Here is a 52617-nt window from a genome sequence, read left to right on the forward strand (position 1 = left end):
GAGCAGGATGTCAGGAGTTCGAATCCCCTTACCCCGACCATTTTCTGCCCAGCAGTAATGGGTGTGAAAATCAGGCGCTGATGCCAATCGCATCAGAGGCCATTAAAAAAAGCGTCCTTCGGGACGCTTTTTTTATGCCTGTAGAAAAACCAACCCTTCGTAGCAGTTGCCGAGCTTGGCGAGGCTACGTCCGATTGCGCAGCGATCGTAAATCCAGAGCGCTCGATCTGTCAGGCAGATCGCGACAACCATTTACGACTGCTTGGCAGCCGGACGTAGCCTCGCCAGGCAGTCGGCAACTGCTACAGGCCCATCAAGCCTTTGCTGCCTTGGCGTCGGCGTCCTGTAGATCCTGCAATGCCGCCGAATATTGATCAGCTTCGGCTTTTGGCACCATCTGCCATGACGGCTTGCGTACCGCATAGAAGATGAACGGCGGCACGCCAGCAATCACCAACCCGATCAACAAGACCCCCGCATATTCAAAAAACGGCATGCTGCTGAAGTTGTTCGGCGGGATAAAGCCAAAGATCAGTGCCACGCAGGTCGAGAACAGCCCCAAGAAGCACCATCCATGCAGTCCTTTGAGTACATAGCCGCGTTTAACATTGGGCTGGGTTTTACGCAGCTTCATGGCGGACAGGAACATAAAGACGTAAATGATCAGGTACATCAACGCAGCCATCGCGCTGATCATCCAGAACGCATCGGACACGTTGTCGATAAAGATGTAGATCGTGGAGAGCAAGGTGACGATTACGGCCTGCAAATACAAAATATTTTTCTGCACGCCTTTTTTGTTCACCTCTTGCAGCACAGGAGGAAGCATCCCGGCTTTGCCAACAAACAGCAGACCTGTCGAAGGCCCCGCCGTCCAAGCCAATACGCCGCCCAACGCACCAATAATCAGCAAAATCGCCATGATCGGCGTAGCCCACGGCATATTGAAACCTTCAAAGAAGGCCGCATACGCCTGAATAACCCCCGCGGTGAGGCTGGTTGAGTCCGCCGGCACCACTAGAGAAATCGCCACGGTGGGCGGAATGAACACCAGCAGAATCATGAAGAAGGCCAACAGAATCGCGCGCGGCATTTCTTTTTGCGGATTGCGCAATTCGCGGGCGTGGATGGCGTTCATTTCGATACCGGCAAATGCCAGAAAGTTACTCACAATCAACACCAGGCCGGTAATGACTCCGGTAAATTCGCGCCACAGGTCCGAGTGCAGGTTATGGGGTCCGGCTTTAACCGTGGTATGGGTGTCGAAAATAGCCGGAATTAGGGCGTCCAGAGTCAATGGCGCGGCGGATTTGTGCCCCAACACCAGCCAGGCCACACCCAGCAACACCAGCAAGGCAGCCGGTAATGCAGTGCCCAGTAACATGAACCATGACGTCAGTTTTGACAGTGCACCGAGTCCGTTAAGCGCGACAAATGTGGATAGCCAATACAGGACGATGATCACCGCAGCCGTAAAGACACCACTTTTGGCCAGTTCAGGGTTAATCAAATACGCCATGGTGCTGGCCGCAAACCCGAGAACAATGGGGTACCACACCACCACTTGTACCCACATGAACCACATGATGAAAAAGCCGGGGCGGTCCCCGTAGGCTTGCCTCACCCAGCCATAGATCCCGCCGTTCCAGCCGGTGCCTAGTTCAGAGGCAACCAGAGAGACCGGAATGAAAAATAGCAGTGCCGGGATCACATACAGAAAGATCGAACCCAGGCCATAAACGGCCATAGTCGGCAGTGAACGAATACTGGCCACAGCGGCAACCATCATGAAACAGATGGTGAGCCATGACATGTAAGTTTTAGCTTTGCTGGTAGTAGCCATAAGCGCCTCCCTCAATCTTCCTGATTAGTGCAACAGGCTCAAATTGAGCGTGCGGCTGAGCTGTTCGACGGCTAATTGGCCGCGAACACTGTTACCCGCCACGTCCAGTGGTGGGGCAAAGGCGGCGATGGCGCACACGCCCGGAACTACCGCGAGAATGCCGCCACCCACCCCGCTTTTGCCGGGCAAACCGACTTTGTAATACCAGTCACCCGTGGTGTCATAAAGGCCGTTTAGTGTCATTTCGGCCAGTATGGGCGCCACGTTTTTGGCCTGTACCACGCGTTTTCCAGTGACGGGGTTTACGCCGCCATTGGCCAGCGTCACGCCCATGGTGACTAAGTCATGGCAGGTAATCGACACAGAGCATTGGCGTGTGTAAACAGCGCATACCTCCATGGGATCGGCGTACATGTAGCCATAGCTTTGCAATAACCAAGCAATGCCGCGGTTGTGTTGATTACTGGACGCTTCGGACTTGTACACTTCTTCGTTAACGCTCAAATCGCGCCCGGCAAAAGCGTTATAAGTCGACTGGATCTGCTCCCAGCGTTTTTGTGCGTTCTCGGCCGCCAGCAGGCTCACGGTGGCCATTGCGCCAGCGTTTACAAACGGGTTGAGCGGTCGGCCCTTATGCAATTCCAGGGCAACCACTGAATTGAAAGGCTCGCCTGTGGGGTCGCAGCCAATCTTACTGCGCAGCACCTGCGGACCGATTTCATCGAGCACATGGGCGAGGGTAAATACCTTGGAAATCGACTCGATGGCAAAGGCGTAGTCGGTGTCACCGACCTCAGCATGTGTGCCATCGCAAAACATGATGCTAATGCCGAATAGATGGGAAGGCACAGACGCCAAATAGGGGATGTAGCTGGCGTTTTTACCGTGTTGATTGTTGGCGAAACGTTGCAGGGCTTCGTCCAGTGCCTGTTTCACACTGTCATCGACAGTCGTGGGTTTTCGCTTCATTACGCTCGCTCCTTGAGTGCTCTCTAAGAACGAAGACTATAGATCGTAAAAATAACCTTGATCGAAAATCACGCAGCAAACTTCAACGGGTTGTCTATGCTCGCTGGGTTGAAGCTGAGCCAGCAGGAGGGCTCGGCTCGGCTGTGTTGTTCATTACTCAAGGAGAGTTTTCATGGCACTGCATCGCATCAAGCGTCACGGCGTAAGCGACCCGGTCTTTGGTTCATCCGCTCTGGATCATGCCGCAGCGACCAAATTATTTCCCCAGGCTGAGCAGTCGGCACGTGATGTTTACCAACTGGTTCACGACGAACTGTATCTGGACGGTAACTCCCGCCAAAACCTCGCCACCTTCTGCCAGACCTGGGCTGAAGATGAGGTTCACAAGCTGATGGACCTGTCGATCGACAAAAACATGATCGACAAGGATGAGTACCCGCAATCAGCGGAGTTGGAGAACCGTTGCGTCCACATGCTGGCGGATTTATGGCACTCCCCGGATGCTGCGAGCACATTGGGCACGTCCACTGTTGGGTCTAGCGAAGCGTGCATGCTTGGCGGCCTGGCAGCACTTTGGCGCTGGCGTGCCGTGCGTAAAGCTGCCGGCAAATCGACATCAACCCCGAACATGGTGTGTGGCCCAGTGCAGGTGTGCTGGCATAAATTCGCCCGTTATTGGGATGTAGAAATTCGTGAAGTGCCGATGTCAGAAGGGCATTGGTTCATGACCCCAGAAGACCTCGACGGTCGGGTCGACGAAAACACCATCGTGGTAGTGCCGACCTTCGGCCAAACCTTTACCGGTTTGTATGAAACGGTAAAACCTCTGTCAGACGCACTCGATGAGCTAGAGAAGCGCACGGGCCTGAGCGTTGACATTCATGTCGACGGTGCCAGCGGTGCATTTCTGGCACCCTTTTGCGCACCCGATGTGCTGTGGGACTTCCGTGTTGAGCGGGTTAAATCCATCAGCACTTCAGGCCACAAATTCGGTTTGGCCCCTTTGGGTGCTGGCTGGGTGATATGGCGTGATGCGAAAGAACTGCCAGAAGGCTTGATCTTCCACGTGAACTATCTGGGCGGCGATATGCCGACCTTCGCCCTGAACTTTTCGCGTCCAGCGGGGCAGATTATTTCCCAGTACTACAACTTCTTGCGCTTGGGACGTGAGGGGTACGAGCGTATTCACTCGGAGTGCTACGAAACGGCGCAGTTTTTGGCGCGTGAACTGGTCAAGATCGGCCCGTTTGAGATGCTCTTCAATGGTGATCCGCAACTGGGCATCCCGGCGCTGACCTGGCGTTTAAAACCAGATGCGAAAACCAACTACTCGCTTTATGACCTGGCTGATCGCCTGCGCATACGCGGCTGGCTGGTACCGGCCTATAGCCTGCCAGCGAACGTTGAAAACGTAGTTGTTCAGCGGATTTTGGTGAAACAGGGCATGTCGATCGACATGGCGAAGCTGCTGCTTGAAGACTTTACGCGCAACATTAAATTCTTCGAAGAGCATCAGCCTCACGGCTTTAAAGGCCGTGAGGCTGAGGCGGGGAACCACGCGGGGCGTTAAGCCCTCCTCGGGATTTTTCGTAGCAGTTGCCGAGCCTGCGAGGCTACGTCCGATTGCCTAGCAATCGTAAATACTGACACTGCGAAGTGCTTGATTTTACGACTTACGCAGCCGGACGCAGCCTCGCAGGCTCGGCAGCTGCTACAAGCGCCACGGTGTTAGTGCAGTTTCAGACGCGGCTCGGTGCCGCGTCCGATTCTGCTGCCGAGCATCAGCATCAGCGTGCGGAATGTTCCGTACAGCGCCATCTGGTGCATGCGGTACAACGAGATGTAGAACATCCGCGCTAACCAACCTTCAAGCATGACGGTGCCCATCAGGCTGCCCATCAAGTTACCCACAGCCGAAAAGCTCGACAGCGAAATCAACGAGCCGTAATCGCGGTAGTGGTAGTCAGGCAGTTGCGATTGACCTTCAAGCCGCAATTTTAGCGATTTGGCCAGCAGCGAAGCCTGTTGATGAGCCGCTTGTGCGCGAGGCGGTACCATTTTGTCCGTGCCCGGTTGCGGGCATGCTGCGCAATCGCCAAAGGCAAAAATGTTCTCGTCGCGGGTCGTTTGCAGGCTAGGGCGTACCACCAATTGGTTGATGCGGTTGGTCTCCAGCCCCGCCAGATCCTTCAGGAAACCCGGCGCACGAATACCTGCGGCCCACACTTTCAAGCTGGCCGGAATCACTTTGCCGTCGACGGTGAGCAAGCCGTCGGCCGTGACTTCGCTGACGGCGGAGTTGGTTAAGACCGTCACCCCAAGATTCTCTAGGGTTTTATGCACAGGCCCGCCAATACGCTCAGGCAATGCAGGCAGCACCCGAGGCCCGGCCTCAATCAGGGTGATGTGCATGTTTTCGGGCTTGATGCGGTCTAGGCCATAAGCGGCCAGTTCGTGAGCAGCGTTATGCAGTTCTGCGGCCAGCTCGACACCGGTTGCCCCGGCGCCCACGATGGCCACGCTAATGGTCTCGACAGTATCGGTTTGCCCGGCATGTGCACGCAGGTAGTGGTTGAGCAATTGCTGATGAAAGCGTTCGGCCTGTTTACGAGTATCCAAAAACAGACAATGCTCAGCCGCGCCCTTGGTACCGAAATCATTGGTCGTGCTGCCCACAGCAATCACCAGCGTGTCGTAACTCAACTCCCGCGCAGGCACCAGTTCTTGCCCGTTTTCGTCGAGGGTTGCAGACAATGAAATCTTTTTCAGCTCACGGTCTAACCCGCTCATGCGCCCCAGCTGGAATTCGAAGTGATTCCATTTTGCCTGAGCGACATAGTTGAGTTCGTCTTCGGACGAATTCAGCGAGCCAGCAGCGACTTCATGCAGCAGCGGTTTCCAGATGTGGGTCAAGTTGGCGTCTACCAGCGTGACGCTGGCTTTACCGCGCTTGCCCAGGGTTTTGCCCAGGCGGGTCGCCAACTCCAAACCGCCAGCGCCGCCGCCGACGATAACAATACGATGGGTCATAGGTATCACTCACAAGGCTTAAAAGAATCGGTGCGCGAGTTACCCGAGCGAGCGCAAGGCAGCTCAAAGCGTCGGATAACTTAGAAATTGGCATGCTGCTCATCATCTTGATTCAGGTGGCAGGGCATAGAAGTGTTGCCTCGTCAGATAGACGTTGCAGGATGTGTGAAAGCTACAGCATTAGATCCATCGGAATCAAAGCCAGAGTAGCGCTTGAGGCCCAACGTTTCGACGCGCAGTTTGTCGTGTAGACGAACGGGGTGGTTTTCAATTAACCACCTTGGGTTCACAAACTGATGCCTACATCGAAAATAATGCTGCGGCCCAGGTTATTGCGCAGAAAATCCGGCGCATCTGGCTGTGCAAACAACACGCGGGCAAACGTCGGCCCCACCAGTGACAACGAGCGCCAGCCTTGACGTAAATATTCGGTTGGCGGCGGGAAATGGCTGTTCAGGTCCAGCACTTCACGTTTGAGGCTGGAAAAAGCAATGATGTCCAGTTGACCCAAATCGATGTCGCGCTCCTGGTAGTTCTTGGCCTTCTTGTGCAGCGTAGGGGCCAAGCGTTGCAGCAGTTTGCTGGCTGGAATCCGTTTGGGCCGTGCTTCGCGGCGCACCAATTGGCTCAGCGAATACGCGCTGCGACGGCGTTGCAGTTCTTCTCGCCACTCATCGTTCAGGCGCCGACCCTCATCGAGCACAAAAAAAACTTCAAAGCGCGCGTCGCCAAACAATACGTCGGGCGGTTCCTGACTGGCCTGCATGAAGTCTTCGGTGTGATAAGGGATGTTCAAGCCTTGGAGCAAGCGCTGGCATACCCAACGCTCCCGCTCCCATTTACGGGCATTGGACAGAAAGGCATTGGCTTGTTCGGCCTGGATTGTAAGCAGGCGTAAGTAATCAGAGTCATCCATGTACGCATCTTAGGCGTGCGTCGGCGCTCGCGCGAATGTTTATCGAGCCTCTTTACAACCAGCCTTACAGCCTCTGCTGCGCGCGGCGCAACAAGAGTGTTGTAAGTTACTGGTCCCACCCCCGCCGGGAAGCGAGGTCACCCGCATCAGTTCGCTCAACACGTAAGTTGCCATCAATATGCCGATAGCCCCTTGAGCGAACGATGTGGGGACAAAACATGGCGGTCCGTTTTAAGCACTATTGTTGTTCAAACACACCGTTTTTCATCATCACCAGATGCGAAGCGTGTAACTCACCAGCAGCCGGACTTCATCGGCATCCCGTGCAAAGTCTGAGCGATACGTCGCATTACGCAGTCGCACCGCAACGTCTTTCAACGCTCCGCTCTGAACCACGTACTTGATTTCACTGTCGCGCTCCCACTCTTTACCGGTGCCGCCATTTTTTAGCTTCACATGGTCGCCACTCACATAACGGCTCATGAAGCTCAGGCCAGGAATGCCCAGGGCCGCGAAATCGTAGTCGTAGCGTGCTTGCCACGAACGTTCCTGGGCGCCCGCAAAGTCATTGATCTGGACGAAGTTGACCAGATAAGGATCGCTGCCATCGACATAAGGGAATGCCGTGTCACCGGACATGTGCTGGTAGGCCGCGCTGAGCTTGTGGCCATTGAGGCCATAACCAATCATGCCGTTGAGCGAGGTGTTATCAATTTTGCCGCCGCGTGCCTGGCCTTGATCATCGCTGAAGGCGGCCCGCAGATCACTGGTGAACGTGCCCGGCCCCAGTTTTTGCGCCGAAGTTAACCCCACAAAGTGCTGGCGGTAAACGTCGTCAAGTTGGGCAAAGTAGTAGCTGGCGACGGTTTTTTCGCCGAGTTTGTAGCTCAGGCCCGCCGTATCGAAATGTTTGCCAGTGGCGCTACCCACAAAGCGACTGTTCTTGTTGTTTAGGCCGATGTCTTCCCAATGGGTAGAGTCGCGGTCCTTGACCTTATCAAGACGTGCGCCGGTGAACGTCAGGTCCTTGACCTCCTTCGACGTCAGCAGGCCACCTTCAAACGTTTGCGGCAAGATGCGTCCGTCGTTGGGCTTGAGAGTGGGCAGTTCGGGGATCAATGTGCCGAGCTTTAACTCGGTCGCGGAGATCTTCACCTTGGCGGTCACGCCCAGCTTGGAGTACTCGTTCACTGCGCGACCGTTATGGTCTGTCGGTAAAAGGCCGGTGCCTGTGCGGTCCGGGCTGGAGTCAAGCTTGACCCCGAGCATGCCCAGGGCATCGACGCCAAATCCGACGACACCGTCGGTATAGCCGGACTTAACGTTGAGCATAAAACCTTGCGCCCACTCGTCTCGTCGCGACTGCTGCGCGCTGGTGCCATCGCGAAAGTCGCGGTTGAAGTACATGTTGCGCGTTTCGAGGGTTGCGCTGCTGTCTTCAAAGAAAGCGGCGTAGCCAAAGGGGGTGAATCCAACGAGTGCGCTGGCAAGAGCCGTGGATTTAAGGCGCAGAGTACGGGCAGGCACGATGACCTGAAGGGGCATGAATGGCATCTTAGGGTTCCAATATTGTTCTTATAATTGCCGAAAACACGTTGAGGTGTTTTCTGGTGGTGTTGCTGGGGCGATGGTTGACCACACAGTCCCAGAGACGATGCTAAGACCCAGAGCTTTCGATAACCTTTCAATGTGTTTCATTGTGGTGAGAAGGAGGGGTGGCACATGATCAGTGCTCACGTGTTATCGGCACCGATGTTGCTGATCGGCTCGCTGCTGTATGTGCCTGCGGTGCTGTGCGCTATCTGGCGGGCGCCATGGGTTGAGCTGTTTGCTGACACGCGCCGTCAGCATGTGCTGTTTGGCACCGTCTTCGCCTTGTTTTTACTGTGGCTGGTGCGTCGCGATTTTGAAGCTGGCGTGTCGTACCACGTTATTGGCCTGACGGTTGTCACGTTACTGCTCGATTGGCCGCTGGCCATTGTTGGGGCGTTGCTGGCGCAGATTGGCGTGGTGCTGCTGGGGCGTCAGGACTTGTCAGCGATGGGCGTCAATGGCGTGGTGCTGATTGTGCTACCCGTGGTGGTGACTAGATGCTGTGCACATATGGTCGAAAGGGTGCAGTCGCGTAATCCCTTTGTGTACATCTTTTGCTCAGGCTTCTTTGCCGCTGCCTTGGCAGCGTTGCTGTGCGTGCTCGCGGTGCTGGGCGTTTTGTGGGTGGATGATTTGTTTGTGATGCCCGCGTGGCTGGAAGACTTTATGGGTTACCTGTGGCTGATCATCTTTCCAGAAGCGTTTATCAACGGAATGCTGGTTACAGCGCTGGTCGTGTTTTGCCCTGAGTGGCTTGAGACCTTTAACCACACCCGGTATCTGGCAGCTCCGGGTAAGGATGACAGCTGAAATAGATACCCTCCTGTAGCCGCAGCCATCGGCAGCGGCTACAGGAGGTTGTGGTTAATGCCGAGTTTCTGATAACTCGCCTGAGAACAAATCATCTTCAGCGTCCGGGCTGACCGGGATTTTGTGTTCTTCGCTGGCCCAGGCGCCTAGGTCAATCAACTTGCAACGGTCCGAGCAGAAAGGTCGGAATTCGTTGGCGCTTTTCCATTCCACTGCGTCGCCGCAGGTGGGGCAGTCTACGATCATCGGTTTGGTCATGGTTGGCCTCCGCCTAACGTTAAATAAAAGTGATGCAGACGCTCAACTTCGGTTTTAAGCGTCTTTAAGTCGGTGTCGTTTACCAGCACGTCATCCGCATGGCGCAAACGTTCTTCACGGCTGGCTTGGGCGTTGAGGATAGCCTGCACTTGCGCTTCACTGGTGTTGTCACGCACTAATGTGCGCTGAATTTGCAAGGCTTGAGGTGCGTCGATTACCAGCACGCGTTGTGTTGTCGCGTTTTGGCCGGACTCGATCAGCAGTGGCGATACCAAAATGGCGTAGGGCGATTGAGCTTGAGCCAGGTTGTGAGCGATCTCTTCACGAATCAGCGGGTGCAGCAACGCTTCAAGCCAGAGGCGCTGTTGCGGGTCCCTGAAGATCAGGCTGCGCAACGCGCCACGATCAAGCTGCCCGTCGGCCTGGAGCACGCCATCGCCAAAGTGTTGTGCGATGCTGGCCAGCGCCGGGCGCCCCGGTTCTACCACCCAGCGCGCCGCATGATCCGCGTCGACCACGTGAACACCCAAGGCGGCAAAGTGCTCGGCAGCGGCACTTTTGCCGCTGCCGATACCGCCGGTCAGGCCGAGAATCCAGGGTTTAGAAGATGAGGTATTCATTTCAAACCGAAAGCTGCCAATAGAAGTCGGTTATTTGACCACCCCAGAGCAATGCAATCCAGCCAGCAATTGCCAGATAGGGTGCAAAGGGGATGGGCGTTGAGGTCTGCGCCCGGCGCAAGCCCAAGAGGCTCAGCCCCACAAGTGCGCCGAGCAGTGATGAGAGTACGACGGTCAACGGCAAAATCGCGACGCCACCCCATGCCCCGAGCATGGCCAGCAGTTTGAAGTCGCCGTAGCCCATGCCGTCCTTGCCCGTGAACAGTTTGAACAGCCAGAAAATGCACCACAGGCAGGCATAGCCCAGCGCTGCGCCCCATACGGCTTGCGGCAGGCTGGTGAACGTATCGGCACTGTTAAGCAGCAGCCCCAACCAGAGCAACGGCAGCACCAACACATCGGGCACGATCTGATGTTTGAGGTCGATCAGGCAAATGCCGAGCAACCCCCAAGTCAGTACCAGCATCCAGCCCGACTGCGCGCTAAAGCCAAAATGCCACGCAATAAACGCCGACAGCAACCCGCACGTCAGTTCGGTGGCGGGGTAATTCGCACCGATAGCGGTTTTGCAGTGCGAGCATTTGCCGTGCAGCAGCAGATAGCTCAGTAACGGAATGTTTTCCCAGGGCCGCAATGCGTGCAGACAATGCGGGCAATGGGAGCGCGGCAGCATCAAGTTATACACAGGGCTCTTGGCCAGCGGGGGCAGCTCAAGCAGTTCGCGGGCCTGAGCCTGCCAATCCAGTTCGAGCATCCTGGGCAGGCGCCACGCCAGCACATTGATAAAGCTGCCCACCAACAGGCCAAGCACCAGGGTGCAGGCGATAAAGGTTTCGGGCTGAAGGGTAAAAAAATCAATCATGCTCAAATAACTTGCCCCAGTTTGAATATCGGCAAATACATCGCAACCACCAGTCCACCCACCATGACCCCCAATACCGCCATGATTGCCGGCTCCATTAACGTTGTCAGGTTGTCGACCAGGCTGTCGACCTCGTTCTCATAATAGGTGGCAACGTGATTCAGCATGTCGTCCAATGTGCCGGATTCTTCGCCAATTGCTGTCATCTGAATCGCCATGCCCGGAAACACCTCGGCGGCGCTCATTGCGACATGGATCTGGCTACCCGTTGCCACGTGTTGCCTAAGCCGTTGCACTGCCTCTTTGTACACGTTATTGCCCGTAGCACCGGCCACGGCATTTAAAGCGTCGAGTAACGGAACTCCGGCGGCAATCGTCGTTGATAACGTGCGGGCAAAACGGGCAATGGCAGACAAGTGCAGCAGAAGGCCGATCAACGGCAGTTTTAACAGCCAGCGATCAACGCGGTGACGCAAGGGTTGAGAGTGTTTATAGCGATGTCGAACGCCGATAAACATCAGGCAGACACCGCTGAACAACCACAATCCGTATTGCGTCAGCCACTCGGACAAGGCAATCACACCCAAGGTGAACGCCGGTAGTTGGGCGTCAAATGAGCTGAAAATGCCTTGGAATTGCGGCACCACTTCAATCAGCAAAATGGTGCTTACCAGTAAGGCCACCAGCAATACGGCGAGGGGGTAGGTCATGGCCTTTTTGATTTTCTTTTTCAGCGCTTCGGTTTTTTCTGTGTAGGTCGCCACGCGTTGTAGCAACACATCCAGGGCACCGGCCTGTTCGCCCGCTTCGATGAGGTTGCAAAACAACGCGTCAAAGTGAGCCGGTTTTTTACGCAGTGCCGACGCCAGGTTGGTGCCCGCACTGATGTCTTGTTTAAGCTCGGTCACCAAGTGGCGCATCGCGGGATGCTCGAAGCCATTGGCTATGACCTCAAGGGCCTGTAGCAATGGGATTCCGGCTTTGATCAGGGTGGCCAACTGGCGAGTAAACAATGAGATTTCTAGCGCTTTGACCGGTTTCCCCAGACGTGGCTCGCGGCCACTATGGCGCTGGATTTTACCTGCGGTAATACCTTGGCGACGCAGTTGAACCCGGATCATCGCGTGACTGTCTGCGGTGAGTTCGCCCCTGACATGAGCGCCGTCGAAGTCAGTGCCTTCCCAGCGATAAACACTGGTTTTAACGGTCCGTGTTGCCATGCTGTTGTCCTTGAAGAGCTGAGTGCTCTGTTGCGCGGTTGGCCCCAAAGCGTAGATGCCATCACCCATGGGCAGCTCACTGGAAGGTGTCCAAAGGTGTCCGCTGCGCAGTTGTGGAGCATCCGCCCGCTAACCTTGATAGCCTGTGCGCACTTTTTTGGCCGCTCAGCATGGTTTTGGCGTCTGGCCGCTGGGCCACGTCCCACTTTTTGGAGGCTTCACGTGAAACAACAACACGGCTTCACCCTGATCGAAATGATGATCGTGGTTGCGATCATTGGCTTGATCGCCTCGTTCGCATTCCCGGCGTATCACGAGCACACCATGAAGGTCCGTTTTGCCGAACTGAACACCCTCAGCAGCCCCTACAAAACGGCGGTCGCCCTGTGCTACAGCGAGAACAATGATTTGAGCGTCTGCGATGCAGGTACACATGGCATTCCGGCCCCGGCCGAGCCAACCGACAACCTGGCGGGCATGACGGTGATCGATGGCGTGATTACCATGACGGGTACTGAGGCGGCGGGTGGCTGGACCAGCGTCATGGCCCCGGCGCTAAGCGGCTCGGGCAGCACCTTGGTGTGGACACAAACCGGTACCTGCCTGGAAAGCGGGTCATGTAAGTAACCGTATTGACGGCGACAGGTTTTTGGTCCTGACATTGACGTCCGAAAATGGCGAGAACTGGCAAAAGTGCGGTGCTATTCTCGGCCCATGAGCACACATGACAGCCTTTTCTCGCCCAGCACCGCCGCCTGCGAAATTGCCCGTTTAAGCCGCGATGCGCGGTTTGACGGGGTGTTTTTTACAGCCGTTCTCAGCACCCGAATCTACTGCCGGCCTGTCTGTCCGGCACGCCCGCCCAAAGCCGAGAACGTTGTGTATTACCCCAGCGCTGCTGCCGCTCAAGCCCAAGGCTTTCGCCCATGCTTGCGTTGTCGGCCTGAACTGGCGCCAGGCAATCAGTTGTGGCTACACGGCGAGCATTTGGTGTCGCGTGCGCTCAAGCTTATCAATGAAGGTTATCTGGCTGATCACTCGCTTGAGGCACTGGCCGAGCGCCTACATATCGGTGCCCGGCAGTTGCGTCGCCTGTTCGTCCAGCACCTGGGCGCGCCGCCGATGGCCGTGCATGCGACGCAGCGCTTACTGTTTGCCAAGCAATTGCTGACCGAAACAGACCTGTCGATCACCGAAGTTGCAATGGCTTCAGGCTTTCGCAGCTTGCGGCGTTTCAATTCGGCGTTTGCCGAGGCCAATCATGCTGAGCCTAGGGCTTTCAGGCGCAGCCCCAAAGCGCGTGCGAACCCTGCACTGGTGCTGCGTTTAGGCTATCGGCCGCCGTATGACTTCAAGGCGTTGCTGAGTTTTTTACAGACTCGGGCCTTGCCCGGCATCGAACAGGTTGACGCTCATAGCTACCAACGGGTGTTTGGCGATCCGCTGGCACCCGGCTGGCTGCGGGTGAGCGAGTGGCCGGGCGAGCAGCACGCGCTGCAACTTGAATTGTTAAATGTGCCGCCGAGCCAAATGCTCAGCGTGGTCACACGGATTCGGCGGATGTTTGATCTGGATGCCGACCCGCTGGCTATTGCTCAAACCTTAGGTGTCAGCCCGTTGCTGGCGCCGGTTATCGAACGCTACCCGGGCCTGCGTCTACCGGGTGGCTGGGACGGCTTCGAAGTGGCTGTCCGTGCGGTGCTGGGTCAGCAAGTCAGCGTCGCGGCGGCGCGCACCCTAGCCAGTCGCATCGTGCAGCGCCATGGCATTGCGATTGAGCCGGTTGCAGGACCGGACTTGAATCGATTATTCCCCGGTCCTGAGCAATTAGTAGACGCGGACATGGGGCAAATGGGCATTACTCAAGCCCGGATCGACACCCTTCACGGCATTGCCCGAGCTTTGCTCGACGGGCGTGTGGATTTTGCCCTAGAGCAACCGCTGCAAACGTTTATCAACCGTTGGGTGCTGTTGCCGGGAATCGGTGACTGGACCGCGCATTACATTGCTATGCGCGTACTCAAACACCCCGATGCTTTCCCGGCAGCAGACTTGATTCTGCGCCGCGAAGCCAACCCCTTAGGTACGCCATTGACCACCAAGGCCCTGCAAACACTGGCCGAGAGCTGGCGCCCGTGGCGAGCTTATTCCGTGATGTATTTATGGCGTGCAGCCAATGACTCGGCGGCTGCACGCAAGGAGTCGACATGACGCAAATCTACTATGACCAAATGCCATCACCGATTGGCCCGCTATTTTTAGTCGCTGATGACGAAGGCTTGCGCGAAATACGTTTCGAGCTGGAGCGCCGTGCACATACGCCGCTCGAAGGCTGGGAGCATTCGCCGCAAAAGCTGGCGCCTGTACGCCGTCAGTTAGACGAGTATTTCGCGGGCAAACGCCAGACGTTTGAGCTGCCACTCAAGCCACTGGGCACCGAGTTTCAGCAAGCGGTCTGGCAGGCCTTGACCACCATTCCCTATGCGCTGACCACCAGCTATGGCCAGCTTTCGCAACAAATCGATCGTCCCAAAGCCTCGCGTGCGGTAGGCGCTGCGAATGGCCGCAACCCCATCCCGATTATCATCCCGTGCCATCGGGTCATTGGCAGCAATGGCACCCTGACCGGTTTTGCAGGTGGCTTGGCGGCCAAGCAATGGCTGTTGGAGATGGAAGCAGCGACAAGCTTCACGTTACAAGCCTTACGTTAAAAGCTGTCAATGCAGTCAGCCTTTTGCTTGCAGCTTGCAGCTTGCAGCTTGCAGCTCTAGCGCCAGCTAGATGCTCAAACGCATCGACAAATCCACTGCTTTGACATCTTTGGTCATGGCTCCAATCGAGATGTAGTCCACACCGGTTTCGGCAATCGGACGCAAGGTGGATTCGTTGATCCCGCCGCTGGCTTCCAGCTTGGCTTTCCCTGCGTTGAGGCGAACCGCTTCGCGCATGTCGTCCATGCTCAACTCGTCGAGCATGATGATGTCGGCGCCCGCATCCAGCGCTTCTTTCAGTTCACTCAGGCTTTCGACTTCGATCTCCACCGGCTTGCCGGGGGCGATCTTGTGCGCGGCGCTGATGGCCTGAGCGATGCCGCCGCAGGCCGCGATGTGGTTTTCCTTGATCAAAAACGCGTCGTACAAACCAATGCGGTGGTTATGGCAACCGCCACAGGTCACGGCATATTTTTGCGCCAAACGCAGGCCCGGCAAAGTTTTGCGGGTATCGAGCAACTTGACTTGGGTGTCTGCGACTTTGTCGGCCAGCGATTGTGCGTGCGTCGCAACGCCAGACAACATTTGTAAGAAGTTCAGGGCGCTGCGTTCACCGCTGAGCAGTGAGCGGGCCGGGCCTTCAAGGTGAAACAGAATCTGGTTGGGGGTCACGCGCTCGCCATCGACGACTTGCCAGTGCACGGCAACCCGAGGGTCTAGCTGGCGAAATACCGTATCGACCCATGCTGTGCCGCTGATAACGGCAGCCTCGCGAGTGATGATTGTGGCTTTGGCCAGACGTTCGGCCGGAATCAGTCGTGCAGTGATATCGCCGCTGCCAATGTCTTCGGCTAACGCACGGCGCACGTTGGCTTCGATTTCGGCAGTGAGGTCGGCCAGATGTAAATTCGGCATAACGCGCTCCACAAACAAAGTGCAGCGATTATATGTCTATGCCGCGGCTGAACCCAAGGTGCGCAGTGCTGTGCCGGAAAATGCCCCAACTGTGCGGCTATTGGCACTTTCACTATTAAATTGTTCACTCATTCAATGAAAAGGAGAGTGCGACTGGGACAAGCGGCAACTTTTAAAAGATAATCCGCCTTATATTTGGCGTCATACCTTTGACGCCTTGGTGATGTTCTGATTTCTAACACGCTGGCGAGTCTGCATCACACTGGCCAGTTGCCGTGTGTGCACTCGATATGACTGCCTGATCACGCGATGCTCAGTTGCCAGCGAAGAAAACCATTACTGGAGGCTAGGATGCAAAACGACGGGAAAGTGGGGTCTGGACACAAGGCCCCTACAGAGTCCGCGATACATTCGCCGCTCACCCGCCTGCCTGTCATCCTGTTGCAGGTGCATGACAAAGCCGCGCAACAGCTCAGGGGCGACTTGCAATTATTGTTCGACAACGCTGACGAAACATTGTTTGAAATGGCCGATAAGGCCCAGAACAACGCCGAGCAAAGCCTGTTTTTTGAAGCCATGCGTGATGTGCGGCTCAAGCGCAAACACATCGAGCGTGGGTTTCTTGAACGACTGTTTTACGCCTTTGTTAAGTTGTCCCAGCCTGATTCAAGGGAACGCTCACTGCCACTCCGTATACCGTTACCGAATGCGTTTTCGCTGATGAACAGTGGTTTTGAGCGCGATCAAATGATCAACTCGATGGTCGCCCACGTGCTTTCACGTGACCAATTGGCCCTCTGCCAATTGAGCACTCGCCTTAATACCCTGAGTTGGGTGGCGCTTGATGAGCACAACAACCCACTTGGTCCGGCGATGCTCTGTGAGTATTTTTTGCAAGCTGAGCGTGATCAGGGCGTCGACCTCAAAGTCAAACTGATCATGTTGCAACTGTTCGAGAAGTACCTGCTCAGCCAAACCTCGCAACTTTACGCCGATGCTAACCAACTGTTAGTGGCGACAGGTGTGCTGCCCAACCTGCCGAACACGATCTCTTGTTGCAACTTAAGCACCGCGGCCCGCGTGCAAACCTCGGACGTGGCCGGGGAAGACGCGAGCCGCCTGGTCGGGCAGTTATTTGACTATATCGGCAGTGACCAAACCCTTGCGCCTGCACTGAAACTACTGATCGGACAGTTGCAAGAGCCGATGCTCAAAATTGCCCAGCTCGACCCGAACTTCTTCAGCAGCGACAGCCATCCCGCCCGCTGCTTGTTGAACGTCATTGCCGATGTCGCTATTGGTTGGGACGACAGCGTCGATGTTCATGATGACCCGGTTTATCAACAGATTGAGCGTGTGGTGCGCCAACTTGCGCGTTGTTCATGTACCAACACCCCAGAATTGCTTGAGGACTTGTTGCATGACTTCTTGCGATTTACCCACGCCGAGCGGGGGCGTATCGAGCAGCTTGAACACCGCACTCGAGCCCGCGAGCAACTGCACGGGAACAAGGCTCGCTCTTTGCACGCTGGGCAACAGTCGTGGGTGGGGGAACAAGATCACTTGGGCTTGCTGCTGGTCAGTCAGTTGCGTATCGGCACCTGGATTGAGCTTCAGGAAGACCAGGCCTGCAAGCTGCGATGCAAGCTGATTGCGATATTTGAGCCTGAAGGCCGGTATCTATTTGTTAACCGTGGGGGCATGAAAGTCGTCGAAAAGAGCCGATCTGACTTGATTGGGCAATTGCGCAGCGGGACGATACTACTGCTCGATGACCGTCTTCTGTTCGACCGTGCCCTAGCATCAGTGATCGGCAGCATGGGTCAATACAGTGAACATTGAGTCTGTTGATCGTCCGAGTGGGCAGATAGCTGCCCATGGCTGTGCTCGGCGCGGCATACTGGGCCCTTTCGATTAAGCCGTTGAGGAGGCTGTATGCAACTGGACCTGGCAAGCGGCTGGTGCCAAGGCGTGTGCCATTGCCCTTCACCTAACTTCAATACGCGCCCTGACGGCGAAATATCACTGTTGGTTATCCACAACATCAGCTTGCCTCCTGGGCAGTTTGGTACCGGCAAGGTGCAGGAATTTTTCCAGAACACGCTCGATGCCACCGAACACCCTTACTTCGAAGGCATCCGCGAACTAACGGTCAGTGCGCACTTTCTGATTGAACGTGACGGCAAAATCACTCAGTTTGTCTCCTGTCTTGATCGCGCATGGCATGCAGGGGTTTCACGTTTTGAGGGCCGCGAGACGTGCAATGATTTTTCGCTGGGGATAGAACTTGAAGGCACCGATGAACTGCCGTTCAGCGATGCGCAATATCAAGCGCTGATTGCCTTGACCCGGCAATTGCAGGCGGCTTACCCGGCGCTTACACAGCACAGAATCTGCGGTCATAGCGACATCGCGCCGGGGCGCAAGACGGATCCAGGCCCGGCTTTTGACTGGATGCGTTTTCGTGACGCATTGCATCACACAGGAGATAAACAATGAGTTTTGTGGTGTTACTGCTGGCGATTCTGGTCGAGAAGTTCTCGGCCTTCCGTCAGCGTCTTCAGTGTGATGGCGGCTGGTTGCGCGAACTTCACAAACTGGAAAGCAGCCCCACACTCGGGAACAAGCCGTGGTGGGTGCTGACCATTCTGATTGTTTTTCCGGTGGCCGTTCTCGGGTTGCTGCTGTGGGTTCTTGAACCGGTCGCCTATGGCCTGCTGGTTTTGCCCGTTCACCTAGTGGTGGTGATTTACAGCTTGGGACGTGGCGATCTGCTCGCAGGGCTTGGGCCGATTCGTGACGCTTGGCGCCGTGGAGACCTGCAAGCCGGTGCGCATGTGGCTGAACGTGACATCGGTGTCAGCGCTGACAGTGGCGAGCAATTGCTTGAGAAGGTGCAAAGCCATTTGTTATGGCAGGCCTATCAGAGTTTCTTTGCGGTGATCTTTTGGTACTTCCTGCTGGGCCCGGTAGCAGCCTTGAGCTATCGCTTGCTGGCGCTGGCGGCAGAGCATGGCAAAAACCCTGAGCTGGTCGAGCGAGCGCAGCAACTGCGGCATGCCTTTGACTGGTTACCGGTGCGTTTGCTGGCGGCAAGCTTTGCGTTCGTGGGCAACTTTGCGGCGGTCAGCCGGGTGATGCTGCACGAATTGCTGAGCTGGGACATCAGCGCCGAACAGCTCATCAATAAAGCGGGGTGTGCGGCGGCAGAAATTCCAGCACCGCAAGTAGGGCCGGAAGGCGTTGCCAGCCTAGATACCTTGTGGGCATTGCTGCTGCGCGCGGCGGTGCTGTGGTACGCAGGGTTTGCGGTGTGGACGTTGTTGCTGTAACCCGCAATGGCCCTGTTGGAGCGAGCTTGCTCGCTCCAACAGGATGTGTTTATCGCGATACGGGCCGCAGGTTCATACGTTCTCTTCCCAGCCAAACAACTTACACGCATTTGCCGTGCTGGCTTGGGCCAACACCTCGGGACTTATCCCCATTACTTGCGCCAGTGCCTCGCCTATAGCCGGTAAATGAACCGGGCTGTTGCGCTGGTTGGGGTACATGAACGGTGCCATGTCTGGCGAGTCGGTTTCGAGCACGATGGCGTCCAGCGGCAAGTCGACAATCACCTTGCGCAAGCGCAATGCCTGCGGCCAGGTCGCCGCTCCCCCAAGACCCAGTTTGAATCCCAACTTTATATATTCGCGCGCCTCTTCTCGGCTGCCCGCAAACGCATGAATGATTCCGCCGCGCTTTAGCCGAAAACGCTTCAGTGTGGCGATCACTTGCGCATGGCTGCGTCGAACATGGAGTAAGGCGGGGAGGTTAGCCTCGGCTGCCAGTTTTAGCTGGGCTTCAAACACCTGCTGCTGACCCTCACGGTCCAGTTCCGGCAAAAAGTAGTCGAGGCCGATTTCGCCTACCGCACACAGCTGCGGGTGCCCGGCCAGACGGTCCAGCCATTGCGCCAGTTCAATCACGTGTTCAGCACGATGCTGATCCAGGTACACCGGGTGCAACCCGAAAGCGGCATAGAGCTGGCTGTCTGTCTGGACCAGATCCCAGAGCCGTTGCCAGTTGTGTTGATAAACACCCAGCACCACCATCTCCTTGACCCCCATCTCCCGACTGCGCGCAAGTACTGTGCGGCGGTCGGGGTCAAAGTCCGGGAAGTCGAGGTGGGTATGGGTGTCTATCAGGTGCATTGTCAGGAGGCCTGATGAATGCGCTGTTTAAAGGTGCGGGCAATCGCCTGGATACCGGGTTCGTAGCGCTGTTCTTCAATGGCCGCCAAGGCCAAATCCAGCGCCTTTTCGGCGATTAACTGATGCTGTTGGCCCATGGCATTCACCGGCAACGGCAAAAAATCCAGCAACTGGGTATCACCAAACGTAGCCAAGCGTCGAGGCGGCTTCTGGTCTGGGTGATCCAACAGCGCATCAAACATGCCTTGCAGCAATACGTAGGAGGTTGTGACCAGCGCTTCAGGAAAATGCCCAAGGCGTGCCAGCAACTCGTCAATGATGTGTCGGCCACATTCGCGGCTGAAAGCGACACCGTGCTCGATCAGGATTTCGCCCTCAAAACCGTCGAGTGCCTGCTTGAAGCCCGCCGCCCGTGCCTGACTGACGCTCAGTTCCGGGCGGGCGCCGATCAAGGCGATTTGCTGAGGCATTGGCTGCAACAGGCTGCGAGTCAGTTGCAGGCTGGCTTCGCAGTCATCGCTGATAACCGAGCAAAACCGTGCAGGCTCCAAGGTCCGGTCAATCGCAATGATCGGCATGCCCAAATCTTGCAACTGACGGTAGCTGTCGTCTTCAGGCGGCAAGCAACTGGCCACAAACAGTGCATCGCAACGGCGGGCACGAAACAGCTTGAGCAACTGGCGTTCGCTGTCGGGCGCGTCATCGGAGCTTGCGATCAGCAGTTGATAGCCGCGAGCGCGAGCACCTTGTTCGAGTTGCTTGGCGATGCGCGCATAACTTGGGTTTTCGAGGTCCGGCAAGATAAACCCCAGCGTGCGTGTGTGCCGGCTGCGTAGCCCGGCGGCTTGCGGGTTGGGGGTAAATCCATGTTCCTCGACGACAGCGCGTACGCGCTCGACCGTGCTGCTGCTGATGCGCTGCTGCTCGGCCTTGCCATTGATGACATAGCTGGCGGTCGTCACTGAAACACCTGCCAGTTGTGCAATATCACTGAGCTTCACGCCGAAAATTCCTTATTTTTTGTAGTACGTGTCGACATTCTGGCCAATCCTAACCGATAAAGGCAGTCGATCATCGTCTGCCTTGTAGTCACTGTATTTTTTTGCAACATCACCCGGTTGACGTCGATCAAAGCGACAGGTTGGGCTTCAAGCGCGAGCGATTATGCAGTAACGTGCCGTTCATTCTTGATTAAACGTTTCAGCTCACATGTTTTAAGGCGCTTTCCTACGACAGCATGTGCTTGCCACACATCGGTTGATCCACTTCGTGGGGGAGCGATCTAAGCTGACTTAATTCAAAACAATACCGAACGCCATTGAGCGTCGGAATAGGAGAACGCATGCTCGAGCTCACCATAGAGCAGATTTCCATGGGCCAAACGGCTGTGGATAAGTCTGCGGCGTTGCAACTGCTGGCCGATAAACTAGTTGCCGATGGCTTGGTGGCCGAAGGTTATCTGAATGGCTTGCAAGCGCGTGAGGCTCAGGGTTCAACCTTTTTGGGTCAAGGTATTGCCATTCCTCATGGCACCCCAGAAACCCGGGACTTGGTCCACGCCACGGGTGTGCGCTTGTTGCAGTTTCCGCAGGGCGTGGACTGGGGGGATGGCCAAATCGTGTACCTGGCGATTGGTATTGCGGCCAAATCCGACGAGCACCTGCGTTTATTGCAACTGCTGACCCGTGCACTGGGCGAAACCGATCTGGGCGAAGCCCTGCGACGCGCCAACTCGGCCGAGGCCTTGCTCAAACTGTTGCAAGGCGCACCGCAAGAACTGGCGCTGGACGCTCAGATGATTGGTCTTGGGGTGTCAGCCGATGACTTCGAGGAGCTAGTTTGGCGCGGTGCTCGCCTGTTGCGTCAGGCGGACTGTGTAAGCAACGGCTTTGCCGCCGTGCTGCAACAAGTGGAAGCACTGCCGCTGGGTGATGGCCTGTGGTGGCTGCACAGCGAACAAACGGTCAAGCGCCCGGGGCTGGCGTTTGTCACGCCCGACAAACCGATTCGTTATTTGGGCCAGCCGCTCAGTGGTTTGTTCTGTCTGGCCAGTTTGGGCGAGGCGCATCAAGCCCTGCTCGAACGCCTGTGTGCCCTCTTGATTGAAGGGCGTGGACATGAGCTGGGGCGTGCCACCAGTCGACGTGCCGTGCTTGAGGTTCTGGGTGGCGAATTACCGGCTGACTGGCCGAGTGCGCGCATCACTTTGGCCAATGCCCACGGTTTGCACGCCCGCCCGGCAAAAATTCTCGCGCAATTGGCCAAGAGTTTTGACGGCGACATTCGCGTCAGAATCCTTGACGGCCAAGAGTCGAGCGCTGTGTCTGCCAAGAGTTTGAGCAAACTGCTCAGCCTGGGCGTGCGTCGTGGTCAGGTGCTGGAGTTTGTCGCCGAGCCGACGATTGCCAATGATGCTTTGCCGGCGATTCTTGCCGCAGTCGAACAAGGCCTGGGCGAAGAAGTCGAGCCGTTGCCACTCTTGGTCGATGCGGCACCTGAAGTCGCAGAAATTGCCGCTGTGATGACTGCCCCGATCGCGGGCAGCGTGCTGCAAGCGATCCCGGCGGCGCCCGGCATCGCCATCGGCCCGGCACACATTCAAGTGCTGCAAGTGTTCGATTACCCGCTGCGTGGCGAGTCTTCGACGATCGAGCGTGAACGTCTGCAAAAAGCCTTGGCCGAGGTGCGCCAAGACATTGAGGGTCTGATCCAGCGCAGCCAGTCCAAGGCCATCCGCGAGATTTTTATCACCCACCAAGAAATGCTCGACGACCCAGAGTTGACTGACGAAGTCGATTCGCGTCTCAAACAGGGCGAAAGTGCCGAGGCCGCGTGGATGGCGGTCATCGAAGCCGCTGCCCGTCAGCAGGAATCGCTGCAGGACGCCTTGTTGGCCGAACGTGCGGCGGACCTGCGTGACATCGGTAGACGGGTATTGGCGCAGCTGTGCGGTGTCGAAACCCTGGCCGAACCCGATCAACCTTACGTGCTGGTAATGGACGAAGTGGGCCCCTCTGATGTGGCGCGTCTGGACCCAGCGCGGGTCGCGGGCATCTTGACGGCACGAGGCGGGGCGACTGCGCACAGTGCCATCGTCGCCCGCGCCTTGGGTATTCCAGCCTTGGTGGGTGCCGGCGATTCGGTTCTGTTGCTGGCCCCGGGCACCCAATTGCTGATTGACGGCCAGCGCGGTCGCTTGCACGTGGCGCCTGATGCAGAGGCTTTGCAGCGCGCGACTGACGAACGCGATAGCCGTGAACAGCGCTTGTTGGCCGCCTCGGCGTTGCGCCATCAAACCGCCGTGACCCAGGACGGGCATGCGGTTGAAGTGTTCGCCAATATCGGCGAAAGCAAAGGTGTGGCGGCTGCGGTCGAGCAGGGCGCGGAAGGCATTGGCCTGCTGCGTACCGAGTTGATTTTCATGGCGCACTCTCAAGCACCGGACGAGGCCACTCAGGAAGCCGAGTACCGTCGCGTGCTCGACGGCCTGGATGGACGGCCTTTGGTGGTGCGTACGCTGGACGTGGGCGGCGACAAGCCTTTGCCGTACTGGCCGATCGAGAAAGAAGAAAACCCGTTTCTCGGTGTGCGCGGTATTCGCCTGACATTGCAACGCCCGCACGTGATGGAAAGCCAACTGCGCGCCTTGTTGCGCTCGGCTGACAACCGCCCGCTGCGCATCATGTTCCCGATGGTGGGCAGCGTGGCTGAGTGGCGGGCAGCGCGAGACATGACCGAGCGCCTGCGTCTGGAAATTCCGGTGGCTGACTTACAACTGGGGATCATGATCGAAGTACCGTCCGCAGCATTGCTGGCCCCGGTACTGGCCAAGGAAGTCGACTTTTTCAGCGTTGGCACCAACGATTTGACTCAGTACACATTGGCGATCGACCGTGGCCACCCGACCTTGTCGGCTCAGGCAGACGGCTTACACCCGGCAGTCTTGCAACTGATCGACATCACCGTGCGCGCGGCCCATGCCCACGGCAAATGGGTCGGTGTGTGCGGCGAGTTGGCGGCGGATCCTTTGGCCGTGCCGGTGCTCGTAGGGCTTGGTGTGGATGAACTCAGCGTGTCGGCACGCAGCATTCCTGAAGTAAAAGCGCGGGTGCGTGAGCTGAGCATGGAGCGTCTTAAAACCTTGGCCGAACAGGCCCTGAGCGTCGGCAGCCCAGACGAAGTTCGCGCATTGGTGGAGGCGCTCTAATGGCCAAGATTCTAACGATTACCCTTAACCCAGCCCTGGACTTGACCGTGCGCTTGCCGCAGTTGGAGCCCGGTGAAGTCAATCGCAGCCAAGCGTTGCAGACCCATGCAGCGGGCAAGGGCGTCAACGTTGCCCAAGTGCTGGCTGACCTAGGTCATAAAGTGACGGTGAGTGGCTTTTTGGGGGAAGACAATCAACAAGCGTTTAGCGCCTTGTTTACGCGACGTGGTTTTGCCGATGCCTTTATTCGCGTGCCTGGCGAAACCCGCAGCAACATCAAACTTGCGGAAGATGACGGCCGGGTCACTGACATCAACGGTCCGGGGCCGCATGTCAATGATCTCGCGCAACAGGCGCTACTCGACAAACTCGATCAAATTGCCGCCAGCCATGACGCTGTCGTGGTGGCAGGCAGCTTGCCGCGAGGGATTAGAGCGCAGTGGTTGCGCGAGTTGGTACTGCGCCTTAAGGCTCTCGGCCTGAAAGTGATATTGGATACCAGCGGTGAGGCTTTGAAAGAAGGCCTGAGCGCTGGACCATGGTTGGTCAAGCCCAACGGCGAAGAGCTCAGCGAAGCGCTGGGAAGCCCGGTCGACAGCGTGGAGTCCCAAGTGGCCGCGGCCACTCACTTACAGACCCTGGGGATTTCCCATGTCGTGGTGTCTCACGGTGCGGACGGCGTGAATTGGTTCAGTCGTGGCGCCCAAACCTTGCATGCACAGCCGCCCAAAGTACGCGTGGCAAGCACCGTCGGGGCAGGTGATTCGCTGCTGGCGGGCATGGTGCATGGCTTGATCAGCGGTCATAGCCCGGAACAGACCTTGCGCACCGCGACCGCCATTGCGGCAATGGCGGTCACCCAAATCGGCTTTGGCATCAGCGACGCAATGCAGTTAACGACGCTTGAAAATGGCGTCGACGTGCGCGCCCTGACAAAAGAATAAGAGGGATACACATGAAATTAGCCATTGTGACGGGCTGCCCTAACGGCATGGTAACCAGCGTACTGTGTGCCCGCTTGCTCGATGCTGCCGCGCAGCGTCAGGGTTGGAGCACCAGCGTTGAAGTGCATGACCCCAAACACCCGGAACGTCAGTTGTCTAAGGCAACTATCGATGAAGCCGAATGGGTGTTGCTGGTCAGCAGCACGCCGCTTGATATGCAGCGCTTTATCGGCAAACGGGTTTTTCAGAGCACCCCGGCCCAAGCTCTGCAAGACGTTGAAGCGGTGTTGCTGCGAGGTGTCAAAGAGGCTCAGGTGTATACCGCGCCTAGCGTTTCAGCTGAGGTTGCAACGGCGGCGCATACGCCAAAAATCGTTGCGATTACGGCGTGCCCGACAGGCGTGGCGCATACCTTTATGGCGGCCGAAGCTTTGCAGCAGGCGGCCAAGCGCTTGGGTTATGAGTTGCAGGTCGAAACCCAAGGCTCTGTCGGTGCGCGCAATCCATTGAGCGCACAGGCTATCAGCGAGGCAGATGTCGTGCTGCTGGCGGCCGATATTGAAGTACCGACCGAACGCTTTGCAGGCAAAAAAATCTACCGCTGCGGCACCGGCATTGCGCTCAAACAGGCAGAAGCCACGTTGAACAAGGCCTTAAATGAAGGCCAGCAAGAATCGGCGGCAGCGGGCGGTTCGGCCCCGGCGAAGCAAGAAAAAACCGGCGTGTATAAACACTTGCTGACGGGTGTGTCGTTCATGCTGCCGATGGTGGTGGCGGGCGGCTTGCTGATTGCTTTGTCCTTTGTGTTTGGCATTACGGCTTATAAAGAGCCGGGCACTTTGGCCGCCGCCCTGATGCAAATTGGTGGCGATGCGGCGTTCAAACTGATGGTGCCGTTGCTGGCGGGTTACATCGCGTACTCGATTGCCGACCGTCCTGGTTTGGCGCCGGGGATGATTGGCGGCTTGTTGGCGAGCACCTTGGGTGCCGGTTTTATTGGCGGGATCATTGCTGGCTTTATTGCCGGTTACTGCGCCAAAGCGATCAATCGTTATGCGCGGTTACCGCAGAGCCTTGAAGCGTTGAAACCGATTCTGATCATCCCGCTGTTTGCCAGCCTGTTTACCGGGCTGGTAATGATTTACGTGGTCGGTAAGCCGGTGGCCGGGATGCTCGAAGGCCTGACCCACTTCCTCGACAGCATGGGTACCACCAACGCGATTCTGCTGGGTGTGTTGCTGGGCGGCATGATGTGCGTCGACTTGGGCGGACCGATCAACAAAGCGGCTTATGCGTTTTCGGTGGGTTTGCTGGCTTCGCAAAGTTATGCACCGATGGCCGCGACCATGGCTGCGGGCATGGTGCCGCCGATTGGCTTGGGCATTGCGACCTTGCTTGCACGGCGCAAATTTGCGCAAACCGAGCGTGAGGCGGGCAAAGCTGCAATGGTGCTGGGGCTGTGCTTTATTTCCGAAGGGGCGATTCCGTTTGCCGCCAAAGACCCATTGCGGGTGATCCCGGCGAGCATCGTCGGGGGCGCGCTGACGGGCGCATTGTCGATGTACTTCGGCTGCAAACTGATGGCGCCGCACGGTGGCTTGTTTGTGCTGCTGATTCCGAACGCCATCAACCATGCGCTGTTGTACTTGCTGGCAATTGTGGCGGGCAGTCTGTTGACGGCGGTGGTCTATGCCGTGATCAAACGCCCGGAGCCGGTGGACATGGCGTTGGAAACGGCCAAGGCTTAAAACGCTGCCCTCACCCCAACCCTCTCCCGGAGGTAGAGGGAGCCGATTGGGGAAGCCTTGAGTTTTTCTGCGGTCTGAGTGTCTTGCGCCGAGTGTGAAAACAACTCGGTTAGCTCCCTCTCCCTCCGGGAGAGGGTTGGGGTGAGGGTGCTTCTAGCATTTGCTCCGCTACCCGATACACCTCTTCCAGCACGCCATTCATTTCCTCAAGCACCTGTCGGTTATTAAACCTCAACACCGTGATCCCCAAACCCTGCAAGTGATCCGTTCGACGCCAGTCGTACGCCAATTGCTCAGCCGTGAAGTGCTGACTGCCATCCAGTTCTATGGCCAGTTTCAATTCCACACAATAGAAATCCAGCACAAATGGCGGACACGGATGCTGACGGCGAAACTTTAAGCCCAGCAACTGCCTGGCCCTTAGTTTCTGCCAGACGTGCAATTCACAATCGGTTTGTTTAACGCGCAAATGTCGAGCGAATTGGCGTTGAGTGGGGGTAGGGCGGGGCTTGCGCGGTGGCATGCTTCACTTCCGTGTGAAGGGTTGATGTGCCAGATTCAGGATAGTGACTGCGGCCTTTAAGACCGCAGTCGAAGCGTTAAACGATGTTGCTCGGCTTTTTAATACACGTCCCGGCGATAACGCCCTTGCTCAATTAGCTGTTCCACTGCCTCAGCTCCGAGCATTTCAATCAGCGCCTGATCCACACCCGATGCCATGCCTTTTAAGCTGCCGCAGATATAAATAGCCGCGCCGTCCGCCAGCCAGCGACGCACCTCATCAGCAGACTCTCGCAGGCGATCCTGCACATACACCTTGTGCGCCTGATCCCGTGAAAACGCCACGTCCAGCCGTGCCAAATCGCCGCTGGCCAACCAGCCTTGCAGTTCATCGCGGCAATAGAAGTCGTGCGCAGCATTGCGTTCGCCAAAGAACAGCCAGTTTGGCTGCTGGCCTTGGGCAACTCGTGCCTTGAGCAAGCTGCGCAAACCCGCTAGCCCGGTGCCATTGCCCAGCAAAATCAGTGGGCAAGGCTCGGCGGGTAGGTGGAAGCCACTGTTGCGCCGCAGACGTAAGCTGATAGCCGCTCCCAGCGGCGCATGCTCGGTTAGCCAGCCCGAACCCAGGCCTAGGCTGCCATCGGCATGGCGCTCCTGACGCACGATCAGTTGCAGTACGCCATCTTGTGGAATCGAGGCGATGGAGTACTCGCGCATGTTCAGTGGGATCAAGGCATCGACCAGCGCTTGGGCGTGCAAGCCCACCAGGTGCCCGCGATTTTCTGGCAACTGGCGGCTGGCCAGTGCCTGAGCGAGGGTTTCTTGCAGGCCATCAAGGTGCACGAGGGTGTCTGCCGACAGGCCCAACCCATCGAGCAAGTGCTCGACCGCCCACTGCGACTGCCTTGGCATGACTTCAACCAGATCACCGGCCTGCCAAGTGTGGCTGGCATCGGGGGGGCTGAGCCCCAGCAAGTAAACTGCGCAACCGCTGCTGCCAGGGTTAAGCAGTTGGCGCTGTTCGAGGGTCCAGTTGTTGTAGTTCGGGGCTTGCCACATTGCGCTGGGTGTACCGCCCGTGAGTTGGCTGAGTTGTTGTTGCCAATGGTGCAGCGCTTCAGGATCGCCGCTGTCGACCTGCACCGGGGCAAACAACGACTGCGCGCCGCGCTCGCTCAGCCATTGCTGGATACGGGTCGCAAAACCGCAAAAATGCGGGTATTGACGGTCACCCAAGGCCAGAACCGAATAGTTGAGTGTGTTTAAGCCCAGCGGTTGGCCAAGTATTTTGCGTTCAAAGCCCCGTGCACTGTCAGGCGCTTCGCCGTCACCAAAGGTGCTGACCACAAACAAGGCATTGCTGGCTTGCTGTAAATCTTCTTCGCTGACGGCTGCTAGCGGCTGAACGCGCACCGGCAAGCCTGCTGCCTGCAATTGCCCGGCGGTCTGCCAAGCCAACTGCTCGGCAAAACCACTTTGACTGGCAAAGCCGATCAACCAGGACGGCGCATCGCTGCTGGCAGCGCAAAACCCTTGGCGCGCGTGTTTGACTTGACGCTTTTTACGGCGGCGGTCCAGGTACAGCAGCCAGCCTGTAATAAAGAACAGCGGCATAGTCAGGCTGGCGATGGTCACTACCACACGCCCGATAACGCCCCAGTAGCTGCCGGTATGCAGGGCGTAAATGCTGGTCAGCAATTGCGCTGTGTAGCGCTTGTCGTCATAACGTTCGACCTTTTTTACAGCGCCGTTGGCCGGGTCGAGCATGATCTGGTTGAAGGCACGCTCGTGAGGTGAACTCTTCAACAGGTAGAAGACGGTCGCGGGCTGGCCGGCAGCAGGCGGCATACGCACGTTGTACATGCTGAGGTCTGGCCCGGCAGTTTTTTGGATGCTGGCCCAGATCGCCTCATAGTCAGCGACCGGCGCTACGCCGCTAGCCCCCGGCGGGGCGCCGCGTCCGCCCTTGCGTTGCTCGCCTTTTGGTGTATCCGAGAAGAGTTTTTGCAGGCCTTGGTTGTACCACTCGTAGGACCAAGACAAGCCGGTCAGTGCCGACATCAGGTAGATAATCAGGCACCAGGTGCCCGCCACTGAGTGCAGATCCCAATTAAAGCTGCGGCCTTTTTTCGCCCAGTCCAGGGTCAACCAGACGCGCCAGTTCAGTGCATTACGTGGCCAGCGCAGGTACAGGCCCGACAGGCAGAAAAACAGCAGCATCAGGGTACACGCCCCGGTGATCTGGCGGCCGGTATCGCCGATAGCCAGAAAACGGTGCAGTTGCAGCATCAGATTAAAGAAGCCCAAGCCACTGACGTCGCCCTGATAGTCGCCGGTGTACGGGTCTACATAACGCAGTTGGCCGCGCCGTTCACCCGGTGGCGCGGTGAAAAAGATCCGTGAGGCGCTGTCACTGTCGACGCCGACCCAGAGCATGGCCACTTGCTTGCCTTCGGTGGCCTCGACCTTGCGCACCAGTTCAGCAGGCGGCAGTACGCCACTGTCGCGTTTTTCGACCTTGAGCACGGTGGGGTTGAGCAAGTCCAGCAACTCGTCCTGAAAGGACACGATCGCGCCAGTTATCCCCATTAAGGCCAGGATCAACCCTGCGGTTATCCCGAAAAACCAATGCAGCTGGAACAGGGTTTTCTTAAACACGACGACCGCCTTGCTCGTTCAGTTGAATACTTCGCGGCGCATTATGCCGCGTCCTTCTTTTTACACACAAAAGCCCCGACCACTGAATGGCCGGGGCTTTACACGACTTAACGACGTAACGTCAGCTTAGAAGTGGAAGCTGGTGGTTAACAAGGCTGTACGGCCCGCCGCCTGATTGGCGAAGTGCGAAGCGTAGGCTTTGTCGTAGTACGTTTTGTCGGTCAGGTTTTGTACGTTCAGTTGCAGGTCGATGTTTTTGGTCAGTTTGTAGCTGGCCATCGCATCGAAGCGAGTGTAAGAGGGCACATAAACGGTGTTAGCCGTGTCGCCGTACACTTTGTCCACATAGTACGCACCGCCGCCGATGGTCAGTTTTGGCATGACTTCATAGGTTGTCCACAGGCTAAAGCTGTTTTTCGGTGTGTTGGGCATTTCGTTGCCCTTGTCCGAACCGGCACTTACCACCCCGTTACGGCCTTTCAAGCCCGAATCAACCAGCTCGCTTTTCAGGTAGCTGTAGCCTGCAAACACTTGCCACTTGTCGGTGATTTTGCCGCTGGCAGACAGTTCGATACCGTCAACACGGGACTCACCGGCGTTTTGGTAAGTGAATGCGTCAGTTAGAACACGGGTGTTCTTCTTCTCGGTACGGAATACCGCAGCGGTCAAGGACAGGCGGTCATTAAGCACGTCCCACTTGGTGCCCAATTCATAGTTAACGGTTTCTTCAGGGTCCAGGTCGCTTACGCTGTTGGTGGTGACCAGTGGATTGCCTTCTGCACCCTCGCCAACCAGTGCGCCGGGTGGTGTGGCCGATGTGGCGTAGGAGGCGTAAACGCTGCCGTTATCCAGCGGTTTCCACACCAGACCTGCTTGCCAGTTGAAGAAGTTGCTGTCGTTTTTGGCTTTGCTGCGGCCCTTTGCTGCGTTGGTGTTTGCGGTGGTATCAAACTGGTCGTAACGCAGGCCCGCGTTAAGCAGCCACTTTGGATCGAGTTCTAGGGTGTTAAACACGTAAGCCGCTTTGGTCACACCCACGGTGTTGGTGCCGTAGTAGTTACGGTCAGTGGTGCCGATAAACTGGTCGCCGGGGTTCGGGTTGGACAACGATGTGCACTGGCCGCCGCTGTTACCGACCATGCCGGGTGTGCAGCCGTCAGGTTTCGGGTTGCTGTTCGGGTTTACGGTGTAGCCGCTGACGCGGGTTTCTTCGCGAGTGAACTCAATACCCGTGGAGTAGGTGTTTTTGAAACCCATCACGTTGAAGTTGCCGAACAGATCGGTCTGGTTGGTGGTGGTTTCGGTGGTCGACACACGGGTGTTGGCACGACGCCATACAGTGCCGTATTGGTTGACGTTGTGCTGGCTGTCGTCTGGCTGGGTGAGGATGTAGTCCTGACCGGTGTTGCCGTGACGGAAGGTGTTCTTCACAGTCATCGCGTCACTCAGATCGTGCTCGAACGACAGGGTGCTGATGTCTGCGCGGGTTTTGCGGAAGTCACGGTCTTTAAGGCCGTAGAAGTTGCTGCTGTTGCCTCCATCATCTGGCTTGTCGTGTACGTGAGCGGCTGTTTTAGAGGCGCTGCCGTAACCGTAGGGAATGCCCGAGTCCGGTAGGTCATTGCTTTCCAAATGGTAGTAACTGATGTTCAGGCGAGTTTCAGTGCCCAGGCCGAAGGTCAGCGACGGCGCCACGCCCCAGCGGTCGTAGTTGATCGATTGACGACCGGCAACGTTTTGCTCATGGCTCATCAGGTTCAAGCGGAACGCTGCGGTGTCCAGGAACTGGCGGTTAATGTCCACGGTGTAGCGGCGGGTCTGGTCCGAGCCGTAAGTGAAACCGCCGTTGAGGAAGTCACCCAACTTTGGGGTCTTGCTCACTAGGTTCAAGCTACCGCCCGCCGAGCCGCGACCTCCGAAAGATGAGTTCGGACCTTTGCTGACTTCGACGGATTCAATGTCGAAAATTTCGCGGGTCTGGCCGCCAGTGTCACGCACGCCGTCGAGGTAGGTGTCGCCTTGGGCGTCAAAACCACGAATGAAAGGACGGTCGCCTTGCGGGTTGCCGCCTTCGCCTGCGCCGAAGGTCACCCCCGGAACGGTGCGCAGTGCGTCTTGCAGCGAAGTGGCTGCGGTGTCTTGCAGCACTTGTTGAGGAATCACGGTGACGGACCGCGGGGTGTCGACCAGTGGCGCAGTGTATTTTTGCGAGCTGCCTTTGTCGGTCTGATAAGACTGCTGCGTTTGCTCACCCGAGACCGTGGTCGCGCCAAGAGAAATACTGTTGCTCTGAACGTTACTGTCAGTGCTTTCAGCGGCTTGAGCCAGATGCCCAGCCGAGGTTGCAGTCATTGCAACGCCGATGGCCGAAGCCAGCAAACGCGGTGAGCTGACCGGTATTTTTATGAGTTGGCGCGACATTTGAAAATTCCTTCCCCCAGAATTTGAGTCGCGGAATATAGTGCAAACAATTCTGCCTATCAATTGAGAGGGATTACTATTCGCGCTAAATTTACAATCTTTACAGTTTGGCTTAACGGTTTTTTCACACTCGTTCGTCTACCGGGTTCTTAACAAGGTTTTACATAATCAATAAGAATCAATACCATCGGCATCCTTTTCCTAATCAGGTACCGCGCCATGTTGCTGCATATTCCCGGCTTGTTTTCCCGTGAAGAAGTGCAGCGCATTCGCGAGGCGCTGACGCAGACGGAATGGGCCGACGGCAAAATCACTGCCGGGTTTCAGTCCGCCAAAGCCAAACACAATCTGCAATTACCCGAAGGCCATCCGCTCGCCAAAGAAATCGGCGCGGCGATGATTGATCGGCTGTGGAAAAATCCGCTGTTCATGTCGGCCGCCTTGCCGCACAAGGTCTTCCCGCCGCTGGTGAACTGCTACACGGGGGGCGGCAGCTTCGATTTCCATATCGACAACGCCGTGCGCCAGCCCAAAGGCAGTCAGGAGCGCGTGCGTACGGATTTGTCCGCGACCCTGTTTTTCAGCGATCCCGAGGACTATGACGGCGGCGAGTTGGTGATTCAGGACACGTACGGCGTGCAGCAGGTCAAGTTCCCGGCGGGCGACATGGTGCTGTACCCCGGCACCAGTTTGCACAAGGTCAACGCCGTCACCCGTGGCGCCCGTTTTGCGTCATTTTTCTGGACCCAAAGCCTGGTGCGGGAAGACAGCCAGCGCACCTTGCTGTTTGAGATGGACAGCGCGATCCAGCAACTGACCCGCGACGTGCCGGATCATCCCGCGCTGGTGCAACTCACGGGCACCTATCACAACCTGTTGCGTCGCTGGGTTGAGGTGTAAGTCATGAGTTTCCAATTACGGCGCGAAGAAGTGCTCAACGGCGAGCAGCTCAAAACCATGCTCGCGGAAAATCCGGCGCGTGCGGCACAGGCTATTTTGATGGCTGCCAAGCAAGGCATCGTTGAGGGTCAGGCGTTACTGGGGCAGATTCTGCTCGATGGGCAGGGCATTGAGCGCGACGTGCCGTTGGCCTTTCGCTGGTTTGGGATTGCCGCCAACGGCGGGCACTTAATGGCGCGCAACATGCTCGGGCGCTGCCTTGAACATGGTTGGGGCTGCAGCGCCGATGAGCGGGCGGCCGCCAGTCATTATCGAATGGCGGCTCAGGGCGGGCTCGATTGGGGGCTGTACAACTACGCCAACTTGCTGGCGACCGGGCGCGGAGTGGTGCAAGACCAGTACGCTGCGTTCGCGCTGTACCGTGAGGCGGCACATTTGGGGCACGCCAAGTCGATGAACTTGCTGGGGCGTTACCTTGAAGACGGTCGTTATTGCCCGGCAGATCTGCAGACGGCGCGCCTGTGGTATGAACGCTCTGCCCACGCCGGGGATTTTCGTGGGCAATTCAGCCACGCCGCGGTGTTGGCCGAGCAGGGCAACGTCGAAGGCGCTCTGCATTGGCTTGAGTGCGCGTTGGCAATCGGCAATCTCAATTTTTTGCGGGTAAGCCGCGCGGCGCTGCTTGAGGCCAAAGAACCTGCGGTTCGAGCAATGGGTGAGATGTATCAAGCGCGAATAAATACCTTTTCAAGTAAAGAGGTATAGCCGGGGTTAGTTTGTTTTGAGCAATGCTCCTCGATGGCATTAAAGTGTTTTCGGGAGGTGCTGTACAGGACCGGGTTTTTTTCATGTTTTGAAGTGTCATTTTCTTACGAGAGAGAGTGACGTAGTGTAATTGATTAATTCTTTTTTTAGAGTGATTGTGTGTCTGCAAAATAACTCATTAAAAGGAATTAATATGCAGGTGTTTAATCAGGCAGCGGGCGTAATGCCTGCACGAGAAGATATTGATGATGGGCGGCGAATTGAAGACTTAACGGTTCTGGAAGCCGCCATTCATATGCCGTCGCAGTACATTCAAGTCTTGGCGGGTAAGAAAGCGTCAGCAGTCTCAAAAAAAGACATTGGTTTTATAATGCAGCGTAGTGATATTCACAGTGTTCGTGCGTATGTGAAACACGCTAACTCGCTGCCCGTGGATTACGACAAAATTGTAGAATGGCTTGGCTTCAATATTTTGGGTGTTCCTGAACTCGAGGCGGTCAGTATTCAGGCCTTTCATCAGCGTGTCAGGCAGCATTCTGGAACATGGCCAGCGCTTGAGCGTGATACAAAAGAACTCAGTCGGCAGATGAACACTTTTTCAGATAAGTTTGTCACGACGGGCGTCACTATTATTGATTTGATCAATAAAGTAAATCTTGAGCGATTTCTCGAAGGAACGCTCGATGATTTAACAGACGAAGAGTTCGAAGAACTCAAACGTCTTACTCTTAATGCCACAGAGCTTACTGCAGTGGCTGCGATGAAGAAATACATTGTCCAGGTTAAAATAAGCACGCAAAACTATATAAAGCACGTTGAGGCGGTCGGTGCCTTAGCTGCCGAATTTGAGCGTGTGCTGACAGATGAGTTAGCGCCTGACGTCAAAAGCAAGTTGGATGCCTATACCAGAACTGGGTTGTCCAAGGAGCGACAACATCTTTCCGTTCGTATCAAGGAACTGGACAACGAGATCGAAGCGTTAATCAAAGATTATAAATCACATGTTCTATATGGCCATTCAGGGATTTTACTAGGGCCTATCGGATTGGCAATAACGGGTGGGATATTCGGCGCAAAAGCTGAAGCCATACGGGCCAGGAAAAACAATTCTATAGCCGAGCGTGACACGGCGATAAGCACGCTTAAGGATCAAGAACGTATAGCAACGTTACTGGACGCTTCTCAACTGTACTTTACGGATCTCCAAAGCCGTATGTTAGGCGCCGAGCAAGGGGCTAAACAGCTGGCTCAAGTGTGGGGCTTCGTTCTCAGGTATTTAGAGGACGCAATAAATCTGCTGGGTGAGATTGATACGTTTGCCCAGTTGCATCAGTTTAAACTTGATTTTGCACAGCTTATAAATCCATGGGCACGGGTCAAGGACTACACCGCCTTAATATCAGAAGCTTTCAATGACATACTCGATGAGTCCCGTTGAGATAAGGAGCCGTACCATGAATAAGGATATTTCAATGAGCCATTACCCTATGCCGGATTTTTCGGTTGTTCGAGCATGCCTGGATAAATTTAACGTTGTGGTCGCCAGTCGTGAGTACAGTTTTATTCCTTCGTTGCAAGAGCGCTTAACCTTGGCCTCGAAGCTATTAAACCAAGACACTCGTGCAATTGTGGATCACGTGCGTAGCCTTGAAGTGCTCGCTGAGAGTTCCGATGTTACCGATATTCTTGAGCAGTGGACGCAGATCACGACATCGTCATTGGACAGCCATGTTAAAACGCCAGCGCTTAGCACCCTAACTAACCTCTATGTCAAAAGACTGAATCGAATGGTTAATGAAGTTAGGGCTGCAAAAGAAGAAATTGATCGGAAAATAGCAGAGGGTGCAGGGCTAAATCTAGAGCATTATTCTGATCCGTTATTGGCTTACGATGCCGTTAAATTGGCAGAGCTTGAACAACAGGACATTGCGTTAGCGTCTGAAGAAGTTCAGTTGTTGGAAGATAAGCAGGCACTTAAAGCGGCATTGAAGGTTTTACAAAGTAAAAGTTGGCTTGATCACATAAAAGAGTTGCTTCCCACGGCCCAGCAAATTGAAACGTTGGTTGCAGCGGCGGTGGTTGCAAAAGTTGATGCGCAAGTCGTCACGATTGCACTTGAACGTATCACGCTCTATTTGGATGTATTCAACGACGGGCTCAAGCTTTCTTCCATGATTGAGGCGCGTAATAAGGTCACCGATCAGTTAACGGCACTGCAGAGACTGAAACATGAAAATGCCGACAAAGTACAACTGTTGAAAGCGCGTGAAGCAAAAATAAAGCGCCATTCGGAGTTGGTTGAGGCACGGACACTCTGGGTGAACAACATGACGTTAGTGAATGACGGGTTGGAGATGTTCGTCAGCGGTATTAGTTCTACGAATGAGCCCACTGAGCTGGCAATGCAGCACTACACCACACACCTCGCTGAGTTTAAGACGTACTTGCAAAAGATGAGTCGCTAACCCGTATTGGCAGCCCTTCCAGTTTGTTTACAGGGAGGGCTGCCTAACCGCTTTGGGTTACAGGTAGAACGCTTTCAACGGCGGGAAGCCATTGAATTCAACAGCGCTGTAGCTGGTGGTATAGGCACCGGTCGACAACCAGTACAAACGGTCACCGATGGCCAGGTTCAGTGGTAGGCCGTACTTGTAGTTTTCATACATGATGTCGGCGCTGTCACAGGTTGGGCCGGCGATGACCACCTCTTCCATCTCGCCTTTCTTTTCAGTCCAGATCGGGAACTTGATGGCTTCGTCCATGGTTTCGATCAGGCCAGAGAATTTGCCCACATCGGTATACACCCAACGCTCGACGGCGGTTCGCGATTTACGTGCGACCAGCACCACTTCGCTAACCAGAATCCCGGCGTTGGCGATCAATGAACGGCCCGGTTCCAGAATGATTTCTGGCAGATCGTCACCGAAGTCTTCTTTCAGGAAGCGAATGATTTCTTCTGCGTAGGTTTCCAGGCTGTTGGTGCGGGTGATGTAGTTGGCCGGGAAGCCGCCGCCCATGTTGATCAGCTTGAGAACGATGCCGTCTTCTTCTTTCAGGCGCTCGAAAATCACTTTGACCTTGGCGATGGCTGCGTCCCACACGCTGATGTCACGTTGCTGCGAACCCACGTGGAACGAAATGCCGTAAGGCACCAAGCCCAAGTCTCGGGCCAAAATCAGCAAGTCCATGGCCATGTCGGTCTGGCAGCCGAATTTACGCGACAGAGGCCAGTCAGCCGTGGTCGAGCCTTCGGTCAGAATACGCACGTAGATTTTCGAGCCCGGTGCAGCCTTGGCGATGTTGCGCAAGTCGGCTTCGGAGTCGGTGGAGAACAGGCGCACGCCTTTCTCGTAGAAGTAACGAATGTCTTTGGATTTTTTGATCGTGTTGCCGTAGCTGATGCGATCCGGGCTAACGCCTTGGGCCATCACTTTGTCCAGCTCGTAGATCGAGGCGATGTCGAAGCTTGAGCCTTTGTCGCGTAGCAGGTTGATGATTTCGACGGCCGGGTTGGCCTTGACCGCGTAATACACCTTGGCGAATTCGAAGCCTGCACGCAGGTCGTCGTATGCCTTGCTGATCATGGCGGTGTCGATCACCACGAACGGGGTTTCTTGGGTGTCAGCGAAAGCCTTCATTTTTTGAAAGGTTTCGCGCGCGTAATAGTCTTCGACCTGAATCGACATGCGTAGGGACTCCTAGTGGCAAACGTCATAAATAAATGGGCGCAACTAAACATCCTCCGTATCCCCACTTTGGTTCGCCTACTTCCCAAGGCATGTCCGCCGAAAGCAAATAAGGTAAATGGACCTTGCTGTCTCGTCGTCAGTACTTGAGCCGGATGGATCGTTTCCAGCATGGATGTTCGGCGCGAACTTTAGGGCGTGACTGCGCTGAGATCAACTAAAAATGTCGCGTTTTTGCACGAGTTCGTCGTGCGTCCTAGACACGCTATTTAAGTAACCGACCTTCATGACGGTGTGATGTTCGCGCGTTGGCTTTTTTGGACGTTGCCAAATAGGCGAAGCCCGCCATTAGGCGGGCTTCGGTAGTTGCACGTTGACGCTCGGCTTACCTTGGGGGAAGGATCAGGCCGGGCCTCAAAATGCAGTACTCAGGGTCAACGACAGGCTGCGCGGATCACCATAGATGGCGCCTGCATAGAAGCCGTAGCGGGTGTAGTAGGTTTTGTCGAAGAGGTTGTTGGCATTCAGGGTAACGGCCGTGTCCTCTGTGAGGTCGTACTTGGCCATTGCGTTCCAGATGGCATAACCCGCCCAGTTCACGTCGGTGGGGCCGCGGCTCACACCGTTGGTGGGAATGCCTGCCGGGGTGGAGGTGGCTCGAATGTTGGTTTGCGCGGTGACGCCGGTGCCTACAGTCAGGCGATCAAGAGCCCCCGACAGGCGATAGGTGGTCGACGCCTTGAACAGGTGCGACGGGTCACTTTGGCCATCGGCGTTGAGGCGGCGGAAGTGCAGGTAGGTGTAGCCACCGTAAACATTCCAGTTGCGCGTTAACGCGCCGGAGACTTCGAGGTCAATACCTTCTGTCTCTACGCCGGTGCCTGCTTTATAGGCCTGGTCTTTGGTGGGTGTCGGTAATGCGCCATCAAGGACTGCTTTGTTTTCCTGGCGGGTCAGGAAATAGGCGGCTTGCGCATTGACCTGGCCGTCGAACCATTCACCTTTAATACCGGTTTCATAGCTCTGACCGCGAATCGGCTCAATTTTGTTGCCGCGAGTGTCTTCTTGGCTTTGCGGGGTAAAGATGTCGGTGTAGCTGGCGTACAGCGAGTAGGTGTCGTTGAGGTCATACACCGCGCCCAGGTAAGGCGTGACGATGCCGTTTTGTTGTTGGTTGCTGCGGGCGCCGCTAGTCGACAACGTAGTGCTGCTGTAATCGCTGATACGCGCGCCGAGGATCACCGACAACGGGTCGGTAATGCTCAGGCGAGTGGCTGCATACATGCCTTGCAGGCGGGTGGTGGTTTTGGTGTGCAGGCCGGTTTTGTAGGCATTGATCCGGTAATCGCTATCAACCCCGTTGTGCCAGTCAGTAATCGGGAGGCCGTTATTGGCGCGGAACTGGCATCCGATCACCTCATCGCTAAAGCGGTCATTTCCTACCATAGTGCAGCGGTATTGAGGCGACCAGGCGACGGTGCGGCTGTCGTTGTAGCCGAACATGACCTGATGGGTACGTCCGAACAGGCTAAAAGGGCCGGTTACGTCGACTTGTGCCGATTGCTGGGTGGTGTCGGTGGAGCTGTGCAGACCGTTGAGCACGGCGCCAGTGCCATCCTGGTTCCAGTAACCGCCGAATGTTCGTCTATCTAAAGAGTTGACCTTGGCCAGCCCGCGGTGATTCAACGCGTCGGTGGTGCTTTGCGAGGCTTTGACGTTGAGCGTCCAGTCATTGTCAAAACGATGCTCCAGCGAGCCGAACGCTGTGCGCGTGGTGTATTCGCCAAAACTCCAGCTCGGCACCACGTTGGTGCTGCGCGACAGGCTGGTTTTACTGCCATCGCCGTACCAGATCGGGATGTTCGCCCCCCAACCGCCGCCTACGTTTTTGTAGTACTCATATTGATAACCGGCGCCCAAGGTGGTGGCGTCCGTCAGATCAAACTCAAAATTGGCCAGCGCGGCCCGCGAACGGTCGGATTGATGATCGCGGAAGGAGTTGGCATCTTCTTGCGTCATGACCAGGCGCGAGCGCAAGCGGCCATCTTCAGACAACGGCACGTTGAGGTCAGCGCCTAGGCGCCGTTTGTCCCAGCTGCCATAGGTGGTGTAGGCACGGCCGCCGAATTCGAAGCCCGGGCGTTTGCGGATCAGGTTGACGGTGGCCGACGGGTCGCCCATGCCGCCCAGCAAGCCATTGGCGCCGCGAACGATGTCGATACGTTCGTACATGTCCATGTTCAGCGAGTTGCCAGCGCCACTGAAGTCCGAGCCACCCGGGAACTGCAGGCCGTCGGTTTTCCAGTTGGTAATCGGATAGCCGCGAGCCCGGTACTCGGTGCGTCCGCCCACTTCTGACTTACTCGTGGTGACGCCGGGGGTGCTGTTTAGCGCTTGCTCGATATTGGTGATCTGGCGGTCTGCCATTTGTTCTTGGGTGATGGTGGTGACCGACTGTGGCGTCTGGCGCGGGGTGAGTTTCATACCCGTGGAACTGGTGGTGCTCTTGACGGTGTAACCCAGTTGGCCGGTGCTTTCATCGGCAGAGGGCTGGGTGCCTTCGACATTCAGGGTGTCGAGTTCAAGCGGTCCGGCCGCAGCCTGTTGGCTGGCCATGCCGAACATCGCACTGAGGCCCATGGCTACCATGATTGCGACAGGGCTGCGGGGCGCCAGATGGCGAGAAGGGGTGCTTAACATCAAAGGTCGTGCTGCTAGATCCGTCATCATGCCCTGCGTTGTCATTGGTAATACTTCGTATTTGCAGATAATGTTTGGTAGCATTTTAGGTATCGGGCCGTCAGGCACTATTACGGATATGTCTGGGTGTGTAATGGAATGTAATCAACGGTACGTTTTGCCCGCCTCAAAGCCTCTCCCAGAGACCAAAACGTTGCTGGTGGTGGACGACGATGATGAAATTCGCGAGTTGCTATGCGAGTACCTGAGTGAGAATGGCGACCACGTGCTGGCTGCCTCCGATGGCCTGGAGATGTGGGCACAGTTGGAGCGCCAGGCTGTCGATCTGGTGGTGCTGGACGTCATGCTGCCGGGAGAAGACGGCTTGAGCTTGTGTCGACAGCTTCAGTCGCGCCCAGGCCTGAGCGTTATCATGTTGTCCGCAAAGGGCTCCGCGTTGGATCGCATCATTGGCTTGGAGGTGGGTGCCGATGATTATCTGACCAAGCCTTTCGAACCTCGTGAGCTGGTGGCCAGAATCAAGGCGGTCATGCGTCGGCAAACACGCACCGAGCCCATTGCGGTTCGTCCGGCCACGACCCAGCGCGAGTTTGTCGGCTATCGCCTCGATTATGTAAAGCGCCTGCTGCACACCCCGGTTGGCCAGACCCTGACCTTGCCGCGTTCCGATTTCCGGGTGTTGCGTGATTTGCTCCAGGCCCGTGACCAAGTGCTGTCGCGTGATCAATTGACCCTCAGTGCGATGGGCCGTGAATACTCGCCCGACGACCGTTCGATCGACATGTGCATCAGCCGTTTGCGCCAGCATTTCAAGGACGGGCACGTCCACATAGTGACCGTACGTAATGAAGGCTACCTGTTGAGTGTTTCCAACCCTGAAGCGGCGGTGTAAACACGTGCGCGACGCGTTGGTGAGGGGGCTGATGCGTCTGTGGCCCAAAACCCTCTTCGGCCAACTGACGCTGATTCTGGTCAGCGGTACGCTGGCTATTCAACTGTTGTCGAGCAGCATCTGGTTCGACGTGCGCTACGCGCAGGTTCTCGAAGCCCCTGTTCGATTGATGGCTAGCCGAACAGCCCAACTGATTGACCCAAGCCGTTGTAAACCGGATCAACCCCAAGCGGCACCGGCCAATTACACGGTCCGGTGCCTGGACTCGAAACCCGATACTCAACCCGGTAATGACCGTGCAGCCCGACGCACGGCTTTGCTGTTGAAGCAGGCGCTGGCGTATGAATTGGGCTATGAGCCAGTGGTGGAGATGATCAATGTCGACCTGACCGATGCCTCAGGCCAGCCGCTGGTCTGGCGCAGCCTTTTTGGTCTGCAAACGGCCACCGCCCATGTGGACTTCGTGGTGCCCCTGGCTGATGGTCATTGGTTGAGCATTGAGGCGCACGAGTTACAGGGTTGGAGCGGCGAGTCCGCGTGGGCATTGATTGCTGACTACATTCTGCGGGTCTATGTAGTTCGCATTATCGGCGTGATCGGGATGTGCTGGCTGGCTGTGCGACTGTGCCTGCGCCCTTTAAAACGGCTAAGTGACGCCGCGAATGCGTTGGGCGATAACTTGGACCAGGCGCCGCTGGCGATTGAAGGGCCTCTTGAGGTTCGGCAGGCCGCCCAGACGTTTAATGCCATGCAGAAACAGATTGTGGCGATGGTCAATGACCAGAGTTTTTTTCTGGCGGCCGTGTCTCACGATCTGCGAACGCCGTTGACCCGTATGCGCTTGCGCATTGAGCGGTTGAGCGATCTTGATCAGCGTGAGCGCTTGAAACAGAACATCTACCAAATGGACAAGATGATTACTCAGGTACTCGTCTATCTGCAGAGCGCCAACCAACACACATGCCAATTTATTGATGTCGATAGCGTGCTGCGCAACCTGTGTACAGAGTTGTCGACGCCCACTGAGCCGTTACCTGTCAGCGGCCGGGGCGGGATGATCTACGCAAACGGCGTGTTGGTGCACCGTTGTTTGCAGAACTTGCTGGTGAACGCGCAAGCCTATGCCCGCAACATAACGATTGAGGTCGAGCGCTCATCAAGCGGCGTAACGTTGCGCATCAATGATCGTGGGCCAGGCATCGCGCAACCGATTCTTGAGTCGGTCACCGATCCGTTCGTACGTGCGGATACTTCGCGCAACGATCATTCAGGCAGTTATGGCCTTGGGCTGAGTATTGCCCAGCGCATTGCCGTCAGCCATAAGGGCAGCCTCACGCTTAGCAACCGTGAACGGGGAGGTTTGACCGCCTGTGTGTTTTTTCCGCTCAGTGAGGGTGACGACCAGATGTTCCACACTTCATGAATCGAGCCGCCACGGTTTGGCCCTTGCAGCAGAATCTGAGCGCTCTAGCATGGGCTGACTATTAGAAGGGGCTGCCTCATGTTCGCGGGATTTCACTCAGCACAACGCCAGGTCAATGGCGTTCACATTGCCTACCGTGTCGGCGGCAGCGGGCCGGGTTTATTGTTGATTCATGGCCATCCGCAAACGCACGTCATCTGGCACAAAGTCGCCGAGCAATTGGCCGAGCATTTCACCGTAGTGGCCGCTGACTTGCGGGGCTACGGCGACAGCGAAAAGCCCGAAGCGGTGGCGGATCACAGCAACTACAGCAAGCGTGAAATGGCCCGCGACTCGCTGGCGTTGATGCGCAGCCTAGGGTTTGAGCAGTTTTCGGTGCTGGCCCATGATCGCGGTGCGCGTGTCGCTCATCGTCTGGCGCTGGACCATCCGCAGGCCGTTACCCGCTTAGTTATGCTCGATATTGCGCCGACGCTGGCCATGTACGCGCAAACCAATGAGGCCTTTGCCCGTGCTTACTGGCACTGGTTCTTCTTGATTCGTCCGGCGCCGTTGCCTGAACGCCTGATCGAGGCCGACCCTGAGCAGTACGTACTCAGCGTAATGGGCAGCCGCAGTGCAGGCCTGCAACCGTTTTCGCCACAAGCGCTGGCCGAATACGTGCGCTGCATTCAATTGCCGGGTGCGGCGCGTGGCATCTGCGAAGACTATCGGGCCAGCGCCGGGATTGACCTTGACCATGACCGCGAAGACAGTGCAGCAGGTCGGCATTTGAACATGCCAGTGCTGGTGTTGTGGGGCGCGGAAGGCACGGTGGGGCGCTGTTTCGATCCGCTTGCCGAATGGCAGAAAGTCGCGACCGATGTGCGTGGCCACGCGTTGCCGTCCGGGCACTACATTGGCGAAGAAGTCCCTGAGTTGTTGCTTGAGCGCGTGCTGCCTTTTTTACGCTGAGCTATTCTGTGCCCTCTTGCCGCCAAGCCGTTTATGACCATGCCGCCAAAAAAAGACAGTGCGCCGTTGCCTGAAGACCTGCGGGTCTTCCTCACGGTTGTGCGCAAGGGCGGCTTTGCCGCAGCGGCAGAAGAGCTGGGTTTGTCTCCCGCCTATGTCAGTAAACGCATTCAAATTCTTGAAACCACCTTGGGTAGCCGCTTACTGCATCGCACCAGCCGCCGCGTCGCGCTGACCGATGACGGCGAGCGTGTGCAGCGCTGGGCGGTACGCATTCTCGATGATGTTCAGCAGCTTCAGGATGAACTGTCCGAAGCACATACCGCGCCCCGTGGCCGCTTGCACATATGCAGCAGTTTTGGTTTTGGCCGCAACCATGTCGCGCCGGCCATTTCTTTGCTGGCCGAGCAGTACCCCGAACTGGAGATTCGCCTCGACGTATTTGATCGTGTGGTGAACATCGTCCATGAAGGCTTTGACTTGGAAATTCATGTAGGCGATGACATTCCGGGCCAGCATATCGGCCGCCGACTGGTAACCAACAGCCGCGTGCTGTGCGCCTCTCCTGACTACCTCAAACGCCGTGGTGTGCCCCACCATCTGGACGACTTGGTACAGCACGATTGCCTAGTGCTCAAAGAGCGCGACAACGCGTTTGGTATCTGGCAATTGCAAGGCCCGGAAGGCGAAGCCAGCGTGCGCGTCAGCGGACCGTTGTCGTCCAACAGTGGCGAGATAGTATTGCAGTGGGCGCTGGACGGGCGCGGCGTGTTGCTGCGCTCGATGTGGGACGTCAGGCCGCTGCTCGAACAGGGGCGTTTGGTGCAAGTGCTGGCGGACTACCAGCAAAGCGCCGACGTGTGGGCGGTGTACCCGACGCGGCTGGCCAACTCAGGCAAGTTGCGGGTGTGTGTGGAGTTATTGGAGGCGCATTTGGGACGGTTATGACCTCAGCCCTGAGGGCGCTTTTCAGCGCAACCAGGGGTTGGCCTGCAAATGCCGCTGCTCAAATTCGCGAATCTGCGCACTGCGCTGCAAGGTGCTGCCAATCGCATCCAACCCCTGCAAAAGCGCCGTTTTACGCAGACCGTCGATCTTGAAATCAATCACTGAACCCTCCGCCAGGCGGATGCTTTGCGTGACTAGGTCAACCGTAATGTCGGCCGTCTCGGGCTGGCTGATGAGCCGGCCCAGCGCCTGCACCAGTACGTCTTCTAGGGTGATCACCAGCACTCCGTTACGCTGGCAGTTGTCATAGAAAATCCCGGCAAAACTGCTGCCTATCAAGGCGCGTATACCGAGTTGTTTCAATCCCCAGACCGCATGTTCACGGCTTGAGCCACAGCCAAAATTTGGCCCAGTGACCAGAAAACGTGCAGCTAGCCAGCCCGGTTGATTAAGGATGAACTCAGGGTTAGGCGCGCCCGACGGCAGAAAACGCAGGTCAAAAAACACGCCGCGATCCAGCCCGTTGCGGTCGATACCCTTTAGAAACTGCTTGGGCATGATCACATCGGTGTCGATATTGGCCGCAAGCATCGGTGCCGCCTTGCCGCTGACGGTGGTAAAAGGTTGCATGCTCAGATTCTCCCTGACAGTTGGCGAACGTCGATCAGGTGGCCAGTAATGGCGGCGGCCGCGACCATCGCTGGGCTCATCAAGTGGGTGCGAGCCCCAGTACCCTGGCGGCCTTCGAAATTGCGATTGGTACTGGAGGCGCAGCGGTCGCCGGGGGCGAGCACGTCATCATTCATGGCAAGGCACATGGAACAACCCGATTGACGCCACTCAAACCCGGCGTCGGTAAAGATCGCGGCCAACCCTTCGGCCTCGGCCTGATCACGCACCTGAGTCGACCCTGGCACAATCATCGCCCGCACATGCGAGGCCACTTTCTGGCCGCGTACCACGTGGGCTGCGTCGCGTAAATCTTCAATGCGGGCGTTGGTGCACGAACCGATAAAGGCATGGCTGATCACCACTTCATTGAGCGGCGTACCCGCTTGCAGGCCCATGTAGTTCAAGGCGCGGCGCATGTCCTGACGCACGATCAAATCACTGACCGCTTGCGGGTCCGGCACGCGGCTGCCAATGGCCGCGGCCTGGTCGGGGCTGGTGCCCCACGTGACCATCGGTTCCAGCTCTGAGGCGTCCAGTTGCACCTCTTGATCGAACTGCGCGTCGGGGTCGCTGTACAGCAGGCGCCAGCGGGTCATGGCACGCACCCATTGTTCGCCTTGCGGGGCGCGAGGCTTGAGTTGCAGGTAGGCGAACACTTTGTCATCGGGGGCCATAAAGGCGCCGCGAGCACCGGCTTCGACGGCCATGTTGCAGATGGTCATGCGCGCTTCGACGCTCAATGTATCGATAGTCGAGCCGGTAAATTCAATGGCATAACCGGTGGCACCAGAAGCGCCGATCTTGGCGATCAGGGCCATGATCAGGTCTTTGGACGTCAGCCCCAGGCCCAGCGTGCCTTCGACGTTTACACGCATACTTTTCAGGCGTTTGTAGACCAGCGTCTGAGTGGCCAGCAGGTGCTCGATTTCGGAGGTGCCAATGCCAAAACCGAAAGCCCCCAACGCGCCATAAGTCGTGGTGTGACTGTCGCCTGCCGCGATCACCATGCCGGGCAAAATGAACCCTTGCTCGGGAGCGATAACGTGTTCGATACCTTGGCGCTGGTCGAGCACATCTAACAACTCGATGCCAAATTTTTCGCAGTTTTGTTGCAGATACGAGACCTGCAACGCGCCGCCCGCATCGGCCATTGCGGCCACACGCATGGGCGCGGTCGGGTTCACATGATCAACCACTGCCAAGGCAGTTTGGGGGCGCCACACGTCGCGCCCAGCGTCACGCAAACCACTGAAGGCTTGCGGGCTGGTGTATTCGTTAATGACCTGACGGTCTATATAAAGCAAGACATGGCCTTGATCATCGAGCGCGCACACGGTGTGCGAATCAATGTGCTTGTCATAGAGAGTTTTGGCGTGGGTCATGGGTTGGCTCGCAGCGAAAGGCGTGCGAACCATCATAAAGACGGGCGGGGCTCCATCAATGGCGGTGCAGTGATGGCTCAGAACATGATTCGTGTTGGATACGCCCTGTAAGAGCGTGCTTGTCTCGCGATCTTTTAAAGGTCAAAAGATCGCGAGACTAGCTCGCTTGTAAAGGGGAGGGTTAAGCCAAGGCGGTTTCAGCGGGCGAAACAATGCTGGTTTTGGCCCCGCGTGAGCGACCCGAGCTCAGGTACGCGGCAATCGATTCTTGTGTCACCTCGCCTTGGAACACATGCTCGGTATCCATGACCGGCAACCACGAGCGATTGAACTCGTACATGCGCGACAGCAGGATGCGCAAGTGCTCTTCGGAGGCCGCCGTGGCGGTGAACTCGCGCAGGTATTGGCCGCAGGTGCCGGTCTGGCGATGTAGGTCGCGACGACGTACGTAACCTAGCGCCTTGTTGTCTGCGCAGGTCACTACGACATAGCGGCGGTCGAGTTCGTCCATCAGTTCCAGGGCGTCGCCTACCGGCGTTTCAGGGCTGACCGATGGCGCATTGTCGGCCGCGTCTTCGGCTTTAACCAACAGCAGGCGTTTTAGCGTGCTGTCTTGGCCCACAAAGTTACTGACAAAGTCATCAGCCGGGTGCGCCAGCAAGGTGTCCGGGTGGTCCATTTGCAGCAACTTGCCGCCCCGGAAGATGGCGATCTTGTCGCCCAGCTTGATCGCTTCGTCAATGTCGTGGCTGACCATGATCACGGTCTTGTTCAGCGCGCGCTGCATTTCGAAGAATTCGTTCTGGATCATCTCGCGGTTGATTGGGTCGACCGCACCAAATGGCTCATCCATCAACAGCAGCGGTGCGTCGGCCGCCAAGGCGCGGATCACGCCGATACGCTGTTGCTGGCCGCCCGACAGTTCACGCGGGTAGCGATGCAGGTACTGCTTGGGCTCCAGCTTGATCATGCTCATCAGTTCGCGGGCACGGTCATGGCATTTTTGCTTGTCCCAACCCAGCAGGCGCGGAACCACGGTGATGTTCTCTTCGATGGTCATGTTCGGGAACAGACCGATTTGTTGAATCACATAACCGATATTGCGGCGCAGCGTGACCGCATCGAGGTCAGTGGTGTCTTCGCCGTTGATCAAAATCTTGCCGGAGGTCGGCTTGATCAGGCGGTTGATCATTTTCAGCGTGGTGCTTTTGCCGCAACCCGATGGCCCGAGGAATACGCAGATTTCGCCTTCGTTGACGGTCAGGCTTACCGAGTCCACGGCCTTTACATCTTTGCCGTTGCTTTGGAAGGTCTTGCTGAGGTTTTGAAGTTCGATCATTTCAGTAATCCAGGTAGGGGGTGTTCGCCGCAAATGGCGGAGCGCGTTGGTGTTGTGATCGCCCCGGGCAAGGCGTGGGGCGCAGGGAATGTAATTCCCTTGCCAAGCCCCATAACGCGGCCCGTGGCGATCACAACGCCAACCCGTAGGGCCGTGCCCCACAAAGCGCAATACGTCGTTGCTCGTCGTTCATTTGAAAATCCAAACATCTCTCCTCGCGCCTAGTCTTGCGCTTTGTGGGGCGACGGCGCGCCCGTCATTTGCGGCGAACACCCCCTACTCGTCAGCGAGCGTTGCAACCATTGCAGAAACAGGTCAGCGACGATGGCCAGAAGGCTGACCAATACCGCGCCGACGATCAGCATCGACATGTCGCTACGGCTGATTGCAGCCAGAATAAGTACACCCAGACCACCCGCGCCGATGGTGGCAGCGATGGTCATGACGCCAATGTTCATGACCACGGCGGTGCGTACACCGGCCAGGATCACCGGCACGGCGATGGGCAGTTCAACCATGCGCAAGCGCTGGCCGAAGGTCATGCCGATGCCGCGGGCGGCTTCGCGAATACCGGCTTCCACACCTGTGAGGGCGAGGTAGGTGTTACGCATGATCGGCAGCAGTGAATACAAAAACACGGCCGTGATGGCTGGCATTGGGCCTAAGCCCTGACCGAATTTGGAGTAAAACGGCAGCAGCAGGCCGAACAGCGCAATCGAAGGGATGGTCAGCAGCACCGTGGCGCTGGCTTGCATCGGGCCAGCCAGCGATGGAAAGCGGGTCATCAGCACGCCGAGCGGTACGCCGACCACGATGGCCAGGGTGACGGCAATGCCGACCAAGGTGATGTGCTGCAACGTCAGGTGTGCGACCAGCGTCCAGTCCATGTGGGAAAAGGCGTTTAGAAATTCCATGTCTTCTCCTCAGTTGAGTGGGTGTTGGCGCAGAAAGTCTGCGGCGACTTTGGACGGGCTTTCGTGATCGACGTCGACCCGTGCGTTGAGTTGGCGCATGGTTTCGTCGTCAAACAGATCGGCCAGCGGCTTGAGCAGACCTTCGAGGTCCGGGTGCTGATCCAGATAGGCTTTGCGTACCACTGGCGCTGCGGTGTAGTCCGGGAAGTAATGTTTGTCGTCGTCCAGCAGCTTGAGGTTGAAAGCGCTCAAGCGCCCGTCGGTGGTGTAAACCAGCCCGGCAAACACCTGACCATTTTTCAGCGCGGTATAGACCAACCCGGCGTCCATCTGGCGAATGGTTTTGCGGGTCAGGTCCATGTCGTACAGCTTGACCATCCCCTGTAAGCCGTCGGAGCGATTGGCGAATTCGGTATCCAGTGCCACCAGCGCCCCTTTGTTTTGCGGATCACGCAGTGCCTTGTCCAAGTCGCTGATGCTGTTGATGTCCGGGTACGCCTGCGCCACGTTTTGCGGCAGTGCCAGCGCATACGTGTTGCTGAACTTGGACGGGTGCAGCCAGATCAGTCCTTGTTTCGCGTCGACTTCCTTGACCCGCTCGTAGGCGTGTTCTTTGTCGAGCTTCTCAGTGATGTGGTTGTAGGCCACTAGCGACACACCGGTGTACTCCCACACCATGTCCAATTGCCCGGATTCTTGGGCGGAGCGTGCCAGGCTGCTGCCCAGCCCGCCGGTGACCTGAGCCTTGTAGCCCTTGCTATTGAGGTATTGCGAAGTGATTTCCGCGAGCAGGGTTTGCTCGGTAAACACGCGCGCTCCGATGCGGATCACGGGTTTTTCGGCCGCTTGGGCAATTCCTGCGCACAGCAGGACGCAGCCTAATAAAAAGCTAATCTTTTTCATGGTTATTCCTTTGCTCAGCTGGACCTATGCAGGTCGCAGACCGCGTTCCAGCCAGCGGCGGCTGATGAGTATCACCAGGCCGTCGAGCAGCAATGCCAATAGCGCGGTGCACGCAGCGCCAAGGATCAGTTGCGGCTGATTGTTGAGGGCGATGCCAGGGAAAATCAGGCTGCCCAGGCTGTTGGCGCCGATCAGAAACGCCAGCGGTGCAGTACCGACGTTGATCGCCAAAGCGACGCGCACACCGCCCATGATGATGGGGACGGCATTGGGTAGTTCAACTCGCCAAAGTACTTGGCGCGGGGTCATGCCGATGCCGACGGCGGCTTCCTTGAGCGAACCCTGAACGTTTTTCAGGCCTTCGTAGGTGTTGCGCACAATGGGCAGCAACGAGGCGAGGAACAGGGCGAAGATGGCAGGCCCGCTGCCGATGCCTAGAAAGCCCAGGGCAATGGCCAGTACCGCCAGAGGAGGCACGGTGTTGCCGATGTTGAAGACCTGCATGAAGCGTTCCGCACGTCCGGCCATATTCGGTCGGCTGAGGAAAATGCCAGCGGGTATCCCTACAAGGAGGGCGGCAAGCATTGAAGCGAGTACGAGGTACAGGTGGGCTTGCAGGTAGAACAACAAATCATCGTGATAGTGTTCGATTGTGCTGATGCCGATCCAGTGGACCAACAGGGCCAGGAGGGCGGCAACAACCACGCATCCTATAAGCCCTTTTCCATAGCGATTAGCCACAGACGGACTCCTTTTTTTCAGTCGGCGGACACATTCTCGTGTGGCAAGGCCATTTCTGGCTGCCGACAATGTGTTCGCGAAGAGCAACAAGTGGGTGCGAAAAACTCCGCTATACACCTGTCATTAGCGCAGCCTCGTCAGGCTAACTTGCTGATATTTCAGCCCCTGACGGTTTGTCGTATCAGGAGAGTGGACGCCTCCACTGCGCAAAAGGTTCACATGTTTTACAGGATATTGCCACCTTTGGCCGATGAGCAAGGGTACCAACGGTGGCTGTTCAGCCCTGATTTGGGCTATAATCCGCGCCCTTTTTTGAATCAATCGTCAGGCGATTTCCCATGACCCAACAGGCCGCCGAAGTCGCGAAACGCCGCACTTTCGCCATTATTTCCCACCCCGATGCGGGTAAGACCACCATCACCGAGAAGCTCTTGCTGATGGGTAAGGCGATTGCTGTCGCCGGTACGGTGAAATCGCGAAAGTCCGACCGCCATGCCACCTCCGACTGGATGGAAATGGAGAAACAACGGGGTATTTCGATTACCACGTCGGTCATGCAGTTCCCGTATCGCGACCACATGATCAACCTGCTCGACACCCCTGGCCACGAAGACTTCTCGGAAGATACCTACCGCACATTGACTGCGGTCGACTCGGCCCTGATGGTGCTCGATGGCGGTAAAGGGGTTGAGCCACGCACCATCGCCCTGATGGACGTGTGCCGTCTGCGGGACACGCCTATCGTCAGCTTCATCAACAAACTCGACCGCGATATTCGCGACCCGATCGAGTTGCTGGACGAAATCGAAGCGGTCCTCAAGATCAAGGCGGCGCCGATCACCTGGCCGATTGGCTGCTACCGCGACTTCAAGGGTGTTTATCACCTGGCTGACGACTACATCATCGTCTACACCGCCGGTCACGGTCATGAACGCACTGACGTCAAAATCATCGAGAAACTCGACTCCGACGAAGCCCGCGCCCACTTGGGTGACGAGTACGACCGCTTCGTCGATCAGTTGGAGCTGGTTCAAGGTGCCTGCCATGAATTCAACCAGCAGGAATTCCTTGATGGCCAACTGACCCCGGTGTTCTTCGGTACGGCGTTGGGCAACTTTGGTGTCGATCATGTGCTTGATGCCGTGGTCAATTGGGCGCCGGAGCCATTGGCCCGTGTGGCCAATGAGCGCACCGTTGAGCCGGTTGAAGAGAAGTTCAGCGGCTTCGTGTTCAAGATTCAGGCGAACATGGACCCCAAACACCGCGACCGTATTGCCTTTATGCGTATCTGCTCAGGCAAGTACGAAAAAGGCATGAAAATGCGCCACGTGCGTACTGGCAAAGACGTGCGTATTGGCGACGCGTTGACGTTCTTCTCCTCTGAACGTGAGCAGCTTGAAGAAGCCTTTGCGGGCGACATTATCGGGTTGCACAACCACGGCACCATCCAGATCGGTGACACGTTCACCGAAGGTGAGAGCCTGAGCTTCACCGGTATCCCGCACTTCGCCCCGGAACTGTTCCGCCGCGTGCGCCTGCGCGATCCGCTCAAGTCCAAGCAACTGCGTCAGGGCTTGCAGCAACTGGCCGAAGAAGGCGCCACACAGGTGTTCTTCCCAGAGCGCAGCAACGACATCATCTTGGGCGCCGTGGGTGTGCTGCAATTTGATGTGGTCGCGAGCCGCCTGAAAGAAGAATACAAAGTGGAATGCTCCTACGAGCCAATCACCGTGTACTCGGCGCGTTGGATTGATTGCGACGATAAAAAGAAAATGGAAGATTTCCGCGTCAAAGCCGTGGAAAACCTGGCGGTGGACGGTGGCGGTCACCTGACCTACCTTGCTCCGACCCGCGTCAACTTGGCGCTGATGGAAGAGCGCTGGCCAGACGTGAGCTTCCGCGCTACGCGTGAGCACCACTAAGGGTTCAGGCCTGATGTCTAGTCCTGAAATAGGTTTACACCTGTTTCAGTCTAAAAA

43 protein-coding genes are annotated in these 52617 nt (G+C 56.8%); 20 read left to right on the plus strand and 23 right to left on the minus strand.

Annotation, left to right across the window (positions count from 1 at the left end):
* Positions 1–313: 313 nt before the first annotated feature.
* Both B347_RS25130 and glsA read right to left on the minus strand, forming a co-directional pair.
* Positions 314–1843, minus strand: a complete 1530-nt coding sequence (locus B347_RS25130) for an amino acid permease (RefSeq protein WP_019410875.1) — start codon at positions 1841–1843, stop codon at positions 314–316.
* A gap of 24 nt (positions 1844–1867) precedes the next feature.
* Positions 1868–2812 carry a glutaminase A gene (gene glsA / locus B347_RS0116910; RefSeq protein WP_019410876.1) on the minus strand — a complete coding sequence of 315 codons (945 nt, stop codon included), beginning with the start codon at positions 2810–2812 and terminating at the stop codon, positions 1868–1870.
* Between the two features lie 172 nt (positions 2813–2984).
* On the opposite strand from glsA, the gene B347_RS0116915 reads away from it, so the two are divergent.
* Positions 2985–4382, plus strand: coding sequence for a glutamate decarboxylase (locus B347_RS0116915; protein WP_019410877.1), 1398 nt, complete (start codon positions 2985–2987; stop codon positions 4380–4382).
* Positions 4383–4540: 158 nt separating this feature from the next.
* Here B347_RS0116915 and B347_RS0116920 read toward each other — a convergent pair whose 3' ends face one another.
* The 3 genes from B347_RS0116920 to B347_RS0116930 form a co-directional block, all read right to left on the minus strand.
* A complete protein-coding gene (locus B347_RS0116920) occupies positions 4541–5842 on the minus strand; it encodes an NAD(P)/FAD-dependent oxidoreductase (RefSeq protein WP_019410878.1) in 1302 nt (433 codons plus the stop codon).
* Between the two features lie 286 nt (positions 5843–6128).
* Entirely contained in the window at positions 6129–6758 is a 630-nt protein-coding gene (locus tag B347_RS0116925; protein WP_019410879.1) for a DUF1780 domain-containing protein, read from the minus strand.
* A gap of 270 nt (positions 6759–7028) precedes the next feature.
* On the minus strand, positions 7029–8312 hold the full coding sequence (locus B347_RS0116930; RefSeq protein WP_019410880.1) for an OprD family porin: 1284 nt from the start codon (positions 8310–8312) through the stop codon (positions 7029–7031).
* Between the two features lie 168 nt (positions 8313–8480).
* On the opposite strand from B347_RS0116930, the gene B347_RS0116935 reads away from it, so the two are divergent.
* The gene (locus B347_RS0116935) at positions 8481–9161 is read left to right on the plus strand and encodes an energy-coupling factor ABC transporter permease (protein WP_019410881.1); all 681 of its coding nucleotides are present in this window, start codon (positions 8481–8483) and stop codon (positions 9159–9161) included.
* A 54-nt stretch (positions 9162–9215) separates the two neighbouring features.
* On the opposite strand, the gene yacG is transcribed toward B347_RS0116935, so the two are convergent.
* From yacG to B347_RS0116955, 4 genes are read right to left on the minus strand one after another with little or no spacing between them, the layout of a single operon-like run.
* Positions 9216–9419 carry a DNA gyrase inhibitor YacG gene (gene yacG / locus B347_RS0116940; protein WP_019410882.1) on the minus strand — a complete coding sequence of 68 codons (204 nt, stop codon included), beginning with the start codon at positions 9417–9419 and terminating at the stop codon, positions 9216–9218.
* Positions 9416–10039, minus strand: a complete 624-nt coding sequence (coaE, locus tag B347_RS0116945; protein ID WP_019410883.1) for a dephospho-CoA kinase — start codon at positions 10037–10039, stop codon at positions 9416–9418. Before coaE ends, yacG begins: the two co-directional genes overlap by 4 nt.
* A 1-nt stretch (position 10040) precedes the next feature.
* On the minus strand, positions 10041–10901 hold the full coding sequence (locus B347_RS0116950; protein WP_019410884.1) for a prepilin peptidase: 861 nt from the start codon (positions 10899–10901) through the stop codon (positions 10041–10043).
* Positions 10902–10903: 2 nt separating this feature from the next.
* Positions 10904–12121 (minus strand): type II secretion system F family protein, encoded by a 1218-nt coding sequence (locus tag B347_RS0116955; protein ID WP_026014250.1) that lies wholly within the window; start codon positions 12119–12121, stop codon positions 10904–10906.
* A gap of 222 nt (positions 12122–12343) precedes the next feature.
* Here B347_RS0116955 and B347_RS0116960 point away from each other — a divergent pair, with 222 nt between their 5' ends.
* The 3 genes from B347_RS0116960 (at position 12344) to B347_RS0116970 (ending at position 14832) form a co-directional block, all read left to right on the plus strand.
* Positions 12344–12748, plus strand: a complete 405-nt coding sequence (locus tag B347_RS0116960) for a pilin (RefSeq protein WP_019410886.1) — start codon at positions 12344–12346, stop codon at positions 12746–12748.
* A gap of 87 nt (positions 12749–12835) precedes the next feature.
* Positions 12836–14332 carry a DNA-3-methyladenine glycosylase 2 gene (locus tag B347_RS0116965; protein WP_019410887.1) on the plus strand — a complete coding sequence of 499 codons (1497 nt, stop codon included), beginning with the start codon at positions 12836–12838 and terminating at the stop codon, positions 14330–14332.
* Entirely contained in the window at positions 14329–14832 is a 504-nt protein-coding gene (locus tag B347_RS0116970; RefSeq protein ID WP_019410888.1) for a methylated-DNA--[protein]-cysteine S-methyltransferase, read from the plus strand. The genes B347_RS0116965 and B347_RS0116970 overlap by 4 nt, the downstream gene beginning before the upstream one ends.
* Before the next feature lie 66 nt (positions 14833–14898).
* Here the strand turns inward: B347_RS0116970 and nadC are convergent, their stop codons facing one another.
* Positions 14899–15747: a carboxylating nicotinate-nucleotide diphosphorylase gene (nadC, locus tag B347_RS0116975; RefSeq protein WP_019410889.1), complete on the minus strand. Its 849-nt coding sequence runs from the start codon at positions 15745–15747 to the stop codon at positions 14899–14901.
* Between the two features lie 351 nt (positions 15748–16098).
* Here nadC and B347_RS0116980 point away from each other — a divergent pair, with 351 nt between their 5' ends.
* From B347_RS0116980 to ampE, 3 genes are all read left to right on the plus strand, one after another.
* Entirely contained in the window at positions 16099–17589 is a 1491-nt protein-coding gene (locus B347_RS0116980) for a DUF1631 family protein (RefSeq protein WP_019410890.1), read from the plus strand.
* Positions 17590–17682: 93 nt separating this feature from the next.
* The gene (gene ampD, locus B347_RS0116985; protein ID WP_019410891.1) at positions 17683–18246 is read left to right on the plus strand and encodes a 1,6-anhydro-N-acetylmuramyl-L-alanine amidase AmpD; all 564 of its coding nucleotides are present in this window, start codon (positions 17683–17685) and stop codon (positions 18244–18246) included.
* Positions 18243–19079, plus strand: coding sequence for a regulatory signaling modulator protein AmpE (gene ampE / locus B347_RS0116990; protein ID WP_019410892.1), 837 nt, complete (start codon positions 18243–18245; stop codon positions 19077–19079). The genes ampD and ampE overlap by 4 nt, the downstream gene beginning before the upstream one ends.
* Before the next feature lie 72 nt (positions 19080–19151).
* Here ampE and B347_RS0116995 read toward each other — a convergent pair whose 3' ends face one another.
* On the minus strand, positions 19152–19940 hold the full coding sequence (locus tag B347_RS0116995) for a TatD family hydrolase (protein ID WP_026014251.1): 789 nt from the start codon (positions 19938–19940) through the stop codon (positions 19152–19154).
* A 2-nt stretch (positions 19941–19942) separates the two neighbouring features.
* On the minus strand, positions 19943–20941 hold the full coding sequence (gene cra / locus B347_RS0117000) for a catabolite repressor/activator (RefSeq protein ID WP_019410894.1): 999 nt from the start codon (positions 20939–20941) through the stop codon (positions 19943–19945).
* Between the two features lie 341 nt (positions 20942–21282).
* Between cra and ptsP the strand changes: the two genes are divergently transcribed.
* Genes ptsP through B347_RS0117015 form a run of 3 tightly spaced genes read left to right on the plus strand, consistent with a single transcriptional unit; the run spans position 21283 to position 26839 of the window.
* Positions 21283–24147: a phosphoenolpyruvate--protein phosphotransferase gene (ptsP, locus tag B347_RS0117005; protein ID WP_019410895.1), complete on the plus strand. Its 2865-nt coding sequence runs from the start codon at positions 21283–21285 to the stop codon at positions 24145–24147.
* On the plus strand, positions 24147–25091 hold the full coding sequence (gene pfkB / locus B347_RS0117010) for a 1-phosphofructokinase (RefSeq protein ID WP_019410896.1): 945 nt from the start codon (positions 24147–24149) through the stop codon (positions 25089–25091). The genes ptsP and pfkB overlap by 1 nt, the downstream gene beginning before the upstream one ends.
* 11 nt (positions 25092–25102) lie before the next feature.
* Entirely contained in the window at positions 25103–26839 is a 1737-nt protein-coding gene (locus tag B347_RS0117015) for a PTS fructose-like transporter subunit IIB (protein ID WP_019410897.1), read from the plus strand.
* 109 nt (positions 26840–26948) lie between these two features.
* On the opposite strand, the gene B347_RS0117020 is transcribed toward B347_RS0117015, so the two are convergent.
* The 3 genes from B347_RS0117020 to B347_RS0117030 form a co-directional block, all read right to left on the minus strand.
* Positions 26949–27362, minus strand: coding sequence for an endonuclease domain-containing protein (locus tag B347_RS0117020; RefSeq protein ID WP_019410898.1), 414 nt, complete (start codon positions 27360–27362; stop codon positions 26949–26951).
* Positions 27363–27460: 98 nt separating this feature from the next.
* Entirely contained in the window at positions 27461–29998 is a 2538-nt protein-coding gene (locus B347_RS0117025) for a PepSY domain-containing protein (protein ID WP_019410899.1), read from the minus strand.
* A 126-nt stretch (positions 29999–30124) separates the two neighbouring features.
* Positions 30125–32419 (minus strand): TonB-dependent receptor, encoded by a 2295-nt coding sequence (locus B347_RS0117030; RefSeq protein ID WP_019410900.1) that lies wholly within the window; start codon positions 32417–32419, stop codon positions 30125–30127.
* 219 nt (positions 32420–32638) lie between these two features.
* On the opposite strand from B347_RS0117030, the gene B347_RS0117035 reads away from it, so the two are divergent.
* The 4 genes from B347_RS0117035 to B347_RS0117050 all read left to right on the plus strand — a co-directional run bounded on the left by B347_RS0117035 (position 32639) and on the right by B347_RS0117050 (position 36549).
* The gene (locus B347_RS0117035; RefSeq protein WP_019410901.1) at positions 32639–33319 is read left to right on the plus strand and encodes a Fe2+-dependent dioxygenase; all 681 of its coding nucleotides are present in this window, start codon (positions 32639–32641) and stop codon (positions 33317–33319) included.
* Positions 33320–33322: 3 nt separating this feature from the next.
* Entirely contained in the window at positions 33323–34084 is a 762-nt protein-coding gene (locus B347_RS0117040; protein WP_019410902.1) for a tetratricopeptide repeat protein, read from the plus strand.
* A gap of 193 nt (positions 34085–34277) precedes the next feature.
* Positions 34278–35522: an alpha-xenorhabdolysin family binary toxin subunit A gene (locus B347_RS0117045; protein ID WP_019410903.1), complete on the plus strand. Its 1245-nt coding sequence runs from the start codon at positions 34278–34280 to the stop codon at positions 35520–35522.
* A 16-nt stretch (positions 35523–35538) separates the two neighbouring features.
* On the plus strand, positions 35539–36549 hold the full coding sequence (locus B347_RS0117050; protein WP_019410904.1) for an alpha-xenorhabdolysin family binary toxin subunit B: 1011 nt from the start codon (positions 35539–35541) through the stop codon (positions 36547–36549).
* 57 nt (positions 36550–36606) lie between these two features.
* Here B347_RS0117050 and B347_RS0117055 read toward each other — a convergent pair whose 3' ends face one another.
* Both B347_RS0117055 and B347_RS0117060 read right to left on the minus strand, forming a co-directional pair.
* Positions 36607–37770, minus strand: coding sequence for a type III PLP-dependent enzyme (locus B347_RS0117055; RefSeq protein WP_019410905.1), 1164 nt, complete (start codon positions 37768–37770; stop codon positions 36607–36609).
* 414 nt (positions 37771–38184) lie between these two features.
* Entirely contained in the window at positions 38185–40470 is a 2286-nt protein-coding gene (locus B347_RS0117060) for a TonB-dependent siderophore receptor (RefSeq protein WP_026014252.1), read from the minus strand.
* Between the two features lie 133 nt (positions 40471–40603).
* Between B347_RS0117060 and B347_RS0117065 the strand changes: the two genes are divergently transcribed.
* The 4 genes from B347_RS0117065 to B347_RS0117080 all read left to right on the plus strand — a co-directional run bounded on the left by B347_RS0117065 (position 40604) and on the right by B347_RS0117080 (position 44687).
* Complete coding sequence (locus B347_RS0117065) at positions 40604–41362, plus strand: response regulator (RefSeq protein WP_019410907.1); 759 nt, start codon at positions 40604–40606, stop codon at positions 41360–41362.
* 31 nt (positions 41363–41393) lie between these two features.
* Complete coding sequence (locus tag B347_RS25135; protein WP_019410908.1) at positions 41394–42785, plus strand: HAMP domain-containing histidine kinase; 1392 nt, start codon at positions 41394–41396, stop codon at positions 42783–42785.
* A gap of 78 nt (positions 42786–42863) precedes the next feature.
* Positions 42864–43739, plus strand: coding sequence for an alpha/beta fold hydrolase (locus B347_RS0117075; RefSeq protein WP_019410909.1), 876 nt, complete (start codon positions 42864–42866; stop codon positions 43737–43739).
* A gap of 39 nt (positions 43740–43778) precedes the next feature.
* A complete protein-coding gene (locus tag B347_RS0117080; protein WP_026014254.1) occupies positions 43779–44687 on the plus strand; it encodes a LysR substrate-binding domain-containing protein in 909 nt (302 codons plus the stop codon).
* A gap of 21 nt (positions 44688–44708) precedes the next feature.
* Here the strand turns inward: B347_RS0117080 and leuD are convergent, their stop codons facing one another.
* From leuD to B347_RS0117110, 6 genes are all read right to left on the minus strand, one after another.
* Positions 44709–45323: a 3-isopropylmalate dehydratase small subunit gene (gene leuD / locus B347_RS0117085; protein WP_026014255.1), complete on the minus strand. Its 615-nt coding sequence runs from the start codon at positions 45321–45323 to the stop codon at positions 44709–44711.
* Positions 45320–46741: a 3-isopropylmalate dehydratase large subunit gene (gene leuC, locus B347_RS0117090; RefSeq protein ID WP_026014256.1), complete on the minus strand. Its 1422-nt coding sequence runs from the start codon at positions 46739–46741 to the stop codon at positions 45320–45322. Before leuC ends, leuD begins: the two co-directional genes overlap by 4 nt.
* Positions 46742–46922: 181 nt before the next feature.
* Positions 46923–48080: a betaine/proline/choline family ABC transporter ATP-binding protein gene (locus tag B347_RS0117095; RefSeq protein ID WP_019410913.1), complete on the minus strand. Its 1158-nt coding sequence runs from the start codon at positions 48078–48080 to the stop codon at positions 46923–46925.
* Between the two features lie 221 nt (positions 48081–48301).
* A complete protein-coding gene (locus B347_RS0117100) occupies positions 48302–48994 on the minus strand; it encodes an ABC transporter permease (RefSeq protein ID WP_019410914.1) in 693 nt (230 codons plus the stop codon).
* A 9-nt stretch (positions 48995–49003) separates the two neighbouring features.
* Positions 49004–49897 (minus strand): glycine betaine ABC transporter substrate-binding protein, encoded by an 894-nt coding sequence (locus B347_RS0117105; RefSeq protein WP_019410915.1) that lies wholly within the window; start codon positions 49895–49897, stop codon positions 49004–49006.
* A 24-nt stretch (positions 49898–49921) separates the two neighbouring features.
* Entirely contained in the window at positions 49922–50638 is a 717-nt protein-coding gene (locus B347_RS0117110) for an ABC transporter permease (protein ID WP_026014257.1), read from the minus strand.
* A 338-nt stretch (positions 50639–50976) separates the two neighbouring features.
* Between B347_RS0117110 and B347_RS0117115 the strand changes: the two genes are divergently transcribed.
* On the plus strand, positions 50977–52560 hold the full coding sequence (locus tag B347_RS0117115; RefSeq protein WP_019410917.1) for a peptide chain release factor 3: 1584 nt from the start codon (positions 50977–50979) through the stop codon (positions 52558–52560).
* The last annotated feature ends 57 nt before the right edge of the window (positions 52561–52617 follow it).

It is taken from the genome of Pseudomonas psychrophila HA-4 (assembly GCF_000282975.1).
Lineage (GTDB): Bacteria > Pseudomonadota > Gammaproteobacteria > Pseudomonadales > Pseudomonadaceae > Aquipseudomonas > Aquipseudomonas psychrophila_A.

Bases quoted from the DNA above. Each gene is read 5' to 3' on its own strand.
- B347_RS25130 (WP_019410875.1), bottom strand. From the start codon at position 1,843: ATGGCTACTACCAGCAAAGCTAAAACTTACATGTCATGGCTCACCATC.
- glsA (WP_019410876.1), bottom strand. From the start codon at position 2,812: ATGAAGCGAAAACCCACGACTGTCGATGACAGTGTGAAACAGGCACTG.
- B347_RS0116915 (WP_019410877.1), top strand. From the start codon at position 2,985: ATGGCACTGCATCGCATCAAGCGTCACGGCGTAAGCGACCCGGTCTTT.
- B347_RS0116920 (WP_019410878.1), bottom strand. From the start codon at position 5,842: ATGACCCATCGTATTGTTATCGTCGGCGGCGGCGCTGGCGGTTTGGAG.
- B347_RS0116925 (WP_019410879.1), bottom strand. From the start codon at position 6,758: ATGGATGACTCTGATTACTTACGCCTGCTTACAATCCAGGCCGAACAA.
- B347_RS0116930 (WP_019410880.1), bottom strand. From the start codon at position 8,312: ATGCCATTCATGCCCCTTCAGGTCATCGTGCCTGCCCGTACTCTGCGC.
- B347_RS0116935 (WP_019410881.1), top strand. From the start codon at position 8,481: ATGATCAGTGCTCACGTGTTATCGGCACCGATGTTGCTGATCGGCTCG.
- yacG (WP_019410882.1), bottom strand. From the start codon at position 9,419: ATGACCAAACCGATGATCGTAGACTGCCCCACCTGCGGCGACGCAGTG.
- coaE (WP_019410883.1), bottom strand. From the start codon at position 10,039: ATGAATACCTCATCTTCTAAACCCTGGATTCTCGGCCTGACCGGCGGT.
- B347_RS0116950 (WP_019410884.1), bottom strand. From the start codon at position 10,901: ATGATTGATTTTTTTACCCTTCAGCCCGAAACCTTTATCGCCTGCACC.
- B347_RS0116955 (WP_026014250.1), bottom strand. From the start codon at position 12,121: ATGGCAACACGGACCGTTAAAACCAGTGTTTATCGCTGGGAAGGCACT.
- B347_RS0116965 (WP_019410887.1), top strand. From the start codon at position 12,836: ATGAGCACACATGACAGCCTTTTCTCGCCCAGCACCGCCGCCTGCGAA.
- B347_RS0116970 (WP_019410888.1), top strand. From the start codon at position 14,329: ATGACGCAAATCTACTATGACCAAATGCCATCACCGATTGGCCCGCTA.
- nadC (WP_019410889.1), bottom strand. From the start codon at position 15,747: ATGCCGAATTTACATCTGGCCGACCTCACTGCCGAAATCGAAGCCAAC.
- B347_RS0116980 (WP_019410890.1), top strand. From the start codon at position 16,099: ATGCAAAACGACGGGAAAGTGGGGTCTGGACACAAGGCCCCTACAGAG.
- ampD (WP_019410891.1), top strand. From the start codon at position 17,683: ATGCAACTGGACCTGGCAAGCGGCTGGTGCCAAGGCGTGTGCCATTGC.
- ampE (WP_019410892.1), top strand. From the start codon at position 18,243: ATGAGTTTTGTGGTGTTACTGCTGGCGATTCTGGTCGAGAAGTTCTCG.
- B347_RS0116995 (WP_026014251.1), bottom strand. From the start codon at position 19,940: ATGCACCTGATAGACACCCATACCCACCTCGACTTCCCGGACTTTGAC.
- ptsP (WP_019410895.1), top strand. From the start codon at position 21,283: ATGCTCGAGCTCACCATAGAGCAGATTTCCATGGGCCAAACGGCTGTG.
- pfkB (WP_019410896.1), top strand. From the start codon at position 24,147: ATGGCCAAGATTCTAACGATTACCCTTAACCCAGCCCTGGACTTGACC.
- B347_RS0117015 (WP_019410897.1), top strand. From the start codon at position 25,103: ATGAAATTAGCCATTGTGACGGGCTGCCCTAACGGCATGGTAACCAGC.
- B347_RS0117020 (WP_019410898.1), bottom strand. From the start codon at position 27,362: ATGCCACCGCGCAAGCCCCGCCCTACCCCCACTCAACGCCAATTCGCT.
- B347_RS0117030 (WP_019410900.1), bottom strand. From the start codon at position 32,419: ATGTCGCGCCAACTCATAAAAATACCGGTCAGCTCACCGCGTTTGCTG.
- B347_RS0117035 (WP_019410901.1), top strand. From the start codon at position 32,639: ATGTTGCTGCATATTCCCGGCTTGTTTTCCCGTGAAGAAGTGCAGCGC.
- B347_RS0117040 (WP_019410902.1), top strand. From the start codon at position 33,323: ATGAGTTTCCAATTACGGCGCGAAGAAGTGCTCAACGGCGAGCAGCTC.
- B347_RS0117045 (WP_019410903.1), top strand. From the start codon at position 34,278: ATGCAGGTGTTTAATCAGGCAGCGGGCGTAATGCCTGCACGAGAAGAT.
- B347_RS0117050 (WP_019410904.1), top strand. From the start codon at position 35,539: ATGAATAAGGATATTTCAATGAGCCATTACCCTATGCCGGATTTTTCG.
- B347_RS0117055 (WP_019410905.1), bottom strand. From the start codon at position 37,770: ATGTCGATTCAGGTCGAAGACTATTACGCGCGCGAAACCTTTCAAAAA.
- B347_RS0117060 (WP_026014252.1), bottom strand. From the start codon at position 40,470: ATGTTAAGCACCCCTTCTCGCCATCTGGCGCCCCGCAGCCCTGTCGCA.
- B347_RS0117065 (WP_019410907.1), top strand. From the start codon at position 40,604: ATGGAATGTAATCAACGGTACGTTTTGCCCGCCTCAAAGCCTCTCCCA.
- B347_RS25135 (WP_019410908.1), top strand. From the start codon at position 41,394: ATGCGTCTGTGGCCCAAAACCCTCTTCGGCCAACTGACGCTGATTCTG.
- B347_RS0117075 (WP_019410909.1), top strand. From the start codon at position 42,864: ATGTTCGCGGGATTTCACTCAGCACAACGCCAGGTCAATGGCGTTCAC.
- B347_RS0117080 (WP_026014254.1), top strand. From the start codon at position 43,779: ATGCCGCCAAAAAAAGACAGTGCGCCGTTGCCTGAAGACCTGCGGGTC.
- leuC (WP_026014256.1), bottom strand. From the start codon at position 46,741: ATGACCCACGCCAAAACTCTCTATGACAAGCACATTGATTCGCACACC.
- B347_RS0117095 (WP_019410913.1), bottom strand. From the start codon at position 48,080: ATGATCGAACTTCAAAACCTCAGCAAGACCTTCCAAAGCAACGGCAAA.
- B347_RS0117100 (WP_019410914.1), bottom strand. From the start codon at position 48,994: ATGGAATTTCTAAACGCCTTTTCCCACATGGACTGGACGCTGGTCGCA.
- B347_RS0117105 (WP_019410915.1), bottom strand. From the start codon at position 49,897: ATGAAAAAGATTAGCTTTTTATTAGGCTGCGTCCTGCTGTGCGCAGGA.
- B347_RS0117115 (WP_019410917.1), top strand. From the start codon at position 50,977: ATGACCCAACAGGCCGCCGAAGTCGCGAAACGCCGCACTTTCGCCATT.